This is a genomic window from Psychromonas sp. SP041, from assembly GCF_000470315.2.
GTDB lineage: Bacteria > Pseudomonadota > Gammaproteobacteria > Enterobacterales > Psychromonadaceae > Psychromonas.
On record NZ_CBRF02000005.1, the window covers coordinates 1 to 57,671 of the forward strand.

Annotated in this window: 51 protein-coding genes (1 of these 51 running past the window's edge); 27 read left to right on the forward strand and 24 right to left on the reverse strand. The window is 37.6% G+C overall.

Translation table 11 applies throughout. The features are described from left to right. Window positions 1–143: 143 nt before the first annotated feature. The gene (locus SP041_RS03920) at window positions 144–770 is read left to right on the forward strand and encodes a hypothetical protein (RefSeq protein ID WP_025565929.1); all 627 of its coding nucleotides are present in this window, start codon (window positions 144–146) and stop codon (window positions 768–770) included. 414 nt (window positions 771–1,184) lie between these two features. Here SP041_RS03920 and SP041_RS03925 read toward each other — a convergent pair whose 3' ends face one another. Both SP041_RS03925 and SP041_RS03930 read right to left on the reverse strand, forming a co-directional pair. Further along, window positions 1,185–2,099 (reverse strand): transposase, encoded by a 915-nt coding sequence (locus SP041_RS03925; RefSeq protein WP_240791415.1) that lies wholly within the window; start codon window positions 2,097–2,099, stop codon window positions 1,185–1,187. Continuing rightward, complete coding sequence (locus SP041_RS03930) at window positions 2,096–2,983, reverse strand: site-specific integrase (protein ID WP_025565930.1); 888 nt, start codon at window positions 2,981–2,983, stop codon at window positions 2,096–2,098. The genes SP041_RS03925 and SP041_RS03930 overlap by 4 nt, the downstream gene beginning before the upstream one ends. 210 nt (window positions 2,984–3,193) lie before the next feature. Between SP041_RS03930 and SP041_RS03935 the strand changes: the two genes are divergently transcribed. The 5 genes from SP041_RS03935 (at window position 3,194) to SP041_RS03955 (ending at window position 7,076) form a co-directional block, all read left to right on the forward strand. After that, the gene (locus SP041_RS03935) at window positions 3,194–3,637 is read left to right on the forward strand and encodes an N-acetyltransferase (protein WP_025565916.1); all 444 of its coding nucleotides are present in this window, start codon (window positions 3,194–3,196) and stop codon (window positions 3,635–3,637) included. A gap of 191 nt (window positions 3,638–3,828) precedes the next feature. Beyond that, a complete protein-coding gene (locus SP041_RS03940; protein WP_137297428.1) occupies window positions 3,829–4,377 on the forward strand; it encodes a hypothetical protein in 549 nt (182 codons plus the stop codon). Between the two features lie 430 nt (window positions 4,378–4,807). After that, on the forward strand, window positions 4,808–5,665 hold the full coding sequence (locus tag SP041_RS03945) for a transposase (protein WP_240791416.1): 858 nt from the start codon (window positions 4,808–4,810) through the stop codon (window positions 5,663–5,665). 615 nt (window positions 5,666–6,280) lie between these two features. Beyond that, a complete protein-coding gene (locus SP041_RS03950; protein ID WP_137297429.1) occupies window positions 6,281–6,595 on the forward strand; it encodes a hypothetical protein in 315 nt (104 codons plus the stop codon). 145 nt (window positions 6,596–6,740) lie between these two features. Further along, on the forward strand, window positions 6,741–7,076 hold the full coding sequence (locus SP041_RS03955) for a hypothetical protein (RefSeq protein ID WP_025565730.1): 336 nt from the start codon (window positions 6,741–6,743) through the stop codon (window positions 7,074–7,076). Between the two features lie 577 nt (window positions 7,077–7,653). Here SP041_RS03955 and SP041_RS03960 read toward each other — a convergent pair. From SP041_RS03960 to SP041_RS03970, 3 genes are all read right to left on the reverse strand, one after another. Beyond that, window positions 7,654–8,481, reverse strand: coding sequence for a sugar phosphate isomerase/epimerase family protein (locus SP041_RS03960; protein ID WP_025565731.1), 828 nt, complete (start codon window positions 8,479–8,481; stop codon window positions 7,654–7,656). Window positions 8,482–8,596: 115 nt separating this feature from the next. Further along, window positions 8,597–9,580 carry an inositol 2-dehydrogenase gene (gene iolG / locus SP041_RS03965; RefSeq protein ID WP_025565732.1) on the reverse strand — a complete coding sequence of 328 codons (984 nt, stop codon included), beginning with the start codon at window positions 9,578–9,580 and terminating at the stop codon, window positions 8,597–8,599. Window positions 9,581–9,851: 271 nt separating this feature from the next. Continuing rightward, the gene (locus SP041_RS03970) at window positions 9,852–10,118 is read right to left on the reverse strand and encodes a hypothetical protein (RefSeq protein ID WP_025565733.1); all 267 of its coding nucleotides are present in this window, start codon (window positions 10,116–10,118) and stop codon (window positions 9,852–9,854) included. A gap of 73 nt (window positions 10,119–10,191) precedes the next feature. Between SP041_RS03970 and iolE the strand changes: the two genes are divergently transcribed. The 8 genes from iolE (at window position 10,192) to malZ (ending at window position 21,237) form a co-directional block, all read left to right on the forward strand. Further along, on the forward strand, window positions 10,192–11,085 hold the full coding sequence (gene iolE / locus SP041_RS03975) for a myo-inosose-2 dehydratase (RefSeq protein ID WP_025565734.1): 894 nt from the start codon (window positions 10,192–10,194) through the stop codon (window positions 11,083–11,085). Window positions 11,086–11,157: 72 nt separating this feature from the next. Then, window positions 11,158–12,336: a Gfo/Idh/MocA family oxidoreductase gene (locus SP041_RS03980; RefSeq protein ID WP_025565736.1), complete on the forward strand. Its 1,179-nt coding sequence runs from the start codon at window positions 11,158–11,160 to the stop codon at window positions 12,334–12,336. A 10-nt stretch (window positions 12,337–12,346) separates the two neighbouring features. Next, the gene (gene iolC / locus SP041_RS03985; protein WP_025565737.1) at window positions 12,347–13,345 is read left to right on the forward strand and encodes a 5-dehydro-2-deoxygluconokinase; all 999 of its coding nucleotides are present in this window, start codon (window positions 12,347–12,349) and stop codon (window positions 13,343–13,345) included. A gap of 53 nt (window positions 13,346–13,398) precedes the next feature. After that, window positions 13,399–14,238 (forward strand): 5-deoxy-glucuronate isomerase, encoded by an 840-nt coding sequence (locus SP041_RS03990; RefSeq protein ID WP_025565738.1) that lies wholly within the window; start codon window positions 13,399–13,401, stop codon window positions 14,236–14,238. A 12-nt stretch (window positions 14,239–14,250) separates the two neighbouring features. Next, window positions 14,251–15,078, forward strand: a complete 828-nt coding sequence (locus SP041_RS03995) for a class II fructose-bisphosphate aldolase (protein ID WP_025565739.1) — start codon at window positions 14,251–14,253, stop codon at window positions 15,076–15,078. A 68-nt stretch (window positions 15,079–15,146) separates the two neighbouring features. Then, window positions 15,147–15,968, forward strand: a complete 822-nt coding sequence (locus tag SP041_RS04000) for a MurR/RpiR family transcriptional regulator (protein WP_025565740.1) — start codon at window positions 15,147–15,149, stop codon at window positions 15,966–15,968. A gap of 937 nt (window positions 15,969–16,905) precedes the next feature. Further along, window positions 16,906–18,843 (forward strand): 3D-(3,5/4)-trihydroxycyclohexane-1,2-dione acylhydrolase (decyclizing), encoded by a 1,938-nt coding sequence (gene iolD, locus SP041_RS04005; RefSeq protein ID WP_025564749.1) that lies wholly within the window; start codon window positions 16,906–16,908, stop codon window positions 18,841–18,843. A 444-nt stretch (window positions 18,844–19,287) separates the two neighbouring features. Further along, window positions 19,288–21,237 carry a maltodextrin glucosidase gene (gene malZ / locus SP041_RS04010; RefSeq protein ID WP_081695374.1) on the forward strand — a complete coding sequence of 650 codons (1,950 nt, stop codon included), beginning with the start codon at window positions 19,288–19,290 and terminating at the stop codon, window positions 21,235–21,237. Window positions 21,238–21,362: 125 nt separating this feature from the next. Here the strand turns inward: malZ and SP041_RS04015 are convergent, their stop codons facing one another. Then, entirely contained in the window at window positions 21,363–22,031 is a 669-nt protein-coding gene (locus SP041_RS04015) for a hypothetical protein (protein ID WP_025564107.1), read from the reverse strand. A gap of 483 nt (window positions 22,032–22,514) precedes the next feature. Then, complete coding sequence (locus tag SP041_RS04020; protein WP_025564105.1) at window positions 22,515–23,282, reverse strand: FCD domain-containing protein; 768 nt, start codon at window positions 23,280–23,282, stop codon at window positions 22,515–22,517. Window positions 23,283–24,310: 1,028 nt separating this feature from the next. On the opposite strand from SP041_RS04020, the gene SP041_RS04025 reads away from it, so the two are divergent. From SP041_RS04025 to SP041_RS04035, 3 genes are all read left to right on the forward strand, one after another. Further along, entirely contained in the window at window positions 24,311–25,315 is a 1,005-nt protein-coding gene (locus SP041_RS04025; RefSeq protein WP_205961162.1) for a TRAP transporter substrate-binding protein, read from the forward strand. 214 nt (window positions 25,316–25,529) lie between these two features. After that, complete coding sequence (locus tag SP041_RS04030; RefSeq protein ID WP_025564101.1) at window positions 25,530–26,024, forward strand: TRAP transporter small permease subunit; 495 nt, start codon at window positions 25,530–25,532, stop codon at window positions 26,022–26,024. Next, window positions 26,021–27,331 (forward strand): TRAP transporter large permease, encoded by a 1,311-nt coding sequence (locus SP041_RS04035; protein WP_025564099.1) that lies wholly within the window; start codon window positions 26,021–26,023, stop codon window positions 27,329–27,331. Before SP041_RS04030 ends, SP041_RS04035 begins: the two co-directional genes overlap by 4 nt. Window positions 27,332–27,646: 315 nt before the next feature. Here the strand turns inward: SP041_RS04035 and SP041_RS04040 are convergent, their stop codons facing one another. After that, window positions 27,647–28,300, reverse strand: coding sequence for a TetR/AcrR family transcriptional regulator (locus SP041_RS04040; protein WP_025564097.1), 654 nt, complete (start codon window positions 28,298–28,300; stop codon window positions 27,647–27,649). Between the two features lie 192 nt (window positions 28,301–28,492). After that, entirely contained in the window at window positions 28,493–29,563 is a 1,071-nt protein-coding gene (locus SP041_RS04045) for a BMP family ABC transporter substrate-binding protein (protein ID WP_025564095.1), read from the reverse strand. A 472-nt stretch (window positions 29,564–30,035) separates the two neighbouring features. Here SP041_RS04045 and xdhA point away from each other — a divergent pair, with 472 nt between their 5' ends. The 3 genes from xdhA to xdhC are packed head-to-tail and all read left to right on the forward strand — an operon-like array spanning window position 30,036 to window position 34,840. Continuing rightward, a complete protein-coding gene (xdhA, locus tag SP041_RS04050; RefSeq protein ID WP_025564093.1) occupies window positions 30,036–31,586 on the forward strand; it encodes a xanthine dehydrogenase small subunit in 1,551 nt (516 codons plus the stop codon). Continuing rightward, the gene (gene xdhB, locus SP041_RS04055) at window positions 31,573–33,951 is read left to right on the forward strand and encodes a xanthine dehydrogenase molybdopterin binding subunit (RefSeq protein WP_025564090.1); all 2,379 of its coding nucleotides are present in this window, start codon (window positions 31,573–31,575) and stop codon (window positions 33,949–33,951) included. Before xdhA ends, xdhB begins: the two co-directional genes overlap by 14 nt. Further along, window positions 33,938–34,840 (forward strand): xanthine dehydrogenase accessory protein XdhC, encoded by a 903-nt coding sequence (gene xdhC / locus SP041_RS04060; protein WP_025564088.1) that lies wholly within the window; start codon window positions 33,938–33,940, stop codon window positions 34,838–34,840. Before xdhB ends, xdhC begins: the two co-directional genes overlap by 14 nt. A 125-nt stretch (window positions 34,841–34,965) precedes the next feature. Here the strand turns inward: xdhC and SP041_RS04065 are convergent, their stop codons facing one another. The 3 genes from SP041_RS04065 to SP041_RS04075 all read right to left on the reverse strand — a co-directional run bounded on the left by SP041_RS04065 (window position 34,966) and on the right by SP041_RS04075 (window position 37,407). Continuing rightward, window positions 34,966–35,253 carry a type II toxin-antitoxin system RelE/ParE family toxin gene (locus tag SP041_RS04065; RefSeq protein WP_025564086.1) on the reverse strand — a complete coding sequence of 96 codons (288 nt, stop codon included), beginning with the start codon at window positions 35,251–35,253 and terminating at the stop codon, window positions 34,966–34,968. Beyond that, window positions 35,243–35,494, reverse strand: a complete 252-nt coding sequence (locus SP041_RS04070) for a type II toxin-antitoxin system Phd/YefM family antitoxin (RefSeq protein WP_025564084.1) — start codon at window positions 35,492–35,494, stop codon at window positions 35,243–35,245. The genes SP041_RS04065 and SP041_RS04070 overlap by 11 nt, the downstream gene beginning before the upstream one ends. A 620-nt stretch (window positions 35,495–36,114) precedes the next feature. After that, window positions 36,115–37,407 carry a diguanylate cyclase gene (locus tag SP041_RS04075; RefSeq protein WP_025564083.1) on the reverse strand — a complete coding sequence of 431 codons (1,293 nt, stop codon included), beginning with the start codon at window positions 37,405–37,407 and terminating at the stop codon, window positions 36,115–36,117. 401 nt (window positions 37,408–37,808) lie between these two features. Here SP041_RS04075 and SP041_RS04080 point away from each other — a divergent pair, with 401 nt between their 5' ends. From SP041_RS04080 to SP041_RS04090, 3 genes are all read left to right on the forward strand, one after another. Further along, window positions 37,809–38,060 carry a type II toxin-antitoxin system prevent-host-death family antitoxin gene (locus tag SP041_RS04080; RefSeq protein ID WP_025564081.1) on the forward strand — a complete coding sequence of 84 codons (252 nt, stop codon included), beginning with the start codon at window positions 37,809–37,811 and terminating at the stop codon, window positions 38,058–38,060. Beyond that, window positions 38,057–38,317, forward strand: a complete 261-nt coding sequence (locus SP041_RS04085) for a Txe/YoeB family addiction module toxin (RefSeq protein WP_025564079.1) — start codon at window positions 38,057–38,059, stop codon at window positions 38,315–38,317. The genes SP041_RS04080 and SP041_RS04085 overlap by 4 nt, the downstream gene beginning before the upstream one ends. A 300-nt stretch (window positions 38,318–38,617) precedes the next feature. Then, a complete protein-coding gene (locus tag SP041_RS04090) occupies window positions 38,618–38,803 on the forward strand; it encodes a Retron-type RNA-directed DNA polymerase (protein WP_240791417.1) in 186 nt (61 codons plus the stop codon). An 85-nt stretch (window positions 38,804–38,888) separates the two neighbouring features. On the opposite strand, the gene SP041_RS04095 is transcribed toward SP041_RS04090, so the two are convergent. From SP041_RS04095 to SP041_RS04115, 5 genes are all read right to left on the reverse strand, one after another. Continuing rightward, window positions 38,889–39,140 (reverse strand): hypothetical protein, encoded by a 252-nt coding sequence (locus tag SP041_RS04095; protein WP_025565950.1) that lies wholly within the window; start codon window positions 39,138–39,140, stop codon window positions 38,889–38,891. 2 nt (window positions 39,141–39,142) lie between these two features. Next, entirely contained in the window at window positions 39,143–39,580 is a 438-nt protein-coding gene (locus SP041_RS04100) for a hypothetical protein (RefSeq protein WP_025565951.1), read from the reverse strand. A gap of 1,762 nt (window positions 39,581–41,342) precedes the next feature. Then, window positions 41,343–42,269: an ABC transporter permease gene (locus tag SP041_RS04105; protein WP_025564311.1), complete on the reverse strand. Its 927-nt coding sequence runs from the start codon at window positions 42,267–42,269 to the stop codon at window positions 41,343–41,345. A gap of 22 nt (window positions 42,270–42,291) precedes the next feature. Continuing rightward, window positions 42,292–43,380, reverse strand: coding sequence for an ABC transporter permease (locus tag SP041_RS04110; protein WP_025564313.1), 1,089 nt, complete (start codon window positions 43,378–43,380; stop codon window positions 42,292–42,294). Further along, a complete protein-coding gene (locus SP041_RS04115) occupies window positions 43,373–44,920 on the reverse strand; it encodes an ABC transporter ATP-binding protein (protein ID WP_025564316.1) in 1,548 nt (515 codons plus the stop codon). The genes SP041_RS04110 and SP041_RS04115 overlap by 8 nt, the downstream gene beginning before the upstream one ends. A gap of 503 nt (window positions 44,921–45,423) precedes the next feature. Between SP041_RS04115 and uraD the strand changes: the two genes are divergently transcribed. From uraD to SP041_RS04130, 3 genes are all read left to right on the forward strand, one after another. After that, window positions 45,424–45,924: a 2-oxo-4-hydroxy-4-carboxy-5-ureidoimidazoline decarboxylase gene (uraD, locus tag SP041_RS04120; RefSeq protein ID WP_025564317.1), complete on the forward strand. Its 501-nt coding sequence runs from the start codon at window positions 45,424–45,426 to the stop codon at window positions 45,922–45,924. Next, window positions 45,921–46,283 (forward strand): hydroxyisourate hydrolase, encoded by a 363-nt coding sequence (gene uraH / locus SP041_RS04125; RefSeq protein WP_025564319.1) that lies wholly within the window; start codon window positions 45,921–45,923, stop codon window positions 46,281–46,283. The genes uraD and uraH overlap by 4 nt, the downstream gene beginning before the upstream one ends. Before the next feature lie 90 nt (window positions 46,284–46,373). After that, entirely contained in the window at window positions 46,374–47,606 is a 1,233-nt protein-coding gene (locus SP041_RS04130; RefSeq protein WP_025564321.1) for a urate hydroxylase PuuD, read from the forward strand. Between the two features lie 136 nt (window positions 47,607–47,742). Here the strand turns inward: SP041_RS04130 and SP041_RS04135 are convergent, their stop codons facing one another. Further along, on the reverse strand, window positions 47,743–48,837 hold the full coding sequence (locus SP041_RS04135; RefSeq protein ID WP_025564323.1) for a GGDEF domain-containing protein: 1,095 nt from the start codon (window positions 48,835–48,837) through the stop codon (window positions 47,743–47,745). A 396-nt stretch (window positions 48,838–49,233) separates the two neighbouring features. Between SP041_RS04135 and SP041_RS04140 the strand changes: the two genes are divergently transcribed. Next, entirely contained in the window at window positions 49,234–50,181 is a 948-nt protein-coding gene (locus tag SP041_RS04140) for a homocysteine S-methyltransferase family protein (protein WP_025564325.1), read from the forward strand. 98 nt (window positions 50,182–50,279) lie between these two features. On the opposite strand, the gene SP041_RS04145 is transcribed toward SP041_RS04140, so the two are convergent. The 6 genes from SP041_RS04145 to SP041_RS04170 form a co-directional block, all read right to left on the reverse strand. After that, window positions 50,280–51,098 (reverse strand): HAD family acid phosphatase, encoded by an 819-nt coding sequence (locus tag SP041_RS04145; protein WP_025564327.1) that lies wholly within the window; start codon window positions 51,096–51,098, stop codon window positions 50,280–50,282. Window positions 51,099–51,666: 568 nt separating this feature from the next. Then, a complete protein-coding gene (locus SP041_RS04150) occupies window positions 51,667–52,632 on the reverse strand; it encodes an ABC transporter permease (RefSeq protein WP_025564329.1) in 966 nt (321 codons plus the stop codon). 3 nt (window positions 52,633–52,635) lie between these two features. Next, window positions 52,636–53,766: an ABC transporter permease gene (locus SP041_RS04155; RefSeq protein ID WP_025564330.1), complete on the reverse strand. Its 1,131-nt coding sequence runs from the start codon at window positions 53,764–53,766 to the stop codon at window positions 52,636–52,638. Further along, the gene (locus tag SP041_RS04160) at window positions 53,763–55,349 is read right to left on the reverse strand and encodes an ABC transporter ATP-binding protein (protein WP_025564332.1); all 1,587 of its coding nucleotides are present in this window, start codon (window positions 55,347–55,349) and stop codon (window positions 53,763–53,765) included. Before SP041_RS04160 ends, SP041_RS04155 begins: the two co-directional genes overlap by 4 nt. 137 nt (window positions 55,350–55,486) lie before the next feature. Beyond that, a complete protein-coding gene (locus SP041_RS04165; RefSeq protein ID WP_025564334.1) occupies window positions 55,487–56,491 on the reverse strand; it encodes a BMP family ABC transporter substrate-binding protein in 1,005 nt (334 codons plus the stop codon). Window positions 56,492–56,869: 378 nt separating this feature from the next. After that, window positions 56,870–57,671, reverse strand: partial view of a nucleobase:cation symporter-2 family protein gene (locus SP041_RS04170; RefSeq protein ID WP_025564337.1) — the 3' portion only. Its footprint extends 635 nt past the window's final position; 802 of the gene's 1,437 nt are visible here — the last part of the coding sequence; its start codon lies off the right edge, out of view; the stop codon is at window positions 56,870–56,872.

A 57,671-nucleotide genomic window follows, 5' to 3' on the forward strand; every position in this document is an offset into this window, starting at 1 on the left:
TTATGACTCAATTTAATCAATTAGTTAATAAAAACAAAATAATCTATTTAATCTCAAGTAAATGTAAGCTACTGTCATTTTTATTTAAAATAAACAGGCTGAAATGAGAAATTCTACAGCCTCGTTAGAGGTATGAGGTGATCGTGGATAGTTCATTTGTAAAAGTAGGGGCTATAGTTGCAATTATTGTATTTTATATTCCTTTTCTCATGATTATGACGAAAAGTTTTGGTCCGAAAAGAGGACGACAACACTTTTATAGATCAATTAAAAATATATTTGAGCGTGAAAGCGATGACTCAAAATGTATAGATCAAATATCTATTGTTTATAAAAGTGTATTTGATAACAACCAAGAGTTCTCAAAAAAATACCCTACTTTAATTAATATATGTGAAGATCTTTTGACTCGAGCATCAGGGTACACAGATTTTATATTTAAATTTCATTATTCTTTATCCTTCTCACCTGAAGAGGTTAATAGGTTATCAAGTATCATAAAATCAATTGAAAATGACATGCCGTTCATTTCACTTTCGTCTAAGTATGGAAATCAACTTGATATGCTAAAGCTCGCTTTTGATTCAAATGATTTGAGTATGGGAGTCAATGGACTTAATCAACTTGCTAAAGATATTAAATACCTTGAAACTACAATAGAAATTCAAAATCGCAGAAACCGGATTGCAACTTGGGTCTCAGTTACTGGTATTATTCTTACAGTGATTTTTGGCGCTGTTTCAATTTTCCAAATATATGCACCAAGCTAACACCTCTAACAAACAAGGATAGGTGTCGCGCAGCCGACACCTTATCTGGGTGTTGGACAAGCCCGTATGAGACTCTTTGCTTTATATAGTAAATAGTGGAATGGGTTTTGGGCTGGCTCAATAATTCAACTTTCTTTAAGGCGAGTCTCGCTAATATACAATTGATACCTCAATTATATCAATATGTTATATTTTACATGTTGAATGCCATATCACCTCTCTGCTAGTTAATCTTTCATTTGTGTCAATGATCTGTTTAAGACCGTACGTTTTCACGCATTAGTTTCTCAGTCGACTTAAGCCCATAAAATGCATTTCATGGTGACAGCATGGGCAAATACAGACAGCACGCTTGCGTTTTACTGGTGTCGCCATTGTGCTTATGTCGCTCCCCAGTATCAGCAATATTTGTAGTCACAGTTGTTTGGCATTGCCTCTTAAAAACCCATAATCCCTCACCCGCTGCAGACCTTTTGGTAACACGTGTTGTAAGATTAACCACAAGAATTCGAGCACAGGTAAAGTACGTTCTTTCGTCATATTGGTGCTGCTTTCTTTATACCTAAATGTCACCACTTCCTCGGTAATGTTAATAATGTCTTTATCGGGTAACACGCCACGATACAGATAACGTGATAAGTATTTAAAAGCAGAGGCTCCAAATCCAACCTTACGGCAATCGACCATCCATTTTTTAGGCGTGTCAGTGGGCATGGTTAACTCAGCGCTGTGATTAATCGCATCAATGACTCTTGCCCGCCATACTTTAGCGAGTGAAAATTCATTAAACAGATATTGCTTATCACTTTTACACCACTGTTTTTTCACAGCATTATATCGTCCGCAGGGCACAATAATATGCACATGAGGGTGACATTCTCGGCGACGATTATGTGTGTGCAATACACTAGTAAATCCTAAACTGCCTTTATTCTCTCGCTTGGCAAAGTCTTTTAATATGCCCGCCGTCACTTGTAACATCAATTGATACAGTGCTTTGGGATGTTGACGAGCCAGTACTTTCAATTGATAGGGTAGCGTAAAGGTGACCATAAAATAGTGTACGGGTAATAGTTTATCGGTCTGTTTAGCTAACCAATTTGAAGTTGTTTGATGCAAACATTGCGGACAACTTCGATTCCCACAAGATGCTGGGAGTTGTTGGTCATGCTGGCAATGTCCACAATGCCATTGGCTATAACGAGACTCATCCTGCTTACAATGCAACATATCAATGATGGCACGGCGAATATCTTGATTCAACAATCCACCATATTGTTGCTCTAGTTGTGCTTGATAGTGACCAAGTAGTGCAATAAATTGGCTCATGAGGCCTCCCATTGAATTGATAACCTATCGGTTAATTGATTCAGTGCGGTGACGTTATCCTTTTGTTTGAGTGGGGTAAGTTGAGTGTATTTCGCTGTCGTATTCAGGCTGTGATGTCCCAATAGTATTTGCAGAGAGCGTAGGTCAATACCTTGCTCTAAGAGGTGAGTTGCAAAGCAGTGTCGTAATGAATGTGGACTGATAGATTTATTAATACCCAATTCAGTCATCACTTTTTTCAACGCTTTCTGCACACTGCCTTTATCCATCGGCACTTGTGTGTTTTTACCAATACTTGGAAATAACAACTGCGGATGATGATGCGTTGACCAATAGCAACGTAATGCAGAGAGTGTTCGTTCGGGTAAAGGGAGCAAACGGTCTTTACCTCCTTTACCTTCGCGAATATGCACTTGCATGGTATGGCTATCAATGTCGTTCACCGTCAAATCAAGGGCTTCACTTAAGCGTAATCCCATGCTGTAAAGGACAAGGAAAAACACCTGATAACGTAACGCACGAGTGTGGCTAATCATCAATCCAACTTGTTGTGGCGTGAGGATGTCGGGAATGCGTTTTACTTGTGGTGGCTTGACAATATTGAGCCATTCCCACTGTCTATCGAGAGTATGTTTATAAAAAAACTGTAATCCATTTCGGTCTAATTTAATGGTACTCCATGAGTGAGTTTGAATGAGTTGTGCAAAGTAACACTTTAAATCTGCTTTGGTTAATGTGTCAGGTGTGCGGTCAAAAAAGGTAGTTATCCTACGTACTGCACGAGAGTAGGCATCAATCGTGGCAGGTCTCATGCCTTGCAGAGTTAGGTTGGTCAAATGCTGTTGATATAAAAGGTTAAAGTGTTGTTGCTCTGACGTGTTCATGGCTTATACTCCTATTAGATATCATCGAAAAGTGATATAAATATAAGTATGGATGTTGTTTGTCTTTTTGTTTTTCTGCCGCACAGCGGCTTCGTTCAACAAGCACTTTAAACGGAACAAAAACAGTTGGCTACGTTCCGCTTCGCTACACATTATAGCCAACAATTTTGGTCCGCTTAAGTGGGCGTTAGGCCTCAATAAGGATCATAGATGGATATTAATATTCGAGTTAGAAATAAATTTATAGATGTCTATTTAGGTAATGATGTAGGCAATGCAGATATGCGTTTATTAGTTGAAGTAAAACTTGACTCTAACTATTCCAAAGCATTTCATATTGAAGATATTTGGGGCGGAGGGGAAAAGACTGATTACCATAGGAAAGGTATAGGTACTGCAATGATGTATTATTTCCTTACTTACTTGAAAAATGAATACGGCCAGGCCACTGTAATTACCAGAACAGAAATCCATGATGATGACGGTGATACGGAATATGCAAAAAACGGAAGAAGAAGTTTCTGGAATAAATTTTCATTATATAGATCAAGTAGCAGTACTGTTGGTCACTGTTTGACAACTATGTTGAGTAAAAAAATTGTAGTAAATGAAAGTACATACATTCTAGCTAAAACTTATATAACCGATTATTAATTCTCGCTTTGTATAATCGCCTTTTTCAAATGAAAAAGGCCTAACAAGCGGATCAAATCTGACGTCACACATTGTCCGATTTTTTGCTTAAAAGAAAAAGGCGCAAAAAGCGTCCAACATGCTCCGCAGCTTATGCGAGCGTTATGTTTAAGGTGTATATGAAATCGTATTGGGTGTACCTGAAGGAGAATGTGAGATTTACTCTTGCAATTCTTGTTAATTTAATTGCATTACTGGCTTCTTTTTGGTGGCTAATTAGTAGTAATTTCAATACGACTCAACCGATAGAAATGGAACCTATAGTTACATGCTTAGCATTAACAGCCACTCTATTAGGGCTTAACTTTGTTAATGATAAGCTCACTAGACCTCATATTAAGATAAAGTTAAGTACGTCAATGACAGAGCACCCTACAAAAGGATTTATGTATGGCATAGGTGTTGATTTAGAAAATCATTCAATGCTTAAAGCATTTATTAAAAACTTTCAGGTTGAGTTACCTGAAACTAATCAAGTAATGCAATTCATGGATGAAGGCTTCACGGAACAACCTTTACCTAAAGTAATTCTTGAGCCAGGGCAAGCATACTCCTTCAATATCGTTAGAAAAAATATCGATATTCCAAATTTAAATGTTTCAAGTTTTGGTGATTTTGTTGTGACTACAGATGTAGGCTATAAATACATTGTGCCAGCGAAAGAATTTCAAGACCATGTAAGGTTTCTGCTTGAAAAATAAACATAACAAAAAATTAAACAAGGACAAATAACAGTTGGTTTTTGCTCCTTCGTCGCTTATTTTAACCAACTATTATTTGCCTCTTAGTGAGGCGTTGAGGCTGTAGAATTTCTCCGAAAAGAACATTTTCACGTTCTTTTTTTATAATATCTCATTGTACAAAAAACAACCTTGATTGAGCTGGTCGTCTGTGATCTAATAGTTATTATTCGCTCAGAGATAAACATGATGGCTAACTACAAACCTGACTTATCTTGCCAAAGTAAATTCATTCCGATTGATTTCGCACAGCAAATTATCCCCGGTACTTTTGAATACGCACTTTCCCACATCGTCGCCTATTCCTTCAAGTAAGGCATCTTGATTTAAGCGCTTTGATAAATGGTATGACAACGACAAAGGTGGCGCCGCAGCTTATCCACCGTCAGTGATGTTGAAGATAGTTCTATTTGGTTATTCACGTGGGTTAGTTAGTAGTCGACGTATTGCGAATGCGTGTGAAACCAATATTACCTTCATGAGTTTATCGGGTGATGAGCAACCTCATTACACTTCTATTGCTAGTTTTGTCGCTAAAATGAAAGACCAAATTGAACCACTTTTTACCCAAGTTCTGATGATATGTGACCGCGAAGGTTTGATAGGTCGTAATATGTTTGCGATTGATGGATGTAAAATAAGATCGAATGCCAGTAAAGAATGGAGTGGTACCTTTAATGAGCTTGAGCGTAAGCAAGCCAAGTTACGCAGAGCAAGCCAGCGAATACTTGAGCGTCATCAAGCACAAGATAGTTTAGGCGAAGATGAAGTGGCGCATGATTTAAAACAGAAAGCGAAACTTGATAAAAGTGCAGAGAAAATCACAGAGTATCTAGTCACACATCAAGAAAAAACAGGCAGCAAAGGTAAGGCAGTTAAAAGCAATATAACAGACCCTGATAGTGCAAAGATGACGACCAGTAAAGGCACTATCCAAGGCTATAACGGCATCGCCATTAACGATGATAAACATCAAATCATTTTACAAGCCCAAACATGGGGCTCGGTAGGTGAGCAACAAACCTTAAAACCCGCTATCGAACAGTTACAAAAGCAACTTTCCCAATTAGGTACGCCAGATACATTGTCTCAAGCTAAATTCACCGCAGACAGTGGCTTTCATAGTGAGGTAAACCTTGAGTTCATGGCAACCACTGGGCTCGATGCTTATATGGCTGACACCGCATTTAGAAGCCGTAACCCCTTATTTAGTCAAAGCGAAACGTATCAAACAGAGCAAGAGAAATGACGATTAAAACGAAGTAAAGGCCGGTCTAGATTATTTAATAGTAGTGACTTCCACTTTGATGAAAAGAAACAAACGTGCCATTGCCCAGCAGGTAAGGAAATGTGGTTGAGTGTTAAAGATGTCGAAACAGCAGGTCGGCAGGTTCAGTTTGAAACGAATATAAAAGATAAAATTATTTCATATACCGATAAAATGCGAGTCAAAATAGACAGTAGTCCTTGTAGGTGATAGCTAATCCAGTAAAGAGGGCAAAAGACTAAACGCGATTGAGCCTACTTTCTTTAAAGTCAAAAGCGGTAATATTACGGTGAATAAAGGGATGAATAAATTCACACTGCGCGACTAAGATAAAGTGAATACGCAATGGCAAATGCACTGTCTCGTTCATAATATAGAGAAGTTAAGGAATAGTTTACATTAAGCCAAGGGCAAAGCCCTTAACTCAATAAATCCCTCATGTTTAGCCCTCTAATCCCATTTATGACTCAAATTAATCAATTAGTTAATAAAAACAAAATAATCTATTTAATCTCAAGTAAATGTAAGCTACTGTCATTTTTATTTAAAATAAACAGGCTGAAAATGAGAAATTCTACAGCCTCGTTAGGAGTATCTTTGAATTACGAGCAATATAAAAAGCTTCTCCCTCTCTCAGAGTTAATAGTGAAAGCATTTTCAATATCAACTTTAGTATTATTAGTTTCTTTTTTTATCAGCCAATACTTGGGTGATTGGCAGTGGTTCGCTAGAGGCGGATCTATATTAGTTTGTATCGGAGTATTGACCGCAGCTTACGATATTAAGGGACGAATGATAAAAGAGGGTGGTATACCTAAACATATTGAACAAACTGTAATATTAGAAGCTATCATTGTTGTGGTTGGGACTTTAGTATGGGGCTTTGGTGATCTGATTGGTTACCTTTATTAATGAGTATCGAGTATCACGAATAAACTCCTAACAAGTCATTGCAAAGGACTTAAAACAGTTGGTTTTTTTCGTTCTTCAACATTTAGCCAACAATTTTAAGCCTCTGAATGAGGCGTTAGCAACCCGGTTAAATCAAGGATTGAGTATGTTAAAATCAAGTAGAGAGAATAGAATTCCAGTTTCCACTAAAAAAACAGGATGTGTTCCATTCAATATTAAGCAAAAAGCTAGCGAAGGCTACAAAGTTGGTGAAAATCCCGTCAAACCTGTTCAGAATTACACTCTAGGTTTCAATGATTCACTCGTTAAACTTAGAACGTATAAGGTAGCTGGGTGGCGAGATTATGGTTCTGGAAACTCTCAAAGTGCAAGAAAAGCAATAGGCTGGGTTACTGAATCAGATGCAAAACTATTACTAGCTGAAATGGATGATTCAAAAAGGGTGGCACTATACGAATCTATTGCAGATGTCATGGAGTAGGTTGCTAACAAGTGACTATAGTGTCAAATCCTAATTTGTATTCATTTTAGGATCCCACATGACGCCATCTCTAACCATCGAATTTAGGATAATAATCATCTAAAAGTACCAAAGTACCGGACACCCATAAACTTTGACGACTCATAATTACTCTTCTATCGTTTAGTTATGTCGCTTTTATATGCTAAGAGGTAGTGGTTATGCTCAGTCTCCCCAATTTCAAGTGTCGTTATCGACTCATAATCACAAGTAAGTAGCGAAAAGAAGAAAGCGCTGGACACCCACAAATTTTAATCAATCGTTATACTCTACTAATAACGACTTAAAATAACTTTAAGTTAAATACTTAATCTTCTTCACCCTTCGTGTCTTCGTGGTTAATCCGTTTTTGACCTTAAAAAATGGGGTAAGTCTTGTTTTTGCCCTTTTCAACATAACAGTCAATAAGCATTAAATTAATCATAAGATAGAGATTTTATTTTGCTAATAAAAAAGGCTCCAAGGTCGTTTAGAACGACAATGAAGCCAACAGGGAAAGGTACTTATTTATTCGTTTAGGTAACGTGATTCGCTTGGCTTATTTAACCAGTTTTTGCATGCCAGCTAGCATTTTTTCAGCTGTTTCATAATGGTCGCCTTCCCAGAGTTGATCATTTAAAAACTCACCAGAGTAGAAACCGTCATAACCCGTTGATTGAATCGCATCAATCCACTCTTGTAGCGGAACTTCGCCTTCTCCAATGAGGTAACCACGTAACTCTTTTTCGTCAACCCAAGGTTGGTTCTCACCTGGTCGTAATCCATCTGAAATATGCACGTTATAAATGAGTTCTTTATCGACTTTAGCTACTTGCTCTAACGTTGCACCTCGGCAAGACCATAAGTGCCATGTATCTAAAACAAAGCCAAAGTTATCGCGACCAACAGCATCATGTAATCTGAAATAGTCATCTAATTGCGCAATTGGCGTCCAAGCTGCACCTTCGAATTGAAAGCGAATATTATGCTCTTTACCGATATCGGCTATATGTGCAATGTTTTGCGCAGTAATTTTAATATTATCTTCCACTGATAAACCATTAAGCGCTTCAAATGAGTTAAGTTGAATGGTTGGCGCACCAATTTCATGTGCAAATTTACACAAGGTTTCAACTTGTTTAAACACATCTTGTTGAGTCGCTTTATCTGCTGCTTCAACACAACCAACGATATCAATTGCTGAAGGTTTAATACCGGCATTATCAAGTCTTCTTTTTAAATCTTGACTGGTTAAGCCTGCATTAATATATCGCCATAGCTTTTCAGTATGGATCTCTAGGCCTTGATAGCCCGTTTCTTCTGCAAGGCGAATATCGCTTACAACGTTGTTATATAAAGAGCACATGCCGTGTAATGCAAATTTCATAAAATCACCAAAATTACTTAACTTGAATTCAAGTTATCTTTTTAATTTATATAAGAAAATAAGCATAATGTTTATCTTCTTAAGGCTATGTTAATAAAGCTAAATAGTTGTAAGGCTATAATGTCACTGTTTTATTAGTGGTTAATGAGGCTAAAGCGGCATCCGCTAATGCTAATGCTCTTTCACCATCAATACCGGGAGATAAAGATTCAGCGCCACCTAATACTTCAACAAAGTGATTCCATTCATTTTTGTATGCACCAGCGTAACGTTGTAAAAAGAAATACTCTGGGTTCGCTTCTACTGCCCCTTGGTTACCAAATTGTTTCACTGAATTTTCAGTAATATTGCCTGCGGATAACATGCCGTTACTGCCATGCACTTCGATTCGTTGGTCGTACCCGTAACCTGAACGTCGACTATTATTGATGGTTGCAATCGCGCCAGATTCAAACGTTAAAACAATCACTGATGTATCAATATCACCCGCTTTGCCTATCTCAGGATCGACCATGCAACTGCCGTATGCTTTGATACTTGTTGGCTCAGCATTCATTAAATAACGCACCATATCAAAGTCATGAATCGTCATGTCTCTGTACATTCCACCTGATGTCTTTGCATATTCAGCAGGTGGTGCGGCAGGGTCACGAGAAGTTATGATTAATGATTCAATTTGCCCAATGGCTTTATCATTTAAACGTGCTTTTAACTCGTTAAAGTGCGCGTCATAACGGCGATTAAAACCAATAAATAGAATAGATTTATTTTTTTCGACTATTTTTAAGCAATCTCGAACCTTAGTTAAATCAAGGTCGATTGGCTTTTCACAGAAAATGGCTTTGCCGTGTTGGGCTGCTAATTCAATAAGGTTAACGTGGGTATCCGTTGCAGAGCATATACATACGGCATGTACATTTGGATCGGCCATCGCTTCTTCGGTGGTTTGAATTTTGGCATCATATTTTTCTGATAACTCTTCACGTCCCTCAATATAAGGGTCAATAACTGAATACACGTTTGTTTGTGTATGGTCATGGATATTTTGTCCATGAATTCGGCCAATTCTTCCAACTCCAAATAATGCAATATTAAACATACTGTTTTCCTTAAAGTGTAAATGCGCAGTCAATTTTTCATTCGTATTTTAAGTTAATCTACTTTTCAATTTTCTCCTACGTAGGGAGTTGTTTATTGACGATGTAGACACTTAATTTTGTCCATTTTAATTAGCTGATAAGCGTAAATAAGATGGATATTTATGATCTTCAAAAGATAAAAAATAACGTTTATTTATAAATGTTAAAACAAAAGTAAAAAATAGAAAAATATTTTTCATTTTAATGCTTGGTTTGATGATATTGTTTATTTTATGAAACTGCTATTCCTTTACTATTTATTTTTATTGAAACGTTAACCTTGTCACGAAGGATGCGTTTAATCTCTTTTGTTTTATTTAAGTTATTGTTTTTTATTGCTTTAATGTTTTTTGAGTTTTTAGAGGCACTTTTTTGCTTCATCTTAAAATAGAAGGTCAATAATTTTTTTTCAAAAAACTTTGATAAAGCGCCAATTGTTAATGAAAAAATATTTTCATTATGATTTGTTTGGCGTATATTCGATTTGTCTGGCGGCAAGTCAATACTCATTTAGGATTTAAAGCTTGCACGTTAAATCAAATTCGTAATCACAATTAATTCGGAGATAAGTATGAGTAAAGTTCAATATGGTATTAGCCCGTTAACTTGGACCAATGATGACATGCCAGAACTAGGAGGGGATATCCCGCTAGAAACGTGTCTAAGTGAAATGGCTGAAGCAGGTTTTACAGGGACAGAGTTGGGCACTAAATACCCAAGAGAGCCTGAAATATTAGTTCCTTTACTTAAAAGTCACGGATTAGTATTAGCGTCGGGCTGGTTCAGTGGCAACTTAATGACCAATACCGCAGAGCAAGAAATTGCAGCCATGCAAACACACATTACATTATTGAAAGCCGCAGGGTGTAAAGCCATGGTATATGGCGAAGTTAGCAACTCTGTACATGGTGATATTGCTATTCCTGTTTCTAAGCGTGTCATTTTAAACGCAGAACAATGGGCTGAATATGGCAGAAAAATCACTGTTGTTGCCGACCATTTATTAAATGAACACGGCATCAAACTTTCATTCCATCATCATGTTGGCACCATTTGCGAAACAGAAGCTGACATCGATACATTAATGGAAGTCACTGGACCTTCAGTATTTTTAACACTAGATACTGGCCATATTACTTATGGTGGCGGTAACCCTGTGAATATTATTAATCGTTGGGGTGATCGTATCGGCCATATGCACTTTAAAGATCTCCGTTTAGAAGTGATGGAAGCATCACGCGCCGCTGATAAATCATTCTTAAATGCCGTATTAGACGGTGTATTTACTGTACCTGGTACGGGTGACGTTAATTATGATGATGTATTCACTGCGTTAAAAGCACGTGATTATGAAGGTTGGTTATTAGTGGAAGCTGAGCAAGACCCTGCAAAAGCAAATCCATTAACATTCGCTAAAACAGCTTATAAAAATATCTCAGGTTATGCAGAGAAGTTTGGTCTGTAATGAATTGAGTGTGGTGTTTCTAGTAAGGAGTTAGTCATTAACTTCTTACCATTTAGTCGATGTGAGAACAGAATGTTTAATGAAGAAAGTCATTTAAAACAGCCTATTCGTTGGGCTATGGTCGGCGGTGGCCGCGGGAGTCAAATTGGTTATTCTCATAGAAACGCTGCATTGCGTGACGGTTTATTTAAGCTAGTTGCGGGGGCATTTGATCTTGATGCCGAGCGCGGTCGAGATTTTGCAGTGAACTTAGGTATCGATAAAGATCGATCTTATTCCACTTATAAAGAGATGTTTGCTCAAGAAAAATTGCGCGAAGATGGTATTCAAGCGGTCTCAATTGCAACACCTAACAGTACTCACTTTGAAATTTGTAAAGCCGCATTAGAAGCGGAGTTACATGTGGTTTGTGAAAAGCCATTAACTTTTACTACTGCTGAAGCTTATCAATTACAAGCACTTGCTAAAGAGAAGAATCGTCTGATTGGTGTGATGTACGGTTATTCAGGTTTTCCTATGGTCCATCAAGCGCGTGAAATGGTACGCCGTGGCGATCTTGGTGATATCCGTATTGTGAATGCGCAGTTTGCTCATGGTTTCCACAATGAAGAATATGAAAAAGATGATCCGAGTTTAAAGTGGCGTGTTACGCCTGCCGCTTCTGGCCCAACTTATGTGATTGGCGACATCGGTACACATGCTTTTTATCTGTGTGAAATGATTACTGAGATGGAAGTTGAAAGCTTATGTTGTATGCGCCAAAGCTTTATTGAGTCGCGTGCACCATTGGAAGATAACGCACATGTGATGCTGAAGTTTAAAGGCGGTGCCGTTGGAACATTATGGGCGTCAGCGGTCAATTCGGGGTCAATGCATCAGCAAAAAATTCGTGTGGTGGGCTCTAAAGCATCGATTGAATGGTGGGATGAATTTCCAAATCAACTTCGTTATGAAGTACAAGGCGAAGCACCGCGTATTTTAGATCGTGGTATGGGGTATTTATATCAAGATGACCAAGGTGTTTCCTGTAACCGAGTTGGCGGAGGTCATGCTGAAGGTTATTTTGAATCTTGGGCTAATTTATATGCTCGTTTTGCACATGCTTTTGATGCCGCAGAGCGTAATGACCAAACAGCATTAGCCGCTATTTGGTTCCCAGGTGTAGAAGCGGGGATCGAAGGAACTCGATTGTGCGAGAAGTGCGTTGAATCCGCAGACAATGGCTCGCAATGGGTTAACTATAAAGATTAAGGAACAAATAATGGCACAAGTGAATTTTTTACAAGATAGAGCATTAGACGCAATTGTTTTAGGCCGAGCGGGTGTTGATTTGTATGCGCGTGAAGCGAACACCGATATTGCTGATATCACAGGTTTTGATAAATACGTAGGTGGCTCTGCCGCTAATATCGCAGTTGCAATCAATAAACTGGGTGCAAAAGTCGGTTTCATTAGCTGCGTTGCAGATGATTCATTTGGTCGTTATGTACAAGGGTACCTAGAAAAACAAGGTATTAACCTCGATGGCATGATGGTCGATGCGAGTGGTTCTCGTACGTCAGTCGCTTTTACTGAGATGAAGCCTAATGATTGTGACGTTTTAATTTATCGTAATAATGCGTCTGATTTAATGTTAAAAACAGAGCAAATTGACCCTGAATATATAAAAAAAAGTAAAACATTAATTGTAACAGGGACCGCGTTATCAGCCAGTCCAAGTAGAGAAGCAACATTACTTGCGATGCAGTATGCACGCAGCGTTGGTACTGTTGTGGTGCTCGATGTTGATTACCGTCCAAAAACTTGGCGCACTGATGTCGATGCCTCTATTTATTACGGTATTGCCGCAAATTTATCGGACATCGTGATTGGTAATCGTGAAGAATTCGACATGATGGAAACCGTAGTTGCACCGGGCAATAACGATGACAGTCAAACTGCACAACGTTTTCTAACAGGTAATTCACAAATCGTGATTATTAAAGCAGGGGAGTTAGGCTCTCGAGTTTATTGCAAAGATGGACATCAATTCGAACAGGGTATTTACAGAGTTGAAGCGAAAAAACCGTTTGGCTCAGGTGACTCTTTTGCCGGTGCACTTATTTGGACATTAACGCACGGCGGCACATTAGAGCAGGGCGTCAGTAATGGTTCAGCGGCTGCTGCGATCAATGTTAGTGGTACTAGTTGTACTGAAGCAATGCCAACCAAAGAAGAGCTAGAAAGCTTTATTGCAAGGTTCGAACAAGCATCGCGTTAAGGCGCGAATACAAATCAAATTCACTCACAATTTAAACTAATTAGGATATTACTATGGGAAAGCACATCGCACCTTTTGATAATAAGAACCAACCAATTATTGACGTAAATGATGATACGACGCCTTTATGTTTTTTTAATCCTGTGAAGTTAAAGCAAGGCGAAAAATTTACACACCAGGTGACAGGCTATGAAAGTGTCATCGTTTTAGGAGGAGGAACGTGTTCTATCGTTGTTGGCGATCAAGCCTTTCCTCGTATTGGTAAACGCGCCAGCATTTGGGATGGTGACCCTGAGTCTGTTTATGTCCCCGTTGGTATGACCGCTGAGATTACCTGTGATAGTGAAGAAGCAACGGTGATGATTGCGGGTGGCCTTTACGATGAAGTGCTTGAACCTTTTGCTATAACGACGGTTGATAAATTACAGTACGGTTCAGACGATACAAAAACGCATCGAAAAATAAAGCACGTATTAGGACAGGCTAATGTTGATAAACGTGGTCGTTTACTCGTGAGTGAATTATTTACGGTTGGTGCTGGTGGATGGTCTGGTTTCCCTGCGCATAAGCATGATTGTGACCGTGGTCAATTAGAAACGAATTACCAAGAAGTGTATCAATTCCAGTTTAATCCCGGCCAAGGTTTTGGTGCGCAGTTCCTTTATGAACATGAAGATGATTGCGGTCCGGTATATCACGTTAAATCTGGCAGTGTTATTTCTATTGATAAAGGTTACCACCCAAGCGTTGCTGCCCCTGGATATGAAATGTATTACTTCACTATTATTGTCGGTAAAACGTCTAAATCATTGGTTCAGCATTTTGACCCTCACCATGAATATCAAGTACATACGATCCCTGGTATCAAAGATATGGTTAATAAATTTAAATAAAAGGATTCTATTATGCTTGTTAATTTAAATGATGTTTTACCCGAGGCTGCGAACAGTGATTATGCTGTGCCTTGTTTTAATATCTTTGGCTATGAGGATGCTCGTGCAATTGTTGATGCTGCTGAAGAAGTGAATAAGCCAGTTATTTTGGCATGCAATAAAGATGTAATTGATTTCTACGGACCGGTAATTGCTGCGACAATGTTTAGTGAGCTAGCAAAAAACAGCTCTCAAAAAGTCGTATTACATCTAGATCATACTTATGAAGAGCACATTGTTTATCAAGCGATTAAAGCGGGGTTTAGTTCGGTGATGTTTGATGGCTCGCAACTTTCGCTTACTGATAATATCGCACGCACTAAAAAAGTCGCTGAAGTCGCACATGCTTGTGGTGTGAGTGTTGAAGGTGAGATTGGTTCAGTACCTTATCAAGAAGGCCGAGATCATATTAAAACCATTGATACTAGCCCTTCTGAAGCTCAGCAATATGCAGAACAAAGTGACTTAGATTGTATTGCGCTGTCTATTGGCAATGTACATCGCTTAACCGAGCCAACCAGTGTTATTGACTTTGAATTATTAAAAAAAGTGGAAGCATTAGTGTCTAAACCTTTAGTGATTCATGGCACAAGTGGCATAAGAGATGAAGATATTTTAAAGTTGAAAAAAACCAGAGTCTCAAAATTTAATATTGGTACTTCTTTAAGGCAGGCATTGGGCCATAATTTACGTGATTACATGAATGCTGAAACAGCAAAGTTTGATCGTCTTTATTTTATGAAGAAAGCGATGCCTCATGTCAGAGAAGAAGCGATTCGATGCTTTAAATTATTGTCTTAGACTGTTTAATTGGGTAACCTTTACTAACACCTAAGTAGTCTCTTAGGTGTTTTTTTGAGAGTAAACAAATGCCGAAGAAAATTGAAGTTGCTACAACATTAGATACATTTAAAGATATCCTCGCCGAACGCTACGACAGCTTAAGTAATCGCCTTAAACAAGTTGCAGATTTTATTAGTGAAGAGCCGATGGTAGTTGCTTTTGAAACAATGTCTGTTATTTCAGTTAAAGCCGGTGTTCCTATCTCTACCTTAAGTCGTTTTGCTAATACGTTTGGCTTTGATGGCTTTAGTAAAATGCAAATATTGTTCAGTGATCAATATTTCCATAAGCCGCGTGATTATAAAGAACGTATTAAAAGAGCCAAGCAAGAAGGCTCAGAGCAAGTTGATTCTGTTCAAGGCATATTTGAAAGTTTAGGTGACTCAAATATTAGAGCCATGGAAGATGTACTGATAGGCATTTCTCCTAGTAAATTAGAAGATGCAATAAAATTACTGGCAAAAGCTAGAACCATTTATGTACAAGGCGCACGTAGAGCTTATCCGATTGCGAGCTACCTTTCATACATGTTGATCAAAGAAGATTTGAATGTAGTACTGCTAGATGGTGCTGGTGGTATGAGTTCTCCTATGTTAAAGCGAATGAAAGAGAATGATGTTCTACTGATTACAACTTTTAAACCGCATGCGCAGGAATCAACTTCTGCCATTGAACGTGCTGATAAAGTTGGCGCTAAGATTGTGGCTATTACTGACCACCAAATGAGTGAGCATGGGCGAAAAGCAGATATTTGTTTTGAAATCATTGAAAATGATGTGTTGGGATTTCGTTCTTTAACGAGTGCGATGTTTATTGCCCAAACACTAGCGGTAGGTTTAATGTTATAAATGCTTAATGTTATTTATATAACGCTATTTATGTAACGTCTTGGATTCAAATTATAAGAGCATAACTTATACCAAAAGAATTAATAAGGTGATCATCCTTGCTGGTTAAAATGACCCCTAACTACGTTCTGAGTTTTGAAGTGAGAACAACTATCTTCTACAACTCACGCCTTATTAGTGTTAATTTTTCCTGCGCAATTTCTGAGCACTTATTTAATTCCATTGGTATTAATCGCGTTATTAACTGACTAGGCTCTCTATCGCTAAGTTGCTCATTTAAATTTTCTGCTGGTATTAGACTTCTTTAACAGCAGGTTACCTCTCTTTATTCTCATTAACTTCCTTATTATAGGGGAGTTAATGGTAAGACCTGTTTAGTGCTGTTAGCTATCTCAACACTTTCAATAATTTTAACCTCATGTATTTTATAGACCAGCCATATTTAATGCCTGATTTTTATCTTTATATACCATGTCTTTTCTATCCATTTTTAATATCAATTTTCCTCTTTGTACTTTGATCAACGATTATTTGATCATTTACCTATTTGGTATTTTATTTATCTGAACTCGTTTTTATCTTAAATATCAAATAAAGTGAAAAATATTTTCTATTTTAATTTTTATTACACCTGTTTCTATAATGCGTTTTATTTTTGTTAATGATGTTTTATTCTAGGGTTAATAAGTGATTATGTTAATTATTGAATTTTAAGTATATTGCTTATGTTTTATATGTTTATATAAAACAATGGCTTGAATTTATTCGTTGCCGTGGTTGTTAATATAATATGATGGGTTTAACACTTTTATATCAAACCACTATTAATCGTTTCATTTCATTAATATCATGCATTATGTTTTGAAATTTATTTTCTATTTTGCGTTTTTATATTTTAAATGGTTTGTGAAAACTATTAATACCCTGGAGCAAAGATATGAACACCTTTCGATTAACTACCGGACAAGCCTTAGTAAAATTTTTAAATCAACAGTATGTTGAGGTTGATGGTCAGCAAGAAAAATTTGTGCACGGTGTGTTTACTATTTTTGGCCATGGTAATGTACTTGGGTTAGGGCAAGCGCTTGAGCAAGATCCTGGCGATTTAATTGTGCACCAAGGTTGTAACGAGCAAGGTATGGCACAAATTGCAGTTGGTTTTGCGAAACAGCACAAAAGAAAGAAAATATACGCAGTGAGTGCATCAGTTGGACCTGGCTGTGCCAATATGATCACTGCAGCGGCAACGGCAACTGCTAATCGTATTCCTGTTTTATTATTACCAAGCGATGTTTATGCTTCACGCCAGCCAGATCCGGTTATCCAGCAAATTGAACAATTCCATGATTACTCTATTTCTACGAACGATGCATTCCGTCCAGTCTCTAAATATTTTGACCGAGTGATGCGTCCTGAGCAATTAATGACAGCAATGATTAATGCAATGCGTGTATTAACTGATCCTGCAGATACAGGTGCGGTAACTATTTCTCTTCCTCAAGATGTGCAAGGTGAAGCCTACGATTTCCCTGAGCATTTCTTTCAAAAAAGAGTACATCGTATCGAACGACGTCCAGCTTCTGAAGCTATGATAGCGGATGCAGTTGAAGCGATTAAGGGTAAGAAAAAGCCGTTATTAATTTGTGGTGGTGGTGTGCGTTATTCCGAAGCGCATGATGCATTTAAAGCTTTTTCTGAGAAGTTTAATATCCCATTTGGTGAAACCCAAGCAGGTAAAAGTGCAGTGCCTTTTGACCATTATTTAAATTGTGGTGGTATTGGTGCAACAGGGACTTATTCTGCGAATATTTTAGCTAAAGATGCAGATGTCATTATCGGTGTTGGTACACGTATGACAGATTTTACGACCGCTTCAAAGTCTCAATACCAAAATAAAGAGGTGACCTTTGTAAATATTAATGTTGCCAGCTTTGATGCTTATAAGCTCGACGGTATTCGCGTTATTGCCGATGCTCAAGCAGCACTTAATGCATTATCCGATGCGTTAGAAAAAGAAGGGTATTGTTCTGAATACAAAGATGAAATATCTACTGCTCGTAGTGCATGGGCTGATGAACTTGCACGTTTAGATAATGTAACTTATGAAGAAACTAAGTTTTCACCTGAAATTGAAGGACATTTAGGCCATGCCATTCTTGATGAATACGCAGACGTTTTACAATCTAAATTATTACAAACGCGTGTATTAGGTCTTTTAAATCAGGAATTATCTGATGATGCTATTGTGGTAGGGGCGGCTGGCTCATTGCCTGCTGATTTACAAAGAGTATGGCGCCCTAAGCAACAAGATACCTACCATATGGAGTTTGGTTATTCATGCATGGGATATGAAATTGCTGCAGCCATTGGCGCTAAGATCGCTTGTCCAGAGCAGCCAGTGTATGCCTTATTAGGCGATGGTTCTTATATGATGCTGCACTCAGAGTTACAAACGGCGATTCAAGAGGGGATTAAAATCAATATCGTATTATTAGATAATATGAGTTTTGGTTGTATTAATAACCTGCAAATGGATAACGGTATGGGCAGTTTTGGCACAGAAAACCGCTTTAGAGATGCTAAAACAGGTAAGTTAACCGGTAAATCTGTCCCTGTCGACTTTGCTAAAAATGCTGAAAGCTATGGTTGTGTAACCTATACAGTGCGTAACGAAGCAGAGTTAATTGCTGCAATTGCTGATGCTAAAAAACAAACAGTATCGACATTGATTGATGTAAAAGTACTGCCTAAAAGTATGACGCATGGTTATGAGTCTTGGTGGCGTTGTGGTATTGCCGCCGTTGCGGATAAACCAGAAATTAAGCAAGCAGCAGATAAGATGAGTGCAATGGTTAAAAAGATTCGTCAGTATTAATGCTATATTTTAGTTGATGTAATTGTTATTAATGATATGTGGGCTTAACCCGTTTAAGCCCATTATGCTTTCTATGCTGTTTCCTTCGTTATATTTTTATTTACCCTTCTTCATCTATCTTTATTTATACCCATTACCGTTCAAGGCACTTTGTTCAGTCGTTAGCTTGGATTTAAAATCAAGGCGCAACATGATGACAATGGTTAGTTTTTATCGAAAGTTGCAACGCAGAGTTGGTTTTCAGCTAACGATCCAGAGGTCAAACTGTGAACTTTGAACTTTGTGAATGTGTGAATGATAGCAGGTATAAATTGGGGCTATAACAATGCTCAATTAATCGCCTTAACCCTGTCATTATTTTCAACTTTAGTTGTTGGGCATCTTATAATCGATGATTGTATTTACAAGCGCATTTACGTAAATATTTATAAAAGAGGCGTCATTATGTTGTCATCCAAATTGTTCTTATTTCATGGCCAAACCGATGATTGGCTAAAACAAGAAGGCAATGAGTTAATCATACGCTTTCTATGTAATGATCCGACAAAGATGATCCATTCCTGTTTTGTTCGTTGCGAGCCTAACAATGAGGATAGATTAATTCAGTGTGAAAAAATTGAGCTGTCTTTTTTATCTGATTTTGGCGTTATTTATCAAGCGCGTATCCCATTAAGTACGCATGTTGATAATACTTATTATGCGATAAAGTGTTTAACGGATAAAAATCAGATTTGGTTAAGTGCTGCTGGCACTGTTAATCGCATTCCTGGGTTAGAAAGCCACTTTAAATACAATGCCCAACATCGTCCTCCTCAATGGGTTCAATCACAGGTTTTCTATCAAATTTTTCCAGATCGTTTTTGTCAGGGAAATCCTGATATTGCTGTCAAAACAGATGAGTACCTTTATCAAAATGGTGAACATCGAGTGATTGCTAAAAAATGGGGAGAGCCTGTTGCACAAGCTGGGCATGAGTCAACGGGAGCGAGTGAGTTTTATGGTGGTGATTTAAAGGGAATAGCTAACAAACTTGATTACTTACAACACCTTGGTATCAGCGTGCTTTATCTTAATCCTATTTTTACCTCTCCAAGTAATCATAAATACGATACAACGGATTATCTTAATATTGATCCACACTTCGGTAGTAATACTGAGTTTGCACAATTAACTGACAACCTGCATCAGCGTGGTATGAAAATAATACTCGATGCGGTGTTTAACCATACTTCCTATGAGCATCCTTGGTTTGGGCGTTATCAAGCAGATGAATATAGCGCTTATAAACGTCCTGATTCCCCTTATCGAGATCATTATATTTTTACTCAACAAAGTAGCCATGAAGAAGGTTCTAATGTAGAAGATCGTTATATTGCTTGGAATGGTATAGATACATTACCTAAGCTTAATTTTCTTAATCACGATGTGCAGCATTATATTTATAAAGGCGAGTCTTCCGTTTTAAAGTATTGGTTAAAACCACCTTATCATATTGATGGTTGGCGCTTTGATGTTATCCACATGCTAGGGGAAGGCGTTGGTGCTTATAATAATACACACTATGTGAAATCCTTTAGGGCCTCTGCTAAAGCAGTTAACCCAGAAGCTTATATTGTTGGTGAACATTTTTACGAGGCGACTCAATGGCTGCAAGGAGAGCAAGAAGATGGTGCAATGAATTATTATGGATTTGCCCATCCTATTCGTGCCTTTTTTGCTGGGTTAGATATTGCTTACCATGCGATTGACATCAATGCTCAAGAGTTGGATATTTGGCTAGCTGAAAGCCGTGGTAAAATACCATGGTTGAATCAATTAGCACAACTTAATCAATTAGATAGCCACGATACAATGCGATTTCTAACTCAATTAGCAGGAGATCAACAGAGATTAAAAGCAGCAAGCATGTTGCTCTTTAGTTATCCTGGAGTGCCTTGTCTTTATTACGGCACTGAAGTGGCGTTACAAGGAGGACAAGATCCTGATAATCGACGTTGTTTCCCGTGGAATGAGTTAGATATAAACAGTGAGTTATTTATTTTTTATCAGCAATTAATCGTATTAAGAAAAAACCGTAAAGAGCTTCAAGTGGGGAGTTATCTGACATTGTACGCAGAAAATAAATGTTTTGTTTTCGCTCGTCATTATCAAGGTGAATGTACTATTTATGCGGTGAACCTAAATAAGAATAGCGGCCAAGATAAGAGCGAAAAGCTGAGTAAAAAAAATGAAGAGATAAAATTAGATGTTTTAAACTTGATAACCAAAGCACAACTCTTTTCTGGTTTTGATAGTTTATATCAGCAATTGCAATGCAAAGTTAATAATCAAAAATTGATTTTGAACTTACCTTTTAACTACGCGTTATTACTTTCTAGCCAAAATAGTCATTAGGAAGCATGATTATTTTTTTAATAAAAAAAGGCAACTACCTTAAGATAGCTGCCCTATAATATTTACCCCGTTATTGATGTAATAGATAACTAGGTAATTAGTTATTTAATCGATAGAAAATAAAGCTACTTTTTAGCTAATTTAAATTCATCGATACGCACTTCTGTTTGCTTCGCAACATCACCATCCATATCAATTTTAGATAGGTCTGCAATGTGTAGTTTTGCATAAACAGTCACTGACACATTTGCACCAGAGTTAAAGCTAACCGATGTTTGACGGAAGCTATCTCTTACTGCGCCTTTAGGTGCATTATTAAGCTCTGATGTATGTACTGTTTTAGTGGCTAATGATTGACCAGATGCGCTTGTTGCACCAAACACTAGTTCTGTTGGTGATTCGTCACCTTTTTTGTCGTTGTAATAGAGAGAGAATTCATAATCTGTATTAGGTTGTAAGCCGAATACTTCTTGGCTTAAACCAGGTTGAGCAGTAAAGTCATCAGACGCAGCCGTAAAGCGTAAACGAGATGATCCTTCTTCACCAAATGCTGTATCTTTAGAGCTTCCAGCATCACCTAGACCTTTATTTTTATTTGCATTCTTTTTCCAAACATCACTTTTACCACTGTTACTTCTAAACTGAGTTAATTGTGGATCGATAATTAGATTGCTGCCGGTTGCGACTGAGACAACAGAGTTTGTTGTTGAAACAACTTTTGATGTTGTATCTGCAGTATTGGCACAACCTGCTAATAAACCTGTTATCACTAATCCTAAATAAATTTTCTTCATTATTTTAATCCCTTACGCATATCTCTATTAATGGAAAAGTCACTCTATAGTGATATTGTATTATTTTATGTGATTGATTAAACAATTTGAAAAGAGGGCATATAAATCCATCATGGGATTAGTATTTATGTGAAGTAGATTTTTTAAGTCGAATTTAAAATGAGATCTATGTCGTTTAGACCTCAGCTGAACTTCAGTATCAATTAAACATTAACTTAGGTTCCACTATTAATCTAAGTACCGAAATTCTATTTTCATCTCTAATTATAGTCATGTTTTTATCGAAGTCGTCAGGTAAAATAAGCTAGATAAAGTAAGTGGTCTCGAGTATTACATCGATGACCACTTATTTTTTTCGATTTTTTTTTGAACGTTTGGTTGAACATTTTTGGTCAGTACTGCGTCATTAATTAAAATTAAAATTAAAATTAAAATTAAATCTAAACCTAGACCTAGACCTTAACCTTAATTTAGACCTAAACCTTAATAACTAATCACTGGGTTGGTACTGAACAGGTAACCATCAAAATCAGGGTGGTCGATATCAGACAAACTGAATAATGTTTGTTTTACATTTTCTAAATGTTGCCACATTGAATCTCGCGCACCCGCCGCATCTCTGCGTTGTAGGCTAGCTAAAATCTTTTCATGATCTTTCAACCACACTTTACGATAATCTTCATTGTTAATGTGTAAATGCAGTTGTCGCCACATAGGGCTATTATTTCTCTGTACCCACAGGTCGTGGACCATCCCACTCAACACGCTATTTTGTGTCGCATCGGCAATGGCCATGTGAAACATTTCATCGCCGTCATAATCTTTACTATTATTTTCTAAATTTAGGCGTTCCATTTCAAGTGCTTGACGAAGTTTATCTATATCATTTTTGGTTATTTGTGTGGCTGCAAACTCTGCTATTCGACTTTCAAGAAGTTGTCGTGCTTGCAGTGATTCAAAAGGTCCAACATCATTGTCTTCATTTTCAATATCATCAGCCTGGTCTCCTTGTGAGTTAATCTCGTCAGAGGGAATACGAGTCACATAAACACCAGAGCCTTTGCGTACATTTACAATTTCTTGAAGCTCCAACATAATCAAAGCCTCACGGACAACAGCTCTGCTGACATTCATTGTATGTGCTATTTCACGTTCGGGTGGAAGCTTTTGACCGATCGAAAACTCTCCACTTGAGATTCTTTTTTTTAATGCGATACCAATTTCTTGGTAAAGGCGTTTTGGCGAATTCATCGTTTACAAAACCTTTTAAGTTTCTTGATAGTGAGCTTACTTAGCTTTGCACTTTTGTATAAAGGTTAAGTACAGAGAATAGATATAGAAGCTAAGTGCATTTTTATAAGTTTGTCGTGTGTATAGACTTGGGTCTTTATCAGCCAACAACATTAGCTTAAGTAATGTCAGTGCTTATTATTCTTTTTATTTAATACTTCAATGACCATTTAAAATGTAACTTATAGATATTAAAGGCTAAGTTTAACATTTGCTTAATGTGTAAATGTGCAAAATTTTATCAATTTAAATTTACCAAATAGCTATTCATATACCTTCTTTATATACCCTGTGCATCTACTCTATTTATATATCTTAATCATTTGTACTTAATGATGTTGCCATTGAATACGATGAGCTGTTTTGCTTAAGTATATTGTAAGTTTAATAGAGGTGATGATGTCAAACATATCATTATAAATCTGTTATCTCCGATATATGATCTTCTTATTTTATAAGTTAATGACCCTCTGTTATTACATTAATAATAAAGTTAAATATATTGAATTACTTTTCGAGTAAATTATCTAGCATATTCAATTTTTTTGATAGTTTATAAAAATGAATTCGATCACAAAAAACCATTAATTGGTCTACCAATTAATGGTTTATGTTAGTTTCTTATTACTTAATGATAATTAAATTGTTAATTATCAATTGGTTAGGTTTTTATCTTGTTTCGTGTCTCATAATTGGTCGAGAAAATACTCTGATCAATTAACTGTGATCCCTATCCTTTGGTCCTACCAAAATAAACTCTATACTCATTTTGTTTTGTAAAATAGCTGTTTTAAAAATGTTAATTTTACTTTAAAAAAGCAGACTTAAATGTCGTTAAGTTTGTACTAATTTATTAATGGAAAGTGTCATTAGCCCGTAATAAGTATCAGTAATATTAAGCGCTTACACATATTTATTATTTTGTGTATTTAACGTTTATTTTGTACTACTTAATACTTTCAATATGAAAAAACGAACAAGGAAAAGTTATGTTATTTAGCCAAAAATTTAAAAAAGTCATGAAGACAACGGTAGCAGGCGCAACATTTGCTGCATTAGCGATATCAACAACATCAGTTAACGCGGAAACACTTCGTGGTGCGAGTATGTTCGATGGTAATCATACATTTACTAAAACAATGGTTAAATTTGGTGAGTTAGTTGAGCAGTATTACGATGGTGATGTTGAATTTGATTTACGTTTAAATGGTGAATTGGGCGTTGAAAAAGATTACGTTACTTTTTTAAACCAAGGCGTAGCGATTGATTATACGATATTGGCACCTTCTAACATGGCAAGATTTGCACCTTCAATTCCATTAATGGACATGCCTTTCCTATTTCGTGATTTAGACCATTGGAACACAGTACTTTCAAGCGACACACTAGCACCACTTGAAAAAGAACTTTCTGACAAAGCTGATATTGTGATTGTTGGTTATGCAGGCGGTGGTACTCGTAACCTTATTTCAAGCAAACGCATCAGTAATATGGATGAGCTAGCAGGACACAAAATGCGAGTAATGGGCGCACCTATCCAAGCGCAAATCTTTGCAGCTATCGGCGCGGCACCTTCTGCTATTTCTTACAATGAAGTCTACAACGCAATACAAACGGGTGTTGTTAGTGGACTAGAAAATGAAGCGGCTAGTATCCAGAACTTGAAGTTTTATGAAGTTGCACCAAACGTTACCTTAACAAGTCACACGATTACAGTACGTCCTATTGTATTTAGTGGTAAAAGCTTCCGTAAACTGCCTGAAAAACTTCAAGCTGCTATCAAAAAAGCAGGTAAAGAAGCGGGTGATTTTGGTCGTGAGTTAGAAACACGTGAAGACGGTATTAAATTGAAGCAAATGGCTGATGCTGGACAGATTCAAGTTGCAGAGTTTGCTGATCGTGAAAAATTATTAACGATTGTTAAACCTGTTCAAGATAAATTTGCTGCAAGTATTAATGCAACTGAATTACTTGAAGCGATTCGCAATAAGTAACAGTTAAATTAACAACAGTTACATTAGTAATAGTTACCTCGGTAACAATGATTTTATTAAAGTAGTTAAGACTCACTTTTTAATTAAATGGCATGAACTACAAGCCGTCTAACTAAACCGTTAACACTTTAATAAGTAATAACTCTACGTGATCCAAATGGAGATCACGTAGAGATCTCTCCTTTATAAACGAATTTCTTCTTTGAGGTTACCCATGATTAAACGAGGCTTAGAGTTGCTTTGCACGGTACTAAAAGTAACTCTAACTATATTAGTGGGTGCTTTAGTCATCCCAGTTGCAATGCAGGTTATTGCTAGATACACAGGCATTATTCCTGTTTATCTTTGGACTGAAGAATTAGCTACCTTTATTTTTGTGTGGGTGGTGATGATTGGTTCAGTATTAGCCGTCTGGGAAAATACGCATTTTGATGTTCAAGTATTACCTGACAGCTCAAACCCACTCATTTTGTTAATTCAACGATCAGTTGTTTACCTTTCAGTTGGCGGGTTTGGTGCAATGTTTATGTGGTATGGCATCGATTACGCAAAATTTGGTGGCATTCAACATTCAGTCATGATGAACGCAAACTTATTAATCACCCATATTACCGTGCCATTTGCAGGGCTATTGTGGTGTGTTTTTTCACTATTTAAATTTGCAGAAGCATTTCAAGTATACAAATCAAGCAAAGGGATAATGCAATGATTCTTACTACCGGAGTAGCCTGTGCTTTGCTCGTTGGCTGCTTTCTTTTATTAGTTATATTACGCGTGCCGATTGCATTTGCATTAGGGCTTGCAACACTTCCAGTCGTATTCTTAGATATTAGACTGACTCCTTTTATCATTATCGATAGAATGTTTCAGTCGTATAACTCATTTATTTTACTGGCTGTTCCTTTCTTTTTATTAGCCGCCAATTTAATGAATTCCGGGAAAATAACCGATAAATTAATTGATTTAGCGCGAGTACTAACAGGATGGATGCCTGGTGGTTTAGGCCATGTAAATGTCGCTGTTTCTATGTTATTTGCTGGTATTTCTGGCTCATCAACTGCTGATGCTGCCGGTTGTGGGAAAATATTAATCCCTGCCATGATTAACGAAGGTTATGACAGACGTTTTGCCATTGCCATTACCGCATGTTCGTCAGTAATGGGCGTAATAATACCGCCTAGTATTTTGATGATTGTGTGGGGCGGCGTTATGCAAGTTTCCGTTGGTGCGTTGTTTTTAGCGGGCGCCATACCAGGGCTGTTAATTGGTTTCTCATTAATGGCGACTGTTTACGGTTATGCAAAAGTTTATAACTACCCAATCACTGTAAAACCTACTTTTAAAATGGCTTTTAAAGCATTTAAAGGGGCGGCATTGGCGATGCTAACACCTGTCTTTGTTATTTACGGTATTGTGGCTGGCATAGTTACACCAACTGAAAGTGCAATTATTGCAGCAGGCTATTCTCTATTCCTAGGCATGGTTGTTTATAAAACGGTTAAGCCGCGTGATGTTGGACCTATCCTTTATGATACAGGCCGATTTGCTTCAATTTCATTGTTTGCGATAGGGACTGCATCAGTATTTGGATGGTTGCTTGCTTATTATAACGTGCCACGTTTAATCATTGATTTTATGGTCAGTATGGAGTTCGGACAATTTGGCACATTGATTGTTATTGCCTTTTTATTCCTGTTCTTTGGTTTATTTATTGATGCGATTCCAACTATTATTATTTTAGGAACGGTACTTTTACCGGTAGCAACACAAGCCGATATTTCACCTATTATATTTGCAATCATTGGTATCATTTCACTCGCATTCGGGTTGGTAACACCCCCCTACGGTTTATGCTTATTAATTTCAGCGTCTATCGGTGGTATGAACGTGGTCAAAGTTTTAAGAGAAGTGTGCATTATTTTACTACCAATGTTGTTCATCTTATTCTTAATTATTATGTTCCCAGAGATAGCGTTATGGTTACCTAAGCAATTGATGCCAACCGCAGTGCGCTAAAGATAAGTTAAAAGTAAGCTCAAGAGGGGATAAAGATAGACTGAAGATAGACCAAAGATAAGTTAGATAAAGTTTAATATAAAGCACCTTACTGTTTTAGTAATTCATATCAGAGACCTAACAGTAAGGTTGCTTTTGCTTCTTTTCAATCGCTGCTACACATTAGTAACGTTCTATATATTAGTAATAAGGCATTTTTGAAATCGTTATTGGTGTGATTAAAACTTTCAATACAAAACTATTAATACAAACCATCAACACAAACTTTTAATAAAAACGCTTAATAAAAACTAGCACTGGAAACTATTATTTTGGTTAAAGAGGTTTGATGCCGCAGCCTTTTAAAGTGACTTGTGTGAGTAGTTTAATCCCTTTTTCAAAGTCATCTTCATCTAAGTGTTCTTTACCCATCAAAATACTAATTTGCAATCCATGATCGGCATAGGCTTGTGTTGTAGACCAAAGCATAAACAATAAATGCTCTGAATTAATAGGATCCATCCATTCTTTCTCAACCCAAGCATCGAATACCTGACAAGTTTGATCGAACTGATCTTTTAATTCTTCCTGCAGTGAATCACGTAGGTAATGTGCCCCATGTAAGACTTCTGCTGCAAATATGCGTGACGCGTTTGGGTGTTCTTTGGATTGGCGTATTTTATTAGCAATGTATCTAGGTAAGGCTTCGTTAGGGTGCGAGTCTGCACTCATTTCATTCATGTGATTCATCCACAACGTTAATAGTTGGTTGATCACTGCCTTATAAAGACCTTCTTTGGTTTTAAAGTAATAAAGAATATTCGCTTTCGGTAAACCAACGGCTTCTGCAATGGCAGCAACTGTTGTACCTCTATAACCTCGCTCAGCAAAAACCTGTTCCGCCGACGTTAAAATTTGATATAAGTTATCTTTACGTATATCAGCTAATGAACCACGTGATTTAATGCTTTTTTTTATTACTTTTTTCATAAATTAATAATGCTCTACAGGATAAGTTACAGGGCTAATAAAGTGATAAAAAGTAGGGGACTTAGCATGAAATAAAGTCCCCTAATAATCAGTTATTTTAACGGTTATTCATTTATAACACGTTGATGTAGCTCAGGTCGCATTGACACTGAGTTCAAATAAACGATTAAAGTATCATTAGATGTATTCTAATTATTTCAACTTACCATCAACACCTTCTACGTAGTAGTCCATGCGTAATAAGTCGCCATCTTTCATTACTTCACCTGCAGGCAATATTACTTTGCCAGACTGATCTTTAATTGGACCAGTAAATGGGTGGAATGTACCGTCAACAATTTGGTTTGATAGTGCCGTTACTTTAGCGACAACATCTTTTGGCACAGCTTCGTTGAAAGGTGCTAACTGAGTCATACCAGAAGCAATCCCTTTCCACACGTCTTCAGATTTCCAAGTACCATCTAAAACAGATTGAACACGTTGCTCGTAAAAACCATTCCAGTTATGTACAGCTGCTGTTAATTGAGCTTTTGGGCCGTATTCGCTCATGTCTGAGTGGTAAGCAATTGCATAAACACCTGCATCTTCAGCGGCTTGTACTGCTGCTGGCGAATCAGTATGGAATGTAATTACATCAGATTTTTGATCGATTAAGCTATTGGCTGCTTCACGTTCTTTTGCTGGATCAAACCAAGTATTTACCCAAACAACTTTCACTTTAATATCAGGGTTAACCGATTGAGCTCCTAGCGTGAATGCATTGATTCCACGTACTACCTCTGGAATTGGAAATGCACCGATGTAACCAATGACATTGGTTTTAGACATGTAACCAGCCACCACACCTGTTAGGTATCTTGCTTCATAAATACGGTCAAAATAAGTCCCTACATTTTTAGCGCGTTTATAGCCTGTTGCATGTTCAAATTTCACATCAGGAAAACGTTTTGCTACTTTCAATGTCGGGTTCATATAACCAAATGAAGTCGTAAATATTAGTTTATGTCCACTTTGGGCTAATTGAGTGATCACTCGTTCAGCATCAGGTCCTTCTGCTACATTTTCGATAAAAGTTGTTTTAATTTTATCACCAAATACTTTTTCTAAGTTAAGTCTTGCTTGATCATGCGTGTAAGTCCAACCAGCTTCACCTGTTGAACTAACGTAAACAAAACCTATCTTTAATGGTTCTTCTGCTGCATTGCTTAATGCAGAAAAACCTAAAGTAAGTGTTAAACACAACATCTTGAAAATATTTTTCATCTTCCTTTCTCCAATATTTTGACTTTTTGTTTTGTATTAAAAGTTGTTTAGGGACTGCTTATCTCTGATATTGTTCGTTGTTTAATATAGTTCTTATATTCAACAACACAGAATGTATAACAGCATAGTTATTTTATAGTAATACGATTACAAAGTATCACTGCAAAAATAGCGCCATCCTCTCGCATTATTGTTAAATACTTTCTATAAAGCATTTTACTTCTATTTAAGTTTGTTAAACCAGACAGAAGAATACTCATCAGACTTAGCTCGTTTTAACGCCAGTGATAAAAAATCCCGCGATATTCCTTATTAAATAGCTTTTTTGAGTGCTAGATCAAAGGTTGGTACATAGTATGCAATGCAATGTATTGACCAAATGGTCAAAAGTGTTTTAAATATTTTTAATGTCAGCTAAGAAATAACGTTAAGCCCCTAGTAATAAAGGCTTGGTTAATAAAGAGAGGTTTACGTGGTTCAATTTTTACTTAATAACGAAATGGTTAAGTTACAAGCATTTGCTCCAAGTTTGAGCATTTTAGATTGGTTACGCACCAATATGGGGAAAGTAGGCAGCAAAGAAGGCTGCGCTTCTGGAGATTGTGGTGCGTGTACGGTAGTGGTTGGTGACTTGATTAATGGCGAATGGCATTACAAAAGTATTAATGCTTGTCTAATGTTAGTAGGTAATTTGCACGGTAAACATTTATTAACCGTTGAAGCATTGACCACAAAAATGAATCCAGCAGTTGAAGATCTTCACCCAGTACAAAGAGCGATGGTTGAATGCCATGGCTCACAATGCGGCTTTTGTACACCTGGTTTTATCATGAGTTTATTTGCTTTATATATGAATTTTGAAACTTACCCAGGCAAAGAAAAGGTGATTCAAGCATTGGGCGGAAATTTATGTCGTTGTACTGGTTATCAACCTATTTTAAAAGCGGCTGAAAAATGTTTTAGCTATCAAAACCAAGCTGCACAAAATATTGCACACAAAGATCATCGCTTTAGTAAACAAGTCCAAGCATTAACTATTTCCTTAGAAAAAGACTTAGCATTAAATAAAATACCAATGATTGAAAACACAGCAAGCGGAAGTGAAGGACAGTACTTTTATTTACCACAGAATCTATCGCAATTATGTGAATTAAAAGCTTCACATCCAAAAGCACAATTTGTGGCTGGCGCAACTGACCTCTCTGTAGAATTTAGCCAACGACTCAGTTATAACAACCAATTAATTTCAGTACGTTATTGTCCTGAATTGATGCAATTTAATGAAGATGAGCAAGGTTTACATATTGGTGCCGCACTCCCTTACAGCGAATTCCTTGATAGATTCTCAGAGATTTACCCTGAATCACATGAATTATTTGAACGTTTAGGCTCTTTACAAATTCGTAATGCAGGCTCATTGGGAGGCAGTATTGCTAATGCTTCACCGATTGGCGACCCTGCACCATTATTTATTGCGTTGAACGCTAGCCTTGAATTACAAAGCATTCGCGGTAACCGTATTATGCCATTACAAGATTTCTTTCTTGATTACCGAAAAACACAATTAGCACAAGACGAAGTCATTGTAGCCATTCATATTCCGACACGTGCTCCTGAATTTAATTTAAGTTGTCACAAAATATCAAAACGGATAGAAGATGATATTTCAGCAGTGTGTTTAGTTTTAAGTTATCAACTTGATGGCGACAAAATGCAAGATGTTCGATGCGCAATGGGCGGTATGGCTGCAACACCCGCATTAGCTAAAAATGTCGCACAGGCATTAGAGGGAAAAACCTTCAGTTTAGAAAACTTACAAAACGCAGCATTGCAAATACAAGTCGATTTTCAGCCATTGTCTGACGTCAGAGCCTCTTCAGCTTATCGTTTACAAGTCAGCAGAAATTTATTCGACCGTATTTGGTATCAAGGATCTGGGAAAATCCAATTGCAGCAAGACAGTGATCTTGCCATTCATTCTATTTCAGCTATTCACACAAGGATTAATCATGCGTCACTTTAAAACAGATAAACCAAGTGGGTCTACGAATAATGCAATTGGCAGCTCTTTCATACACGAAAGCGCGGTAAAACAAGTTATTGGTAAAGCGGCTTATATTGATGATAGACCAGAGGAAGTGAATAGCTTGCACGCTTACCCTGTGTTATCGACGATTAGTAGCGGTAAGATATTATCAATCGATACCAGCGATGCATTACAAATTGAAGGTGTTGTTGCTATTTATGGTACGCAAGATATTCCAGGTAAAAATGATATTGGTCCAGTTTTTTCGGGTGATATTTTATTAACAGACGACGTCATTGAATATCATAGCCAACCGATTTTGTTAGTCGTTGCAACGAGTTACCAAACTGCACGTATTGCAGCCCGAAAAGTCGCGATTGAATATCAAGAGACCGCCGCTGTTATTGATATTAAAGAAGCCATTGCCAATAAAAGCTGGGTTCGTCCTCCACATGCACTACACAGAGGTGATGCACAACAAGCGATTAAAGATGCTACTCATCAAGTGAGTGGTGAGTTATATGTGGGTGGTCAAGAGCACTTTTATTTAGAAGGGCAGGTGAGTATTGCAACACCAACAGAAGATGGAGGTATGTTTATACAATCTTCAAGCCAGCATCCATCTGAGGTTCAGCATTTAGTCGCTAAAGTATTAAACCAACCATTTAACTACATTACTGTCGAAATGCGTCGAATGGGCGGGGCTTTTGGTGGTAAAGAAACACAAGCTGCACCGTGGGCTTGTTTAGCTGCTTTAGCCGCTTATTACACAGGTCGCAGCGTTAAAATTCGTTTATCACGTAGTGATGACTTTAAAAGCACAGGTAAGCGCCATCCTTTTTATAATACTTACCAAGTTGGATTTGATGACAATGGCTTAATCACAGGTGTTGATATCGATATCAATGGGTATTGTGGTTATTCGCCAGATTTATCTGATGCGATTGTTGACCGTGCTTTGTTCCATGCAGACAACGCTTACTATTACCCTAATGCGCATATTAATGGTAATCGCTGTAAAACTAACACGGTTAGTAACACTGCATTCCGTGGCTTTGGTGGTCCGCAAGGCATGATCATGGCGGAGCAGTTAGTAGACGATATCGCTTATTATCTCGGTAAAGATCCGTTAGAAATTCGTAAACTAAACCTGTATGCACCAGGACGTGACTTAACGCCTTATAAACAAAAAGTAGAGCAGTTTATATTGCAGGATATGATTGCTCAAATGGAGCAAGAGAGCGATTACTGGGCGCGTAAAGCAGCCATTGAAAGCTTTAATAAAACATCACCTATTATCAAAAAAGGGTTGTCATTAACACCGGTTAAGTTTGGTATTTCATTTACGGTTCAACATTTAAACCAAGCCGGAGCACTAGTTGTTATCTATTCCGATGGAACCGTTCATGTAAACCATGGCGGCACTGAAATGGGACAGGGGTTAAATACTAAAATTGCACAAATAGTCGCGCAAACATTGTCTATCGATATGCAACATATTTTAGTCAACGCAACACGCACCGATAAAGTCCCAAATACCTCACCTACTGCAGCATCAAGCGGTACTGACTTAAATGGCATGGCAGCATTGAACGCGGCCAATACCATTAAAGAAAGATTGTTTGAGTTTGCAGCTAAACATTTTGATGTAAAACCAGATAGTTTAGCGTTAGTGGATAACCAATTGACCCATGAAAAAGGTCAAATTAGTTTTGCTGAGTTAATTAACCTTGCTTACTTAAACCGTATTTCACTTTCTTCTACTGGCTTTTACGCAACACCAGAAATCTACTACGACCGTGAAAAAGCGGAAGGACATCCTTTCTTTTATTACGCGTACGGTATTGCCTTGAGTGAAGTCGAAATTGATGTGTTAACCGGTGAAAATACCGTTACACGTGTTGATATATTGCATGATGTGGGTAACTCAATTAACCCTGCATTGGACGTTGGTCAAATCGAAGGGGCCTTTATTCAAGGTATGGGCTGGTTAACAACCGAAGATCTCAGTTGGAATGACAATGGCGTATTAGCAAGTAATGCACCTGCGACTTATAAAATACCTGCAATTGGTGATACCCCTGCAGAATTTAACGTGACGCTTTATGATTCAAAAAATCCTGCGACCACTGTGTTTAAATCTAAAGCCGTGGGTGAACCACCATTTATGTTGGGGATCAGCGTATGGAGTGCATTACGTAATGCCGTTGCGAGTATCACTGACTATCAATTTGCACCAAGCTTGAATACACCTGCTACCGCTGAATGTGTTTTAGGTGCAGTACAAGTGGCGAAAGATTGGTTACAAGATCAAAAATCAGGGAAACAAGGCACTGATAAAAAAGGAACTGGCGATGCTTAATATCTCAACGCAAGGCTTACACGCCCATAGCTGGTTAGAAGCGGCTACAGAGCTTGAACAGGGCACAGAAACCTATGTGATCGTAACGCTATTAAGTACAGCAGGTTCTACGCCGCGTGCTAGTGGTACGAAGATGGTGGTCAGTGAACATAATATTTACGCCACCATTGGAGGCGGGCATTTAGAATTTAAAGCGATTAAACAGGCTCGCCAATTAATTGAACAAGGTGAAACCTGCCAGCAAGTTGAAAACTTTCAACTAGGTGCCAATCTAGGGCAATGTTGTGGTGGACAGGTCGTTGTATTATTTGAAGTATTTGCTAGCGATAGTATGCAATTAGATGTGTACGGTGCAGGTCATGTCGCACAAGCCTTAATACCGGTTCTCGCTCAACTTCCAATTCGTGTCCGTTGGATTGATAGCCGTGCAGACCTATTCCCAGAGCACGTACCAGCAAACGTGAAAAAAATAATAGATGAAGAACCTACTGATCAAGTAAAAAGTGCCGCTAAAAATACAGCATTTTTAATATTAACTCATAACCATCAATTAGATTTTTCATTAACTCAGGCGATTATCAAACGTGCCGATTCGTTATGGCTTGGTGTTATCGGTTCAGATACCAAAGCAAAAAAATTCCAATATCGTTTAGCGCAAAGAGGTTTTACAGAAAAACAGGTACAAAGCATGACCTGTCCTGTTGGCCTAAAAGAAGTCTCGGGTAAGCTACCAATGGAAGTCGCTATTTCAATAGCAGGGCAGCTGGTGGATCTTTACCAAAGCTTACAAGTTGAACAACCGAAACAAAAGGGTAAAGAATGGAAAGAGTTACAAAGTAACTTGGTTCATTTAAGTGCTTTGCAAAGCAAAAAAAGTAAGGTGGGTTAATGGTTTTTTGCTGTTTGGCTTAGGTCAAACAGTCGATTCGTTGGTGAAACTCAACGATGGAATTGTCGTCACCGTAGTGAGTGATTTTTTAAGCGACTTTTTTATTGATTTTAGGCTTGAGGTAATTAAAGAATTCGAGATGCTAGCTTTTTATAAATCGCATTTTTATCTCGTTTACCAATCGCTAAAACATAAATGACGATTTCATCATCTATTACTTCGTAGGCTAGTCGATAGCCGGCGGTGCGGAGTTTTATTTTATAAACAGAATCGTAACCTTTTAGTCTTGCAGATGTTACGTGAGGATTAGTCAGTCTTTCAGCTAACTTCTTTTTAAATTGTTTTTTAAGTGGTTCTGCTAACTTATCCCACTCTTTTTTAGCGGCGGGTAAGAACTTTAACTTATAGGTCATCTAAACTTACTTCAATGGCTTTTGATAGGTCAGTTCGACGAGCTTCGACGATTTTAGCTAATTCATAATCATCTAGCGTATCCATAAGTAACTCATAGGTTTCTGCAGGGACTAAATAAGCCGTTGGTTTATTATGGTTTAAGATAGCGATCGCTGAACCATCTGCCTCATTTAATAAAGCAGTAGGATTTTTTTTAAGCTCTGAAATACTTGCTGAACAATCAGCTAAAACTTGTCTCATAATAATAACCAATTAAGTGTTTAAATAAGACCTTATTTTAGACCTTAATTTAATTAATAGCTATCTGATTTTTAATTAACAAGCTTGGCCATAAATGAATTATTTTATTTATGAGATTTTTGAGCTATTGCTAATTATTCTTCTCTAGGCTGTACTAATCAGCGTCTCAAAGTCAAAGCTCTTTTATTAGGTTGGTAATAACATTGTTCGAGTTCGTATTTTTATAAAAGAGTAAACAAAGCACAAAACATTGCTCAACGTGGCTACAATTTCTCGCCGTCTAGTTTTCCCAAATAATGAATTGCTTTTAGCAAAGCCAAACAGGATGTTTGGATTAGGCTCGTTTGACACATGGATGTGCCGCAAGAGTCGAGCGTTATAAAAGCAATTTATTATTTGGATTAGAAAACGCTCGGTGTCAGTTTCTTTGCCGCCTTTCTTTTCTGATAAAAGAAAGATGTGTCGCCGACAGAGCGAAAACACTGATAATAAATATCAAGCTGATTGGATGAGCGTAGACGAACCCAACATCAAATGATGTATCGATGCCCCGTACTTTATGTACTTTTAATGCAAATAATCTAGATGTTAACTGGTGGACTTATAAAAATGCTCTAGAATTATTCAACTCTATTTCTTCCTAATGATTTTGCTTTATACAGCGCTTCATCTGCATGTTTCAACGTTGTGGTAATATTTTCATCCCTTGCAGAAAACTCAGCAACACCAATGCTAATAGTGTATTTAATGTTGCCCAGCGCTGTATGTATTTCAATGTTTTCAATAGAAATTCTTATTCGTTCAGCTAACTTTTGAGAAGAAATCAAACTTGTTTCAGGTAAAAGAATTGCAAACTCTTCGCCTCCTATCCTAAATAAACTATCTTGCTGGCGAATTGTTTGTTTGATGATTGATACCGTTTCTATTATTGCTTTATCGCCAAGGGCATGACCGTAAATATCATTAATAACTTTAAAGTGGTCAATATCTAGCATTAAAATAGTATAAGGCTTAACACCTCTTCTACATCTGGCAAACTCTTCATTACCAACTAAATCAAACTGTCTACGATTAAATGCGCCCGTAAGAGGATCTGTGACAGAAATTAACTGTAATTGTTTATTTTGCTCAGTAATTTTTTTTTCTGCTTCGACTCTTAAACTAATATCTCGTAGAATTCCACAAAAAATACGACCACGCTTACTCACCCAATTTGAGACTGATAGCGAAAGAGGAAAGGTATCTCCATTTTTTCGTAAGCCTTCAACCTCCACCGTTTTTCCAACTATTTTACTTTGCTTCTCGCTAGATATATTGGCAACACCATTAAAGTGACTTTTGCGCATATTTTTCGGAATGATGATGCTGACGGACTGACCTATGGCTTCTTCTTCTGTATAACCAAATAAATGAGTCGCCGCATTGTTCCAAGATAAAATAGTAGAGTCATCATCCATAGTGATAATTGCATCTATAGCGGTTTCAGTAATATTTCGTATTTCAGAAATATAATCATCAATACGTGCTTTAGCCTCATGCAGCATCGCATTATCACGAATAGAGACCAAAACTTGGAACTGTTGTTCAGCACCTTGAAATGGTGATAAGCCAATACTCACTGGAATATCATTATCCAATTTAGTTTTTGCAGTTAAATCAACATACTTGCCCATTTCACGTATGGTTGGATTATCAAAGAAAGATTGACGAAGTGATGCATGTTTATGACGATATTGGTTTGGTACCAAAACCTCTATTGGCTGTCCTATTAGTTCACCAGTAGGATATTCAAATAATTTATCGGCTCTAAGGTTAGTGTGAGTAATGATACCATGCTCACTAATAATGATAGTTGCATCTATTGCGATCTCTATGAACTCACTTATCCCACTACTATGCATATGGTTTTTCATTTTTTCATCAAACCTTAGTTGCTACTGGGCGAAAAATTATATTATAGACTATACATTATAAGATGAACCGCCCACGCGGATCCGCATGCAGGGTGGTGTTGGGCTTGAGGTTAGATACCTCCGGCTACCTTATTATACATTTTATATACGGGACAAAATTTGAGTACATGGGTTTGCTTTGATAGTTTTCAACTATTGCAATATACCCTTAATTTTCAAATCATTTTTCTGTTTTACGTTTCAATAGTTCCACATTAGCCCCTTCGTAATATTAACTGGAAAAAACCAGAGGGCTATAATCGTATAGCGATGCCGCAGTTTTGTTTTAGTTGAATTGACTTGCTATATGCCATTAAGCTAACATGTACAAATTAACGTACATGAACAGATTGGAGTTAACCATGGATGCAATAAGCTATACAGCAGCTAGAGCAAATTTAGCAAACACAATGGCGCATGTTTGTAATGATCATGCTCCAATAATTATTACTCGTAAGAGTGAAGCTCCCGTTGTGATGATGTCTTTAGAAGACTATAACGCAATGGAAGAAACCACATATTTACTGAGATCTCCTGCTAATGCAATACATCTACTTGATTCAATTGCCGAACTTGAAGCTGGCAATGGAACAGAACGAGAGCTTATTGAATGAAGCCCACCTTTTCGACTAAAGCTTGGGAACAATATACATATTGGCAAACAACCGATAAAAGAATATTGAAACGCATAAATTTACTGATTAAAGATATTCAACGAAGTCCAAATGAAGGAATTGGAAAACCAGAACCTTTAATACATGGACTATCTGGATATTGGTCACGTCGTATTAATGATGAGCACAGAATCGTTTATAAATACAAAGATGAAACTATTCTAATTGCTCAACTGCGATACCATTACGGCATATAACAGTGTAATTAATTAAAATCATTCCATATTTCCGGTAGATAGCAAAACACTCGGTGTCAGTTTCTTTACCGCCTTCCTTGTCTGGTAGATTCAACTCAAAAAAATACATTAAAAGTTAAAAGCTCTGTATCCCCGCGTGAAGCATACGAAGGAAAACATAAACACATAAGAGCAAAGAATGCAGACTAAAGTAAGCGCCCCAAAGTCAAAGCCGTTTTGCTAAGTTGGTAATAGTATTGTTCGAGTTCGTATTTTTATATTTTCATAAATGATTGTAAAAGGCGAAAACCACGGACGAAAGTGAGATCATTGATCAAACTGGGAGTCAGTGAACGTTTAGCTATTTCCTGTGGGATCACCAGTAAAGGACCTTGTCGTAGTTCGAAAACCAAAGGGATCAATATAGCGATCAGTAATGAGTTTTTAGCCAGACAAGGTTTGATATCATTAAAGGATTTGTGGATTAATATTCACTATTCATCATAAGATGAACCGCCCTGTGCGGAGCCGCATGCAGAGTGGTGTGGGGGCTGGAGGTTAGATACCTCCGGCTACCCGATTATGAATATAATTAGCAAATAGCCATAAGTTTACTCTTTAGGGATTCTGACAACTCACCTTTATCTTCAATTTCGGAGTATTGCTTTCTAAGTCGTGTAAGTACAACTATATAATCATTTAACTCTTCTTCTGCATCATAAGCATCATCTTCATCGATATCATCAGATTCGACATACACACGAAGATACTCGATACTCCTAATGAGTGAATTAAAGATCACAATGCATTCAGACCAATCAATTTCAGTAGTATTTATTTTCATAATTATGCTCTTTTACCTGATAATTTACTTTTATTTGTTGCCATTTCAGCAGAAGTGTTCATTATTTTCTCTGCTTTTTCAAACATATCTTCAAGTAATGAAATGTATTCACTTTGTTTCATTCGCCTTGTAGCGACAATATGAACATGACCTAGCGTAACTTTATCCACTGCAATAGCAAGCCCCGAAGGAATAATGGATTTTTCTTTAATTTTCCACCGGTTTTTCCCTCCATCAAATACCTCTGATGCAGAGACGCCTGCGTGTGAGGGTAGAACATAAACAATTCCAGTCCTAGAGTCTTTAGATAGTTTAGAGTCCTGTGGTCGAATATTACCATCCTTGTTAGTGAATTTCGGGATTTCTGAATTACCATTTCGATACAGATCTCTTTCAATTTCTCTAATATCTGATATATAAAAATCTTTTTCTGTTTTCATTGTATAAATTTCTCCAAAGTTAGTGAATATTCATAACAGTGTAATTAAGTAGAATCATTCCGTATTTCCGGTGGATAGACAGAACACTCAATTTTATTTAAATTTGATAATAGAATGCTAAAATTAATAAACCAATCAGAATTTTAAAATAAAACTAAAATATTCATCATGTGGGTAGGTAGAATCATTCTTCATTTACCGCGGAAATACAGAAATATATTTATTCTGTAGAGAGTGATCTTAAGTTTTGCCCAACAGAATAAAATTAACCTATAGCATTGCTCGATGTAGACGAACAATCCCGCCGTCTAGTTTTCCCAAATAATGAATTGTTTTTAGCAAAGCCAAACAGGATGTTTGGATTAGGCTCGTTTGGCACATGGATGTGCCGTAAGAACCGGTGCGTTATAAAAGCCATTTATTATTTGGATCAGAAAACGCTCGGTTGGCCTTTCCTTTGCTTACTTTCCTTTTGGCCATTCAAAGGAAAGTAAAGTCGCCGACAGGGCGAAAACACTGATAATAAATATCAAACTGACCGGATGAGCAAAGACGAATTCAACTCAAAGTAAATTTAGCTTAAAAAGTATTTTTAAAACAAAAAGGTATGGTTTCTTACGTTGAGCATAGGAAGGAAAATACACACAAAAGCAAAGAATGCAGACTAAAGTCAGCGGCTCAAAGTCAAAATTTTTTTTACTCAGTTGCTAAGGACATCGTTCGAGTTAGTATTTTTAGGTTTTAATAAACACACACAGGCAAAGAATGCAGACTAAAGTCAGCGCCCCAAAGTCAAAGCTGTTTTACAGAGATTGGTAATTGTATTATTTGAGTTCGAATTTAAAAGTTTTATAAACATACAAAGGCAAAGCATAAAACATTGCTCTGCATGGCTACAACTCCCCGCCGTCTAGTTTTCCCAAATAATTAATTGCTTTTAGCAAAGCCAAACAGGATGTTTGGATTAGGCTCGTTTGGCACATGGATGTGCCGCAAGAGCCGGTGAGTTATAAAAGCAATTTATTGTTTGGATTAGAAAACGTTCGGTTGGCCTTTCCTTTGCTTACTTTCCTTTTGGCCATTCAAAGGAAAGTAAAGTCGCCGACAGGGCGAAAACACTGATAATAAATATCAAACTGACCGGATGAGCGAAGACGAATCCAACTCAAAGTAAATTAAGCTTAAAAAGTATGGTTTCTTACGTGAAGTATACGAAGCAAAAATAAAGACACACATGCAAAGAATGCAGACTAAAGTCAGCGCCCCAAAGTCAAAGCTGTTTTACAGAGATTGGTGATCGTATCGTTTGAGTGCATATCTTAGGCTTTCATAAAAGGGTAAGGGCAAAGCATAAAACATTGCTCAATGTGGACGAACAATCCCACCGTCTAGTTTTCCCAAATAATGAATTGCTTTTAGCAAAGCCAAACAGGATGTTTGGATTAGGCTCGTTTGGCACATGGATGTGCCGTAAGAGCCGGTGCGTTATAAAAGCAATTTATTATTTGGATTAGAAAACGCTCGGTTGGCCTTTCCTTTGCTTACTTTCCTTTTGGCCATTCAAAGGAAAGTAAAGTCGCCGACAGGGCGAAAACACTGATAATAAATATCAAACTGACCGGATGAGCGCAGACGAATTCAACTCTAAATACTAGATCCAGCACTAATAAAAAGCATAAAAAAAGCCATTGCTATCACCATAACAACAGCCAAATATTTCCTATTAAAAAAACAAAAGTAAGCGATTACCAACCTTGCAAGGTTAACTGCTCCTATGCCATGGTTTCCCTAATGCCATCGGTTCAAACAATTTCAAGCGTTGTTTATCTCGACTTAACATGACCAACACAACCAAGGTTGCAATGTACGGCATCATCGCTAATAAGTTAGATGAGATATCCCAGTTTAAGCCCTGTGCAACGAGGTGCATGATGCTTGCAAAACCAAACAGGTAAGCGCCTAAAATGATGCGTTCAATACGCCAGCTTGCAAATACCACTAAAGTCAGTGCAATCCAACCTTTACCTGACACCATGCCCTCCGTCCACATTGGTGTATAAGCAATCGATAAGTAAGCACCTGCTAACCCCGCCATAGCCCCACCAAAGGCAACGGATAAATAACGAATCAACATAACCGGTAGCCCTAAGTTACTCGCGACACTTGGATCTTCACCTACAGCACGAACCGATAAACCTTGACGGTGGTAACGGAAGAATAAATACACAACGACAATTAATACCCAGCTTAAATAGACAATGGCATTCTGTGAAAAAATAGCTTTACCTATGATGGGAATGTGCTGTAACTCTGCGATAGAAAGTGACGGTAATACAGAAATCTGTTTTCCTTCGTAATCATTGCCTAGGAAAGCAGATAAACCTGTTCCAAAGATAGTAAGTGCTAACCCAGCGGCGACTTGGTTCGCGTTAAGTTGTAATGCAATGACTGCAAATAAAAGTGACATTCCAATGCCGACTAACATGGCGAATGCAAAGCCCAGAATGTAACTATCAGTGTGATACATTGCGATAAAACCTGCGACCGCACCCATCAACATCATGCCTTCTTGGCCTAGGTTTAACACGCCACTTTTTTCACACACCATTTCACCTAAAGCGACTAATAAAAGCGGTGTGCCGGTCATGATCATGGCGTATAAAATATTTGTTATTAAATCAATATCCATCAGTTAATTTCCTTAATACTGTTTAATTTTTTGCCGTAGCAGTTAAACCTGAACGCTTAAACGTGAAGGCAATTCGGTAACGAATAAGCACGTCACAAGAGAGTAAGAAGAACAGTATCAATCCTTGTAATATTCCGCTTATTGACCTTGGTAAATTCAAGAGCATTTGCGACATTTCGCCACCCATAAACAGTAGTGCAATTAATAGCCCTGCTAAGGTTATGCCCACAGGGTGTAAACGCCCAAGAAAGGCAACAATGATCGCTGAGTAACCGTAACCTGGCGAAATGGCAGGTATTAATTGCCCTGTTGAGCCAGTCACAATAACGGCGCCCGCTAAACCCGCTAATGCCCCTGATACTAAAAATACCATTGCTGCTAATTTTTTCTGTTTGTAACCTGCCATGTGTGCAGCGGGTTTATCTAACCCGAGTACTTTGATTTGAAAACCTAAGAAAGTTTTACTCATGAATACCCACGTCACGACAAGTGCAAGTACCACTAATAATAAACCAACGTGTAAGCGCGTTCCTTCAAACAAAATAGGTAAGAGGGTGCTATCACCAAACAAGGCACTTTCTGGAAAGTTGTAGCCATTAGGATCTTTTAATGGCCCGTAGACTGCCCATAACAATGTATTAAGTGCGATGTAGTTCATCATGATCGTCACTAACGTTTCATTACAATTTAAACGTAGATTCAAGAACGCTGATATACCTGAGCAAATCATGCCACCGACCATACCTGCTATTAATGTTAAAGGCATGGCCCAAGCGCTACTCGAATCAATAAATTGCAATGCCATTACTGTGCCGACTACTGCGCCGGTTAACAGTTGACCTTCGGCGCCAATGTTCCAGATAGAAGCGCGGTAACATAAAGCTAAGCCATAGGCACAAAGTAGGATTGGTATTGCAACCACCAATAACTCAGTAACGCCATACCAATTGGCAATAGGGCTAATAAAAAACGTGTAAAGCGCTTCTACGGGATCTTTACCTAATGCCATGAATAAAATAGAGCTAGCAATTAAGGTTAAAAATACCGCTAAGATAGGCGATAAATATCCCCACTTAGCAGAGGCTTGAGCGCGAGGGACTAATTTAATCATGTTGCGATACTCCTTTATTGTCAGCAGTTGTCGTATCAAAATCACCTGCCATCCATTGTCCTAACTTAACTAAAGGTAATGCTTCTGGTGCTAAAAACTGTGAAATTTGACCATCACAAATAGCCCCTAAACGATCACTGATTTTATACAGTTCATCTAAGTCTTCAGAAACGATTAAAATAGCGCAACCACGATCCCTTAACTGCAAAATCGCATCATGAATAGCCACTTGAGCACCGATATCTACGCCCCATGTTGGGTGAGACATCAGTAAAAAATTAGGTTCTTGATCTATTTCTCGACCGACAATGAATTTCTGCAAATTACCGCCCGATAAACTCGCGGCAGCGTCATGGTTGCCTGCTGTTTTCACTTTGTATTTTTTAATTATTTTGTCTGCTAACTCAATTATTTTAGATTTTTGTAGAAAACCATTTTTAACTAAACCTGAATCAAAACTAGTGAGTAGGGCGTTATCGCATAAATCCAAATCAGGTACTGCTCCTCGCCCTAAGCGATCTTCAGGAACAAAGGCTAAACCTAAACGACGACGTTGTAATGGTGTTAATTGATCTACCACTGTCCCTGTAAAGGTGATGGATTTTGAGTTTGGGTGAATATCTTCGCCGGATAACGCTTTAAGTAGCTCCTCTTGCCCATTGCCTGCTATACCAGCAATACCGACTATTTCACCGCGTTTTACCTGCAAGTTAATATTTTTCAAGGCAACGTCAAATTGACCCATTGATTTGGTCGATAAGTTTTCAATGTTCGCAAATACGTCAGTTCCTAATGAACGACGGCAATCATTACTGATAGCGATATCTTCACCGACCATCATGCGTGCGATGGACTCTGATGTTTCGTCTTTTGGATGACAGTGTCCAGTGACTTTACCTGCGCGTAGAATCGTCGCACTGTCACACAGCGCTGTTACTTCATGTAATTTATGGCTTATAAACAGTACTGAACAACCTTCTTTAGTCAGTTGTCTTAATGTTTTAAATAAATTGTCGACTTCTTGTGGTGTTAATACTGAGGTAGGTTCATCTAAAATAAGTAATTGAAGATTTAATAATAAGCAACGCACAATCTCAACTCGTTGGCGTTCACCTGTTGATAAACTAGAAATACGGCGGTCTGGGTCGAGTGGCATTCCATATCGTTCTGAAGTGGCTTTGATACGGTGCGCTAAGGTTTTTGAGTTACCAGCTTGGTCACCTAATACTAAGGCAATATTCTCGGCAACAGTGAGTGTTTCAAATAATGAGAAGTGCTGGAAAACCATGCCAATACCTAAACCACGTGCTACCGAAGGTTGGTCAATAGAGACAGGTTTCCCATTCCATATAATGCTACCTGAGTCCGGTTTTACTACACCATAAAGCATTTTCATTAAGGTACTTTTACCTGCGCCATTCTCTCCTAACAACGCATGAATTTCACCATGTTCTATATCCAGGAATACCTCATCATTGGCTTTACAACCGGGGTATTCCTTGGTGATTCCAAGCATCGCTAAACGCTTAACATTGCTCATTGATAAGTCCCTTTTATTAAAAATTATGATGTTCTAATTAATGTGATTAACAGCAACAACGATCTCTATTTTGACAGATAGATCTCATCGACATAATGCGATGAAACACCCCTTCTTTATGGTGTTTTTACTGTAACCTGTCCAATTGGTCAAAGTTGGTATGATATTAGCAATAAGCTTACCAGCTATTTAAAAAGTGCATCGAATTCATAAGCAATTAACTACTATAAAAAAGGCTAAAAGCTCTATAGCCTTTTATTACAATAGGTTATAGATATTAAAAATGACACGGTGCAATTTTGTAATTATATACGAACAGAATATAAAGTGAGGCAAGAAGCACCAAGAGTGTACATTTTAAGTTAATTTGCACCATATATGGGCTTAAATTAAAAAATGTCGTGTTTTTGTGTGAGTCATTTTGCCTTTATAAGAAGATTATTTCTCATTTTAAATCGTGTCAAACAGTAGAAATAATCGAGTAAATTTAAAAAGGAAAATTGATGAGTTTAAATGAAATAAACACAGCTAGTACAGAAGATGCTTATGCTGTTTTTGAAAGCTGTTGTTGTGCGCCAAAATGGATCGAAAGTATGGTTAATGCGCGTCCTTTTACTGATTTAGACGCCTTATTAAGTAAGTCTGAACAGGCCTTTTCGCAGCTATCAGATCAAGATTACCTTGTGGCTTTTACGGGGCATCCGCAGATAGGTAACCTAAAAACCTTACATGAAAAATATGCTAATACTTCAGGTACAGCAAGTAATGAACAAGCTGGGATGTCGCTTGCTGATAGTGAAGTATTAGAAGAAATGATTCAGTTAAACCAAGATTATTTAGAGAAGTTTGGTTTCATTTTTATTGTTTGTGCCTCAGGTAAAAGTGCACAAGAAATGTTGGATTTAATCAGAAGCAGAATTGGCAATGAACGCTCAGTAGAGTTGAATATTGCAGGGGCTGAGCAAGCTAAAATCACTAACATACGTTTGGAAAAATTATTATGAATAACAACCCAATTACAACGCACATATTAAATACGGCATTAGGTAAACCAGCTGCAAGCATCGCAATTCAACTGTTTGTATTAAAAGATAATGAATGGACATTACTTTCTTCAGCGGTCACTAATGAAGATGGTCGAATTGATGATTGGCATGATACGAGCTGGTATCAAGGTAAACCCTTAGAACAATTATTTGCAACTTATAAAATCGTTTTTTCGCTTGAAGATTACTGGGAAAAGCAAAGTATCGATGGCTTTTATCCAAGTGCAGAAATTAGCTTCAAAGTACAAGATGAAAGACATCACCATATCCCATTGCTATTGGCACCTTATGGTTATTCAACGTACCGAGGGAGCTAGTAAAAGTCGAGCCTAATAAGGTGTAACGGATACAGAGACAGCGTAGAAAATAAAAATAATAAAGAAGAAAAATAAACAGGACAAAAAAATATGGAAAATTATTTAATTGAAGTAGCTCATTTAGTTTTACGCTATTTCCACGTTATTGCAGGTATCGCATGGATCGGCGCCTCGTTCTATTTTGCTTGGTTAGACAATAGCTTAGAAACACCACCGAAAGAAAAGGCTGATAAAGGCATTAGTGGTGATTTATGGGCGATACATGGCGGTGGTTTTTATGAAGTCGCTAAATATAAGAATGGCCCAGAGCACATGCCAACAACGTTACACTGGTTTAAATGGGAAGCTTATACTACTTGGATCACGGGTACATTGTTGTTTAGCTTGCTGTATTACGTTGGTGCTGATGTTAATTTATTAGACGGCAGTAAAAGTGAATTAACTAAATTAGCTGCGATTGGGACGTCATTCGGTAGTATCGCGGTTGGGTATGTTGTTTATCGTGCGTTATGTAACTCAGCATTGGTTAAAAATGGTTTTTTATTCGCAGCAATAAGTGTTGTATTACTAGGTTTATGGGCTTGGGGATTTGACCAATTATTTGCCGATAAAGCGGTTTATATCCATATTGGTGCGTTAATTGGTACTTGTATGGCGGGTAATGTTTATCACATCATCATGCCGGGGCAGCGTTACCTAGTGAAAGAAGTTGAAGCAGGGCGAATTCCAGATCCATCGGTTGGGTTAAAAGCGAAGCTTTGTTCTATTCATAATAACTACGCGACGTTACCGATTATTTTCATCATGTTAAGTAATCACTTTTCGCACACTTATACACATCAATATGGTTGGTTAGTGTTAATTGCTTTAATCGTTATTGGGATGTGGATAAGACATTACTTCAACCTTAAGCATCGTCATATTAATAAACCTTCTGTTTTGATAAGCGGTATCGCTGCTTTTTTTGTATTAATGTTAGCGATTGCTCCTTGGGAAAGCTTTGCGCCGAGAGTGGCTGAGACTAATGAAGGGGGAGTTGATGTTGCACAGATTTCAGATGCACAAGCTTGGAATATTGTAGAAAAGCATTGTACCGAATGTCATAGTGCAACGCCGACGTCAGCAATGTTTGCTAGTGCGCCGTTAGGCTTTACACTTGATTCGATAGAAGCGGTAGAAACACAACATGAAAAAATTTACTCTCGCGCAGTATTAAATAAAGATATGCCGTTAGCAAATTTAACCAATATGACCGAGGAAGAACGTGAAACCCTAGGAATTTGGATTGAAAACTACCGTATTAAAAAGGCAGCGAAGCAATAATTTAAACATAGGTGATTAATACACAACTTGTCTTCAAGCCATAAGTGCGGCGGCTTTAATATTTTTGAATTAAAGCCGCCGCCGCTTAAGTTAGAATCATTCTATAACATAAAGAGATAAACGCTGTTTTTTTAGGTTATGGACAGACTCTATTTCTACCCATTTCTTTTGCTTTATAGAGTTGGGTATCTGCATTTTTATAAATGTTTTCAAGTAAAAAGTTTTCTTTGTTTACTTCAGAAAGACCTATGCTAACCGTTGTTTTAATAGAAACTGTATTATAAATAAACTCTTTTTCTTCTATCATTTTTCGTATTTTCTCTGCGATTATTTGTGCTTTAACAAGCGATGTATTATTCAGTAAAATGGAAAATTCTTCACCGCCGACACGTGCAAAAAGATCACTGCTTCGCATCATTTCTTTAATCGATTTAGCTAATTCTACGAGAACGAAATCACCAGCCTGATGGCCATAAGTATCGTTTATCCGCTTAAAGTAATCGACATCAAGCATTAAAAGGGCGGTTTTATGTTGTTCTCTGGAAGCCATTAAAATTAGGTTTTGTGCCATCTCAAAAAAGTAACGTCGGTTATAGATGTTAGTGAGGGTATCAATTATCGATAACTGTCGAAATTTTTCAGTGCTTTTTTCCAATGCTTCATGCGCTTCAATGCTTGATATTCGACTTGTTAACATAGCTTTAGAGAGCAAAATAATTGCTGGTATGTAAATTAGAATGAATATAACTAACGCAATATGTTGCTCTTCACCATAATAGAGCATGATCATAATTTGAGGGATGATTAAGGAAAAGAGAAAGATTAAATAAGCTTTATAGAGTGCTGACATAGATAATGTCGCGGCGGTAATCACGCCAATAGAAACAACAAACATAACAAACTCAAATGGCTGATCAGCATAAATAACCACTAACAAGGAAGATATCGCCCACATTAATGCCTGAAAAACATTTAAAATCATAAAATAAATTTCATTTTTATTTACTTTTTTTGTGTCTTTATTTTTCAAATGTTTTTTAAACATCTTTGCATTATGCAAACGGTAGACAGCTAAGACTACTTGAAATAATAACCAGCTAAACATAAATTTTAAGGGAATGAATTGAATGAATATAAAAAAATAAGCAAAGGAAACTAATAACATAGCAGCCATTGCCCTTGGTGTTTGATCAATGACAACTTCTATTAATTTAGGATGAACATTAGGCATTTTATTTCCTAGGATAATTAAATACTATTAGTAGATGACTAATTACCCTGTATTGTAGACCTGTATTTAGATGCTTACGTCCAAAAGGTCAATTTTTTATATTTTTATTATAATCTAATGACTAGTGTAACTAAAGATGTATTTTTTTAAGGAGGAGGAACCTTAGAGAATAGTGACTAGAGAAGTAACAAACAAAAATAATCTCATCACTTTCAACTCGTTTTATCTCATTTATCTGCTTTATTGTTACTCTTGAGCTATCAAGCTTTTGTATGTTGTATAAAAAATATTTTAGATTGAATTTTTTTCATCTTTATCCTGATGAAGTTTCAGTATGTTTTTTCTGTGATTATGTTTAAATAAACACATATTAATTTAGACGTATAGAAGTCCATAATGAAAACATTAACAATATTAGATGGTGGTATGGGGCGTGAACTTAAACGCATTGGCGCGCCGTTTTCTCAACCACTATGGAGTGCTCAGGCTTTGATTGAAGCACCACATTATGTGACTCAAGCACATCAAGGGTTCATTGATGCTGGGGCCGAAATTATCATCGCGAATAGTTATGCTTGTGTGCCATTTCATCTCGGCGAGACGCGCTATCAACAGCAAGGCTATGCATTAGCCGAGCAAGCTGCCATTATTGCGAAAGAAGTTGTTAAAGCCTCTAAAAAAGACGTGTTAGTCGCTGGATCATTACCACCTGCTTTTGGATCTTATCGTCCTGACTTATTTGAGAGCAAGCGTGCCTTTGAAATATTAAACACATTATTTAACGCGCAGGACCAACACGTCGACCTATGGTTTGCTGAAACCATTTCAAGTGTTGAAGAGGCATTGGTCATCGTCAATGTGCTTAAAGGGTCAACAAAGCCTTGTCACTATGCATTTACATTGAGCGATCAAGTTGGCGAATCAGCACGATTACGTTCTGGCGAGTTGGTGACAACGGCTATTGAAGCGATTTTGCAAGAAGGTAATATTGATGGCATTTTCTTTAACTGCTCTATTCCCGAAGTCATTGAGCAAGCAATATTAGATACTAATAAAGTCTTAATTGAATGCGTTATAAACGATGCAGACCATAAAGAAAAGACTAATACAGAAGATAGTAAACAGCAGATAAGTATCGGTGCGTTCGCTAATAGTTTTGTGCCTATTTCAGCTACTCACAAAGCTAATGAAGCGGTGCAAGGATCTCGCGATCTTTCACCTGAAGAATATCTACAATTTGCTAAAAAATGGCATCGTCTTGGTGCAAATATTATCGGTGGATGTTGTGGGATTGGTCCTGCTCATATTGAAGCGTTAGTTGACTGGAGAGATAGCCTTTCGTAAAGAGGGGGATACTCATCAAAATAAAGCGCTATTTAATCGAACAGATCCAATCGCGCTTTTTGTTTTAAAGCTTTATTTTGACGTTATGTTATTTAAGCTTAAAGCTTACCCGCCGCTGCTTGTTTTAATTTCTTTCTGTTTTCATCGTTAGCTTCAGGTTCTGATTGACCAAAAATACCTGCCATCCAATGACCATCGGTTGGGTTAGGGAACAATACGTATTTTTTGCCGTATAAGTCGCGGTCTTCTTCCATCTTCGCTTTACGCCCTGCAACATCGCCTTTGACGTAATATTTACGACGGAAATCATTGAGGCTATCACCAAGAAAAACAGCCACGTCATAATCTTTCATTATTTCATTTTGACGTGTTTCTTTATTTGATGTGTCACGTAACACCGTAAGGTGGCTTTCATCTTTCAGTGGGAAACCTAAGTGCTTGATATTACCAAGCGCGTACTCAAAGGTCTTTTCACCTTGTTCGCGGCTAGTGATATAAAAAATTTCCACGTTATTTTCTGCACAAAAAGCTAAAAACTCTTTTGACCCTGGAGATGCCACCATTTTATTTTTTGGGATCCATCCATCCCAAATAGGATCGTCGAAAAAGTCGATATTTTTATCAACTAACATTGCCCAGTAATCAAGGGGAAGCACTAAGGTATCATCAAAATCAGACACGATAGCAAGTGGTTTATCACCTTTTTTATGCTTCGCTAATGCGAGTTCTACGTGCATACGAGCGATATTAAAGCCTTGGTAGTAAAGCGCTTGGTATTCAGCCGCTGTTTGTTTCCATGCCACTGAATACAATAAAGGGTTTGCTGTTTCGACATGATCATCTGCCAATACTGTTGGTGTTATAAAAGGACTACTAAGTGCAATAGTGAGTAGTGATTTTTTTAAGAAATTAGCCATAACGTTTTAACATCCTTGATTAAGTAATCTAAATTGAATCTCTATAATAACGAGTGGAATGTCGCCTTATAGAGCTAAAAAATATGAAGTAATAAAGCCATTCCTGATACATCAGGCAAGCGACTTAGATTAATATAATTTAATTTTGTCTATTTCTCTATCCCTCTCTTTTTTCTATTTACCTATTCTTTTACGCCTTCATTTAATTGAAGTGTTTAAGTAACCTCTGTCCTGGATAAGCAAAGCGATACAACACCGCTATTTTCGTGGATTTCTGCGTTAAATTATCTCTCAATAACTCGTTATTGCATCAATAATTGCCTGAACTATGCAAAACTAACGAGACAGTATAGTAATGAATATAACCTTATGATTTTAAATGTAATTGTTTTTTCATTAACCAGAATTGAGATTAAATAATATTTAATGTGTAAAAGGGTGTTTTTGAATAGGGGAAGACCGTCGATAAGCTGGATTGTAATTAGGTTATATCAGCGTCGATAAGAGAGTTGTATTTAGACTTAATAAGTCTAGATTACTGCTAAAAAACAGCAATCTAGATATAAACCTAACGAGATTTAACGTAAGGCACACCAATTGATTTTGGTCCTACAGCGCGACCAATAAAACCAGCAAGTAACAATACCGTCAATACATAAGGTAATATTTCAATTGCTTGCACTGGTATTTCACCAATAAATGGTAACTCCGCACCTTGTAGGCGAATGGCCATCGCGTCTAAGAAGCCAAACAGTAAACAGCCCCACAACACAGGAACAGGTTTCCACTTACCAAAAATAAGTGCCGCTAGTGCGATATAACCTTTACCCGCACTCATATTGGGCACAAACCCAGCACTATGTGCAGTGGATAAATAAGCACCCGCTATGCCTGTTAATATACCGGCACAGATCAGTGCTCGATAACGTAACCAAGCAACAGAGATACCGGCAGTATCAACAGCATGTGGGTTTTCACCTGCTGCACGTAAACGTAAGCCAAAACGTGTTTTAAAGATGATCCACCAACAAACAGGTACGATTAATAGTGATAAGTACACTAAGATGTTATGACCAGATATGAGCTCACTATAAAGTAACCCAATCACTGGCACGTCTGCAATTGCATCAGCACCTGGTAAAGTAATCGACGTAAAGCGTTCACCTTGCGATAAAGGTGGTGTTTGACCACCAAGTCCAAACCAGTAACGACCTAATGTAACGGTTAACCCTGCAGCCAGCATATTAATCGCAACACCTGACACTATCTGGTCACCACGATGTGTTATACATGCAAAACCATGCAGCATAGCTAGCAGAACTGATGTTGCCATTGCCGCTAATAACCCTAGTGTCACTGAGCCTGTTATTGAGGCAGTGGCTGCAGCTGCAAATGCTGAAGCTAATATCTTTCCTTCAAGCGCAATATTTACAATCCCTGAGCGTTCAGAAAATAAGCCTGCCAACGCAGCAAGAATAAGTGGAGCTGATACTCTTAAGGTTGCATCGAGTATTAAAATGATACTTTCATACATAATTTAAGCCTCCGCTGCTAATTGGTTTTTAGGTTTTTTCTTGGCATCAAGGTATACAAATAATCGTTCTGTCGGTTTTACTAACATTAACGATAAGGCACCACTAAATAGAACAACTAATGCCTGTACTACTTGGATCATTTCACGGTCAATATTTGGGAAGTCGAAGGAAAGTTCTGCACCGCCTTGATAAAGAATACCAAATAAAACACTCGCTAGAATAATACCAAAAGGGTGGTTTCGACCGATTAAACAAACCGCAATACCGGTAAAACCATATCCTGCTACAAACCCTAATTTAAGTTGTTGTCCGTAACCTTGCACTTCATTCAGGCTTAATAAACCTGATAAAGCACCAGAGATTAACATCACAATGATGATTAAGCGTTTACGGTTAATACCACCATATTCAGCGGCTGAAGGGCTTGCTCCCATTGCTCGTATCGCGTAACCCCAGCGTGTTCTCCATAATAATAACCAAACCAATACACAACAAAGTAGGGCAATTAAAAAACTCAAATTCATCGGGGATTCAGAAAAGCTTAACCCAAACCATCCGACTATTTCATGGAAACCAGGCAAGACAGCGGCAGATTCGAAAACGCGTGATACGGGTGCCATTTGTCCTTTTTGGTTCAACACATTCACCATTAAATAAACCATTAATGAAGAAGCGATGAAATTAAACATGATGGTGGTAATAACAATGTGACTACCGCGATAAGCTTGTAAATAGGCTGGAATAAACGCCCATAATGCACCAAACGCCATACTGGCAAACATGGTGATCGGTAAAATAGCCCAGAAAGGTAAAGTATGGTCTAAGCCTAAACAAGCAAGGCCAACACCTAAACCACCGATATAAGCTTGTCCTTCACCACCGATGTTAAATAAACCAGCAGAAAAGGCGACGGCAACAGCAAGGCCGGTGAAAATAAAGTTAGTGGCATAATAAAAAGTATAGCCAATCCCTTCTTGGTAACCTAACGCACCACTGATCATGGTTTTTGCTGCTTCGATAGGGTTAACATCAACCGCAATAAAAATAATGGCTGAAAAAGCAAAGGCAAAAAGAATATTAATTAAAGGAAGAACAATAATATTTACCCATGCTGGAATCTTTGAGTCGTTCATATTTGTTCTCCAGAGGTTGTTTGTTGTGTTGTAGTTAGAAGCTCATCTGGCATTATATTGGCCATCATCATGCCGAGGATTTTTTCATTGGCTTGCTCTGCACTCACTTCTCCAACGATGTGACCATCAAACATTACAATAATACGATCTGATAACGCCATGATTTCATCGAGCTCTACTGACACGAGTAATATACCTTTACCTTGATCTCGTAATTCGATAATACGCTTATGAATTAATTCAATCGCACCAATATCGACACCGCGAGTCGGTTGACCAATTAATAACACATCTGGATTTTTATCGACTTCTCGCCCGATGATTAATTTTTGTTGGTTACCGCCGGAAAACAATGAGCTACGTAATTTAGGATCGCGAGGACGTACATCCCACTCCTCCATCAATCGAGCACATTCTTGGTTAATCATTTTTGGTTTATTAAGCAGTTTGCCATTGTAGGTTGGCGAGTTTTGATACCCTAAAATAGCCGACTCTTCTGCACTAAATGATTTGATCAAACCCATCACAAGGCGATCTTCTGGAATATGCCCAACACCTAACTCACGCATTTGTGCAGCAGAGCTCGGATGCATTGAATCAATACATGTTTGTCCGATATTGACTTGGCCTGAATTAGGTTTGATAAGTCCTGCTAATACACTCATTAACTCTGACTGACCGTTTCCAGAAACCCCTGCAATACCAACAATTTCACCGGATTTGATTGAGATAGAAACATCTTTTAAGCGGTCTACTCCCATTTCATCGGTGTAAGTTACCTTTGAGGTAGATAATAATTCGTTTTCAGGTGTTGCTACTGATTTCTCTACTTTAAGTCTGACTTTACGGCCAACCATTAGCTCTGCAAGTTCTTCTTTATTGGTCTCAGCTGTTTTACGATGTGCGACCATTTCACCTTGGCGCATGACGGATACATTATTAGTGGCTGCTAAGATTTCTCTTAATTTATGAGTGATCAATAAGATGGTGACGCCTTTGTCACGTAGCGCATCAAATATTTTAAATAGGTGATCTGTTTCTTGAGGGGTTAATACGCCTGTTGGCTCGTCAAGAATAAGGATCTTAGCGCCACGATATAAGGCTTTTAGGATTTCGACTCGTTGTTGTAATCCCACAGGTAAGTCTTCAACTAATGCATCTAATGGGACATCTAATCGGTATTCTTTTGCTAAACGTTCTAATTCAGTACGTGCTTTTTTTAAACTAGGCTTTAGTAACGCGCCGTCTTCGGCACCTAAAATTACGTTTTCTAATACACTAAAGTTATCCACTAACATGAAATGTTGATGAACCATGCCTATGCCGTAACGTATTGCTTCTTTAGAACTGGTTAATTTACGTACTTTACCTGATATTTTAATATCGCCAGAATCTGCAATATAAAACCCATAGATGATGTTCATTAGGGTTGATTTTCCTGCGCCATTTTCACCAATTATTCCATGGATCGTGCTTGCAGGTACCTTTAAGTTGATATTACAGTTAGCATGTACTGCACCGAATTTTTTATCGATACCACAGAGCTCTAAGGCAATATTTTGTTGATTATGGGGTTGAGACATAAATTAAGTTTCTCTATTCTGTCCGTTGATATAGATCGCTAAAAATGCCCCCTTACTTTAGATGCGAAGGGTTCGCACTAAAGCATTGGCAACAAAAAGTTGACAACAAGGAGGCATAATTATTTTTTCGAGGAGATTTAGTACTTACAAGTATTATCACTCATGTAATCGTGTACTTTGATTTCACCAGAGACTATTTGAGCTTTGATACCGGCAATTTTACCTTCCATATCAGGCGTAATTAAATCGCGGTTGAACTCGTCTAATGCCCAATCTACGCCATTTTCTTTTAGGCCAAGATTTTGGATACCAGCAGTAAAGTTACCTTTTTCAGCTGCGTTAAATGCATCAACCGTTGCTACGCCAACACGTTTAACCATAGACGTTAACATAACACCTGGGTGAATGTAGTTTTGGTTCGAGTCTACACCGATTGCATATTTACCTTCATCAGCAGCGGCTTGATAAACACCAACGCCTGTTCCGCCAGCGGCTGCAAATACGATATCAGCACCTTTACTAAATTGGCTTTTTGCTAATTCTGAACCACGTGCTGGATCAGACCATGCCGCATTTGTTGAACCCGTCATGTTTTGGAATACTTCAGCGTCTTGATTCACGAATTTAGCACCTTGCTCATAACCACAAGCGAATCGACGAATGAGTGGGATGTCCATCCCGCCAACAAAACCAACTTTAGCTGTTTTAGACTTCATTGCTGCCAGTGCACCCACAAGGAATGAACCTTCTTGCTCTTTAAATAGCACTGATTTTACATTCGGTAGATCAACAACAGCATCAATGATAATGAAGTTGCTATCAGGGTATTTAGCCGCTATTTTTTGTAATGGCGTTGCGTATAAAAAACCTACAACAAGAATTGGGCTGAAGCCTTTACGTGCTAGACGCTCAAGACCTTGTTCACGCTGTGCGTCACTTGAAGGTACTAATTCACGTACTTTCGTATCAGACTGCGCCATAAATTTAATAACACCATTTTCAGCAACTGCTTGACCAAATGATTTATCAAATTTGCCCGTTGAATCATAAGCAACAGCGGGTTTAAAATCAGCCGCATTGGCAACAAGTGAGCAAAGCGCGATTGATACTGCAGCCGCAGTGGTGGTTAATATTTTTTTCATAAATTGTCCTTAATATATATGTATTGATGGTTTGTAAAAGTTATTCATTAACTGTTTTGACGTTTTTAGTTTTCAATTTCCTACAATAAAAATGATCTAAAAAGAGTCGTCTAAAAAATCATTTGTAAAAGCTATCTAATAAAATACATTCACTAAAATACGCCAAGTTGTAAATAATACCTAATAGCGATTTAAGTTACTCATTAAGTTTAATGCCGTCGCATAAATCGCTAAGACAATTATCACACTATCTAAAAATTAATTGAAGAATTACCGTTTAATACGATAATTTCTTCAATTAAGCCACACAGCTTATTTTTGATAATGAGAAAGAAGTTGAATGGGTTAATGATATGACCAACTCAACATATTGATACTCTAGTTTTTAATCCCTTTAGATATCTCTTCATCAATTGGAAAGTCTTGAATGATTGGATTGTATTGCTCAGGATAATCACCTAAAAACAGTGACAGTAAAATTACACTCAAACCACTTGCAGTAATAGGAGAGCCAAAGATACTTTTTACGATGGCACCTAAATCACCACCAATATTAACAGAGATTGTATTAACTACTTCAGGAACCAATAACACGCCTAATCCCATACCGAATGACACCGCGAGTGTTAACATGTTTTTTCTGTTTAATTCTACGTGTGTCAGGATTTTTACGCCTGCAATCGCAACCGTAGCGAACATTATTATCGTTGCACCACCTAATACCGAATTGGGTACCGCGCGGAATAGCGCACCAATGTGTGGGAATAAACCCATGATGATTAAGATAGCGCCAATCCAAACACCAATAAAGCGACTCGCAATACCGGTTAATTGAATAACGCCGTTATTTTGACTGAATGTTGTATTAGGGAACGTATTGAATACACCTGCAATTAACGAGTTCACCCCATCGCCTAAAATACCTTGTTTAATGCGTTTTATGTATGACTTACCTGCTATTGGCTGTTTTGAAACCATACAGTTAGCCGTGATATCACCCGATGTTTCAATGGCTGTAATTAAATAAATTAATGCAATAGGAATGAAAGCGGCGATGTCGAATGAAAAACCATATTTAAATGGGATAGGAATACTGATCACGGACTCAACATGTGTAATGGCACTAAAGTTAACTTTACCCATCATCATCGCCGCTATCATACCCACAATCATACCAATG

Excerpts from the sequence above, each read along its gene's own strand:
- uraH (WP_025564319.1), top strand. The coding sequence starts at position 45,921 with ATGAATAACAACCCAATTACAACGCACATATTAAATACGGCATTAGGT.
- SP041_RS04075 (WP_025564083.1), bottom strand. The coding sequence starts at position 37,407 with ATGAAAAACCATATGCATAGTAGTGGGATAAGTGAGTTCATAGAGATC.
- SP041_RS04095 (WP_025565950.1), bottom strand. The coding sequence starts at position 39,140 with ATGAAAATAAATACTACTGAAATTGATTGGTCTGAATGCATTGTGATC.
- SP041_RS03995 (WP_025565739.1), top strand. The coding sequence starts at position 14,251 with ATGCTTGTTAATTTAAATGATGTTTTACCCGAGGCTGCGAACAGTGAT.
- SP041_RS03955 (WP_025565730.1), top strand. The coding sequence starts at position 6,741 with ATGTTAAAATCAAGTAGAGAGAATAGAATTCCAGTTTCCACTAAAAAA.
- SP041_RS04160 (WP_025564332.1), bottom strand. The coding sequence starts at position 55,349 with ATGTCTCAACCCCATAATCAACAAAATATTGCCTTAGAGCTCTGTGGT.
- SP041_RS03945 (WP_240791416.1), top strand. The coding sequence starts at position 4,808 with ATGTTGAAGATAGTTCTATTTGGTTATTCACGTGGGTTAGTTAGTAGT.
- SP041_RS04165 (WP_025564334.1), bottom strand. The coding sequence starts at position 56,491 with ATGAAAAAAATATTAACCACCACTGCGGCTGCAGTATCAATCGCGCTT.
- SP041_RS04110 (WP_025564313.1), bottom strand. The coding sequence starts at position 43,380 with ATGATTAAATTAGTCCCTCGCGCTCAAGCCTCTGCTAAGTGGGGATAT.
- uraD (WP_025564317.1), top strand. The coding sequence starts at position 45,424 with ATGAGTTTAAATGAAATAAACACAGCTAGTACAGAAGATGCTTATGCT.
- SP041_RS04065 (WP_025564086.1), bottom strand. The coding sequence starts at position 35,253 with ATGACCTATAAGTTAAAGTTCTTACCCGCCGCTAAAAAAGAGTGGGAT.
- iolG (WP_025565732.1), bottom strand. The coding sequence starts at position 9,580 with ATGTTTAATATTGCATTATTTGGAGTTGGAAGAATTGGCCGAATTCAT.
- SP041_RS04045 (WP_025564095.1), bottom strand. The coding sequence starts at position 29,563 with ATGAAAAATATTTTCAAGATGTTGTGTTTAACACTTACTTTAGGTTTT.
- SP041_RS04130 (WP_025564321.1), top strand. The coding sequence starts at position 46,374 with ATGGAAAATTATTTAATTGAAGTAGCTCATTTAGTTTTACGCTATTTC.
- SP041_RS04015 (WP_025564107.1), bottom strand. The coding sequence starts at position 22,031 with ATGAAGAAAATTTATTTAGGATTAGTGATAACAGGTTTATTAGCAGGT.
- malZ (WP_081695374.1), top strand. The coding sequence starts at position 19,288 with ATGTTGTCATCCAAATTGTTCTTATTTCATGGCCAAACCGATGATTGG.
- SP041_RS04020 (WP_025564105.1), bottom strand. The coding sequence starts at position 23,282 with ATGAATTCGCCAAAACGCCTTTACCAAGAAATTGGTATCGCATTAAAA.
- SP041_RS04030 (WP_025564101.1), top strand. The coding sequence starts at position 25,530 with ATGATTAAACGAGGCTTAGAGTTGCTTTGCACGGTACTAAAAGTAACT.
- SP041_RS04040 (WP_025564097.1), bottom strand. The coding sequence starts at position 28,300 with ATGAAAAAAGTAATAAAAAAAAGCATTAAATCACGTGGTTCATTAGCT.
- SP041_RS04135 (WP_025564323.1), bottom strand. The coding sequence starts at position 48,837 with ATGCCTAATGTTCATCCTAAATTAATAGAAGTTGTCATTGATCAAACA.
- xdhB (WP_025564090.1), top strand. The coding sequence starts at position 31,573 with ATGCGTCACTTTAAAACAGATAAACCAAGTGGGTCTACGAATAATGCA.
- SP041_RS04145 (WP_025564327.1), bottom strand. The coding sequence starts at position 51,098 with ATGGCTAATTTCTTAAAAAAATCACTACTCACTATTGCACTTAGTAGT.
- SP041_RS04155 (WP_025564330.1), bottom strand. The coding sequence starts at position 53,766 with ATGAACGACTCAAAGATTCCAGCATGGGTAAATATTATTGTTCTTCCT.
- SP041_RS03980 (WP_025565736.1), top strand. The coding sequence starts at position 11,158 with ATGTTTAATGAAGAAAGTCATTTAAAACAGCCTATTCGTTGGGCTATG.
- SP041_RS04085 (WP_025564079.1), top strand. The coding sequence starts at position 38,057 with ATGAAGCCCACCTTTTCGACTAAAGCTTGGGAACAATATACATATTGG.
- SP041_RS04025 (WP_205961162.1), top strand. The coding sequence starts at position 24,311 with ATGTTATTTAGCCAAAAATTTAAAAAAGTCATGAAGACAACGGTAGCA.
- SP041_RS03930 (WP_025565930.1), bottom strand. The coding sequence starts at position 2,983 with ATGAACACGTCAGAGCAACAACACTTTAACCTTTTATATCAACAGCAT.
- iolD (WP_025564749.1), top strand. The coding sequence starts at position 16,906 with ATGAACACCTTTCGATTAACTACCGGACAAGCCTTAGTAAAATTTTTA.
- SP041_RS04000 (WP_025565740.1), top strand. The coding sequence starts at position 15,147 with ATGCCGAAGAAAATTGAAGTTGCTACAACATTAGATACATTTAAAGAT.
- SP041_RS04150 (WP_025564329.1), bottom strand. The coding sequence starts at position 52,632 with ATGTATGAAAGTATCATTTTAATACTCGATGCAACCTTAAGAGTATCA.
- SP041_RS03990 (WP_025565738.1), top strand. The coding sequence starts at position 13,399 with ATGGGAAAGCACATCGCACCTTTTGATAATAAGAACCAACCAATTATT.
- iolC (WP_025565737.1), top strand. The coding sequence starts at position 12,347 with ATGGCACAAGTGAATTTTTTACAAGATAGAGCATTAGACGCAATTGTT.
- SP041_RS04080 (WP_025564081.1), top strand. The coding sequence starts at position 37,809 with ATGGATGCAATAAGCTATACAGCAGCTAGAGCAAATTTAGCAAACACA.
- iolE (WP_025565734.1), top strand. The coding sequence starts at position 10,192 with ATGAGTAAAGTTCAATATGGTATTAGCCCGTTAACTTGGACCAATGAT.
- SP041_RS04035 (WP_025564099.1), top strand. The coding sequence starts at position 26,021 with ATGATTCTTACTACCGGAGTAGCCTGTGCTTTGCTCGTTGGCTGCTTT.
- SP041_RS04115 (WP_025564316.1), bottom strand. The coding sequence starts at position 44,920 with ATGAGCAATGTTAAGCGTTTAGCGATGCTTGGAATCACCAAGGAATAC.
- SP041_RS04100 (WP_025565951.1), bottom strand. The coding sequence starts at position 39,580 with ATGAAAACAGAAAAAGATTTTTATATATCAGATATTAGAGAAATTGAA.
- SP041_RS04070 (WP_025564084.1), bottom strand. The coding sequence starts at position 35,494 with ATGAGACAAGTTTTAGCTGATTGTTCAGCAAGTATTTCAGAGCTTAAA.
- SP041_RS03935 (WP_025565916.1), top strand. The coding sequence starts at position 3,194 with ATGGATATTAATATTCGAGTTAGAAATAAATTTATAGATGTCTATTTA.
- SP041_RS03960 (WP_025565731.1), bottom strand. The coding sequence starts at position 8,481 with ATGAAATTTGCATTACACGGCATGTGCTCTTTATATAACAACGTTGTA.
- SP041_RS04140 (WP_025564325.1), top strand. The coding sequence starts at position 49,234 with ATGAAAACATTAACAATATTAGATGGTGGTATGGGGCGTGAACTTAAA.
- SP041_RS04105 (WP_025564311.1), bottom strand. The coding sequence starts at position 42,269 with ATGGATATTGATTTAATAACAAATATTTTATACGCCATGATCATGACC.
- SP041_RS03925 (WP_240791415.1), bottom strand. The coding sequence starts at position 2,099 with ATGAGCCAATTTATTGCACTACTTGGTCACTATCAAGCACAACTAGAG.